Source organism: Paenibacillus sp. J31R120, assembly GCF_056269225.1.
Genome location: NZ_JBWDNN010000008.1, coordinates 1 through 57671, shown reverse-complemented (window position 1 = coordinate 57671; position 57671 = coordinate 1). Strand labels below are relative to the sequence as shown.

General features: G+C 51.6%; 54 protein-coding genes, 1 rRNA gene and 1 other RNA gene (1 of these 56 running past the window's edge). 41 read left to right on the top strand and 15 right to left on the bottom strand.

Features of this window, described 5'->3' with window-relative positions; genetic code table 11:
* Window positions 1-694 carry the 3' portion of a M15 family metallopeptidase gene (locus AC0YNW_RS23330; RefSeq protein ID WP_475833970.1) on the top strand. The gene continues 263 nt to the left of window position 1, outside the view, so the window shows 694 of its 957 coding nt (coding positions 264-957); its start codon lies off the left edge, out of view; it ends in the stop codon at window positions 692-694.
* Window positions 695-816: 122 nt separating this feature from the next.
* Here the strand turns inward: AC0YNW_RS23330 and AC0YNW_RS23325 are convergent, their stop codons facing one another.
* The gene (locus tag AC0YNW_RS23325; protein ID WP_387479548.1) at window positions 817-972 is read right to left on the bottom strand and encodes a DUF1540 domain-containing protein; all 156 of its coding nucleotides are present in this window, start codon (window positions 970-972) and stop codon (window positions 817-819) included.
* A gap of 99 nt (window positions 973-1071) precedes the next feature.
* Between AC0YNW_RS23325 and cls the strand changes: the two genes are divergently transcribed.
* The 8 genes from cls (at window position 1072) to AC0YNW_RS23285 (ending at window position 10052) form a co-directional block, all read left to right on the top strand.
* The gene (cls, locus tag AC0YNW_RS23320) at window positions 1072-2520 is read left to right on the top strand and encodes a cardiolipin synthase (protein WP_475834122.1); all 1449 of its coding nucleotides are present in this window, start codon (window positions 1072-1074) and stop codon (window positions 2518-2520) included.
* 442 nt (window positions 2521-2962) lie between these two features.
* Window positions 2963-3355: a Fur family transcriptional regulator gene (locus AC0YNW_RS23315; RefSeq protein WP_475833969.1), complete on the top strand. Its 393-nt coding sequence runs from the start codon at window positions 2963-2965 to the stop codon at window positions 3353-3355.
* Window positions 3334-4101 carry a response regulator transcription factor gene (locus tag AC0YNW_RS23310; RefSeq protein WP_475833968.1) on the top strand — a complete coding sequence of 256 codons (768 nt, stop codon included), beginning with the start codon at window positions 3334-3336 and terminating at the stop codon, window positions 4099-4101. The genes AC0YNW_RS23315 and AC0YNW_RS23310 overlap by 22 nt, the downstream gene beginning before the upstream one ends.
* Window positions 4102-4240: 139 nt before the next feature.
* Window positions 4241-5707 (top strand): catalase, encoded by a 1467-nt coding sequence (locus tag AC0YNW_RS23305; RefSeq protein ID WP_475833967.1) that lies wholly within the window; start codon window positions 4241-4243, stop codon window positions 5705-5707.
* Between the two features lie 416 nt (window positions 5708-6123).
* Window positions 6124-6606 (top strand): CcdC family protein, encoded by a 483-nt coding sequence (locus AC0YNW_RS23300; RefSeq protein WP_387479539.1) that lies wholly within the window; start codon window positions 6124-6126, stop codon window positions 6604-6606.
* Window positions 6607-6665: 59 nt separating this feature from the next.
* Window positions 6666-7997 (top strand): sodium-dependent transporter, encoded by a 1332-nt coding sequence (locus tag AC0YNW_RS23295; protein WP_475833966.1) that lies wholly within the window; start codon window positions 6666-6668, stop codon window positions 7995-7997.
* Between the two features lie 200 nt (window positions 7998-8197).
* Window positions 8198-8641 carry an Rrf2 family transcriptional regulator gene (locus AC0YNW_RS23290; protein ID WP_475833965.1) on the top strand — a complete coding sequence of 148 codons (444 nt, stop codon included), beginning with the start codon at window positions 8198-8200 and terminating at the stop codon, window positions 8639-8641.
* A 139-nt stretch (window positions 8642-8780) separates the two neighbouring features.
* Window positions 8781-10052, top strand: coding sequence for an MFS transporter (locus AC0YNW_RS23285; RefSeq protein WP_475833964.1), 1272 nt, complete (start codon window positions 8781-8783; stop codon window positions 10050-10052).
* A 173-nt stretch (window positions 10053-10225) separates the two neighbouring features.
* Here AC0YNW_RS23285 and AC0YNW_RS23280 read toward each other — a convergent pair whose 3' ends face one another.
* Window positions 10226-11044, bottom strand: coding sequence for a hypothetical protein (locus AC0YNW_RS23280; protein ID WP_475833963.1), 819 nt, complete (start codon window positions 11042-11044; stop codon window positions 10226-10228).
* 49 nt (window positions 11045-11093) lie between these two features.
* On the bottom strand, window positions 11094-13106 hold the full coding sequence (locus AC0YNW_RS23275; RefSeq protein ID WP_387479528.1) for a M1 family metallopeptidase: 2013 nt from the start codon (window positions 13104-13106) through the stop codon (window positions 11094-11096).
* A 103-nt stretch (window positions 13107-13209) separates the two neighbouring features.
* Between AC0YNW_RS23275 and AC0YNW_RS23270 the strand changes: the two genes are divergently transcribed.
* Complete coding sequence (locus tag AC0YNW_RS23270; RefSeq protein ID WP_475833962.1) at window positions 13210-13734, top strand: YwhD family protein; 525 nt, start codon at window positions 13210-13212, stop codon at window positions 13732-13734.
* Between the two features lie 91 nt (window positions 13735-13825).
* Here the strand turns inward: AC0YNW_RS23270 and AC0YNW_RS23265 are convergent, their stop codons facing one another.
* Window positions 13826-14842: a S66 family peptidase gene (locus tag AC0YNW_RS23265; protein WP_475833961.1), complete on the bottom strand. Its 1017-nt coding sequence runs from the start codon at window positions 14840-14842 to the stop codon at window positions 13826-13828.
* A gap of 205 nt (window positions 14843-15047) precedes the next feature.
* Here AC0YNW_RS23265 and AC0YNW_RS23260 point away from each other — a divergent pair, with 205 nt between their 5' ends.
* From AC0YNW_RS23260 to AC0YNW_RS23245, 4 genes are read left to right on the top strand one after another with little or no spacing between them, the layout of a single operon-like run.
* Window positions 15048-15671: an RNA polymerase sigma factor gene (locus AC0YNW_RS23260; RefSeq protein ID WP_475833960.1), complete on the top strand. Its 624-nt coding sequence runs from the start codon at window positions 15048-15050 to the stop codon at window positions 15669-15671.
* Window positions 15668-16351, top strand: coding sequence for a hypothetical protein (locus tag AC0YNW_RS23255; RefSeq protein ID WP_475833959.1), 684 nt, complete (start codon window positions 15668-15670; stop codon window positions 16349-16351). The genes AC0YNW_RS23260 and AC0YNW_RS23255 overlap by 4 nt, the downstream gene beginning before the upstream one ends.
* Window positions 16352-16376: 25 nt before the next feature.
* On the top strand, window positions 16377-17636 hold the full coding sequence (locus tag AC0YNW_RS23250) for a hypothetical protein (protein WP_475833958.1): 1260 nt from the start codon (window positions 16377-16379) through the stop codon (window positions 17634-17636).
* Window positions 17633-18337, top strand: coding sequence for a hypothetical protein (locus tag AC0YNW_RS23245; RefSeq protein WP_475833957.1), 705 nt, complete (start codon window positions 17633-17635; stop codon window positions 18335-18337). The genes AC0YNW_RS23250 and AC0YNW_RS23245 overlap by 4 nt, the downstream gene beginning before the upstream one ends.
* 56 nt (window positions 18338-18393) lie before the next feature.
* On the opposite strand, the gene AC0YNW_RS23240 is transcribed toward AC0YNW_RS23245, so the two are convergent.
* Entirely contained in the window at window positions 18394-18864 is a 471-nt protein-coding gene (locus AC0YNW_RS23240; RefSeq protein ID WP_475833956.1) for a hypothetical protein, read from the bottom strand.
* A gap of 199 nt (window positions 18865-19063) precedes the next feature.
* On the opposite strand from AC0YNW_RS23240, the gene AC0YNW_RS23235 reads away from it, so the two are divergent.
* Window positions 19064-19570, top strand: a complete 507-nt coding sequence (locus tag AC0YNW_RS23235) for a Crp/Fnr family transcriptional regulator (RefSeq protein ID WP_475833955.1) — start codon at window positions 19064-19066, stop codon at window positions 19568-19570.
* Between the two features lie 2 nt (window positions 19571-19572).
* On the opposite strand, the gene hmpA is transcribed toward AC0YNW_RS23235, so the two are convergent.
* Together hmpA and AC0YNW_RS23225 are read right to left on the bottom strand one after the other, a co-directional pair.
* On the bottom strand, window positions 19573-20802 hold the full coding sequence (hmpA, locus tag AC0YNW_RS23230; protein WP_475833954.1) for an NO-inducible flavohemoprotein: 1230 nt from the start codon (window positions 20800-20802) through the stop codon (window positions 19573-19575).
* A gap of 172 nt (window positions 20803-20974) precedes the next feature.
* Complete coding sequence (locus AC0YNW_RS23225; protein ID WP_475833953.1) at window positions 20975-22003, bottom strand: GNAT family N-acetyltransferase; 1029 nt, start codon at window positions 22001-22003, stop codon at window positions 20975-20977.
* 350 nt (window positions 22004-22353) lie between these two features.
* Here AC0YNW_RS23225 and AC0YNW_RS23220 point away from each other — a divergent pair, with 350 nt between their 5' ends.
* On the top strand, window positions 22354-24435 hold the full coding sequence (locus tag AC0YNW_RS23220; RefSeq protein WP_475833952.1) for an Ig domain protein group 2 domain protein: 2082 nt from the start codon (window positions 22354-22356) through the stop codon (window positions 24433-24435).
* 70 nt (window positions 24436-24505) lie between these two features.
* On the opposite strand, the gene cyoD is transcribed toward AC0YNW_RS23220, so the two are convergent.
* From cyoD to cyoA, 4 genes are read right to left on the bottom strand one after another with little or no spacing between them, the layout of a single operon-like run.
* Window positions 24506-24850, bottom strand: coding sequence for a cytochrome o ubiquinol oxidase subunit IV (cyoD, locus tag AC0YNW_RS23215; RefSeq protein WP_387479502.1), 345 nt, complete (start codon window positions 24848-24850; stop codon window positions 24506-24508).
* Window position 24851: 1 nt separating this feature from the next.
* Window positions 24852-25493 (bottom strand): cytochrome aa3 quinol oxidase subunit III, encoded by a 642-nt coding sequence (qoxC, locus tag AC0YNW_RS23210; protein ID WP_475833951.1) that lies wholly within the window; start codon window positions 25491-25493, stop codon window positions 24852-24854.
* Window positions 25493-27481, bottom strand: a complete 1989-nt coding sequence (locus AC0YNW_RS23205) for a cbb3-type cytochrome c oxidase subunit I (RefSeq protein ID WP_475833950.1) — start codon at window positions 27479-27481, stop codon at window positions 25493-25495. The genes qoxC and AC0YNW_RS23205 overlap by 1 nt, the downstream gene beginning before the upstream one ends.
* A 29-nt stretch (window positions 27482-27510) precedes the next feature.
* A complete protein-coding gene (cyoA, locus tag AC0YNW_RS23200; RefSeq protein WP_475833949.1) occupies window positions 27511-28491 on the bottom strand; it encodes a ubiquinol oxidase subunit II in 981 nt (326 codons plus the stop codon).
* A gap of 867 nt (window positions 28492-29358) precedes the next feature.
* Here cyoA and AC0YNW_RS23195 point away from each other — a divergent pair.
* Genes AC0YNW_RS23195 through AC0YNW_RS23180 form a run of 4 tightly spaced genes read left to right on the top strand, consistent with a single transcriptional unit; the run spans window position 29359 to window position 32678 of the window.
* Entirely contained in the window at window positions 29359-30384 is a 1026-nt protein-coding gene (locus tag AC0YNW_RS23195; protein WP_475833948.1) for an ABC transporter substrate-binding protein, read from the top strand.
* Complete coding sequence (locus tag AC0YNW_RS23190; protein WP_475833947.1) at window positions 30374-31399, top strand: FecCD family ABC transporter permease; 1026 nt, start codon at window positions 30374-30376, stop codon at window positions 31397-31399. The genes AC0YNW_RS23195 and AC0YNW_RS23190 overlap by 11 nt, the downstream gene beginning before the upstream one ends.
* A gap of 2 nt (window positions 31400-31401) precedes the next feature.
* On the top strand, window positions 31402-32211 hold the full coding sequence (locus AC0YNW_RS23185; RefSeq protein ID WP_475833946.1) for an ABC transporter ATP-binding protein: 810 nt from the start codon (window positions 31402-31404) through the stop codon (window positions 32209-32211).
* A 35-nt stretch (window positions 32212-32246) separates the two neighbouring features.
* On the top strand, window positions 32247-32678 hold the full coding sequence (locus tag AC0YNW_RS23180) for a (2Fe-2S) ferredoxin domain-containing protein (protein ID WP_387479489.1): 432 nt from the start codon (window positions 32247-32249) through the stop codon (window positions 32676-32678).
* A gap of 338 nt (window positions 32679-33016) precedes the next feature.
* Here the strand turns inward: AC0YNW_RS23180 and AC0YNW_RS23175 are convergent, their stop codons facing one another.
* Both AC0YNW_RS23175 and AC0YNW_RS23170 read right to left on the bottom strand, forming a co-directional pair.
* Window positions 33017-33310, bottom strand: a complete 294-nt coding sequence (locus AC0YNW_RS23175) for a hypothetical protein (protein WP_475833945.1) — start codon at window positions 33308-33310, stop codon at window positions 33017-33019.
* 455 nt (window positions 33311-33765) lie between these two features.
* On the bottom strand, window positions 33766-35898 hold the full coding sequence (locus AC0YNW_RS23170; RefSeq protein WP_475833944.1) for a transglycosylase domain-containing protein: 2133 nt from the start codon (window positions 35896-35898) through the stop codon (window positions 33766-33768).
* Window positions 35899-36223: 325 nt separating this feature from the next.
* On the opposite strand from AC0YNW_RS23170, the gene AC0YNW_RS23165 reads away from it, so the two are divergent.
* Both AC0YNW_RS23165 and speE read left to right on the top strand, forming a co-directional pair.
* Entirely contained in the window at window positions 36224-37468 is a 1245-nt protein-coding gene (locus AC0YNW_RS23165) for a sugar efflux transporter (protein WP_387479483.1), read from the top strand.
* 108 nt (window positions 37469-37576) lie between these two features.
* Window positions 37577-38404 (top strand): polyamine aminopropyltransferase, encoded by an 828-nt coding sequence (speE, locus tag AC0YNW_RS23160; RefSeq protein WP_387479481.1) that lies wholly within the window; start codon window positions 37577-37579, stop codon window positions 38402-38404.
* Between the two features lie 114 nt (window positions 38405-38518).
* Here the strand turns inward: speE and AC0YNW_RS23155 are convergent, their stop codons facing one another.
* The gene (locus tag AC0YNW_RS23155) at window positions 38519-39451 is read right to left on the bottom strand and encodes a stalk domain-containing protein (protein WP_475833943.1); all 933 of its coding nucleotides are present in this window, start codon (window positions 39449-39451) and stop codon (window positions 38519-38521) included.
* A 358-nt stretch (window positions 39452-39809) separates the two neighbouring features.
* Here AC0YNW_RS23155 and AC0YNW_RS23150 point away from each other — a divergent pair, with 358 nt between their 5' ends.
* The 3 genes from AC0YNW_RS23150 (at window position 39810) to argS (ending at window position 42553) form a co-directional block, all read left to right on the top strand.
* A complete protein-coding gene (locus AC0YNW_RS23150; RefSeq protein ID WP_475833942.1) occupies window positions 39810-40349 on the top strand; it encodes a DNA-deoxyinosine glycosylase in 540 nt (179 codons plus the stop codon).
* Between the two features lie 84 nt (window positions 40350-40433).
* Window positions 40434-40877 (top strand): YwiB family protein, encoded by a 444-nt coding sequence (locus AC0YNW_RS23145; protein ID WP_475833941.1) that lies wholly within the window; start codon window positions 40434-40436, stop codon window positions 40875-40877.
* Complete coding sequence (gene argS / locus AC0YNW_RS23140; protein WP_475833940.1) at window positions 40874-42553, top strand: arginine--tRNA ligase; 1680 nt, start codon at window positions 40874-40876, stop codon at window positions 42551-42553. The genes AC0YNW_RS23145 and argS overlap by 4 nt, the downstream gene beginning before the upstream one ends.
* Window positions 42554-42584: 31 nt before the next feature.
* Here argS and AC0YNW_RS23135 read toward each other — a convergent pair whose 3' ends face one another.
* The gene (locus AC0YNW_RS23135) at window positions 42585-43724 is read right to left on the bottom strand and encodes a S8 family peptidase (protein ID WP_387479470.1); all 1140 of its coding nucleotides are present in this window, start codon (window positions 43722-43724) and stop codon (window positions 42585-42587) included.
* A gap of 356 nt (window positions 43725-44080) precedes the next feature.
* On the opposite strand from AC0YNW_RS23135, the gene rpoE reads away from it, so the two are divergent.
* The 16 genes from rpoE to AC0YNW_RS23055 form a co-directional block, all read left to right on the top strand.
* Window positions 44081-44650, top strand: coding sequence for a DNA-directed RNA polymerase subunit delta (gene rpoE / locus AC0YNW_RS23130; RefSeq protein ID WP_387479468.1), 570 nt, complete (start codon window positions 44081-44083; stop codon window positions 44648-44650).
* A gap of 286 nt (window positions 44651-44936) precedes the next feature.
* Window positions 44937-46541 carry a CTP synthase gene (locus AC0YNW_RS23125; RefSeq protein ID WP_387479466.1) on the top strand — a complete coding sequence of 535 codons (1605 nt, stop codon included), beginning with the start codon at window positions 44937-44939 and terminating at the stop codon, window positions 46539-46541.
* Between the two features lie 174 nt (window positions 46542-46715).
* Window positions 46716-47114: a response regulator gene (locus tag AC0YNW_RS23120; RefSeq protein ID WP_387479464.1), complete on the top strand. Its 399-nt coding sequence runs from the start codon at window positions 46716-46718 to the stop codon at window positions 47112-47114.
* 244 nt (window positions 47115-47358) lie between these two features.
* Window positions 47359-48213 carry a class II fructose-1,6-bisphosphate aldolase gene (gene fba / locus AC0YNW_RS23115; RefSeq protein ID WP_475833939.1) on the top strand — a complete coding sequence of 285 codons (855 nt, stop codon included), beginning with the start codon at window positions 47359-47361 and terminating at the stop codon, window positions 48211-48213.
* A 114-nt stretch (window positions 48214-48327) separates the two neighbouring features.
* Window positions 48328-49584, top strand: a complete 1257-nt coding sequence (locus AC0YNW_RS23110; protein ID WP_387479718.1) for a UDP-N-acetylglucosamine 1-carboxyvinyltransferase — start codon at window positions 48328-48330, stop codon at window positions 49582-49584.
* 96 nt (window positions 49585-49680) lie between these two features.
* Window positions 49681-51021 (top strand): transcription termination factor Rho, encoded by a 1341-nt coding sequence (rho, locus tag AC0YNW_RS23105; RefSeq protein WP_475833938.1) that lies wholly within the window; start codon window positions 49681-49683, stop codon window positions 51019-51021.
* A gap of 22 nt (window positions 51022-51043) precedes the next feature.
* Window positions 51044-52312 carry a radical SAM family protein gene (locus AC0YNW_RS23100; RefSeq protein WP_475833937.1) on the top strand — a complete coding sequence of 423 codons (1269 nt, stop codon included), beginning with the start codon at window positions 51044-51046 and terminating at the stop codon, window positions 52310-52312.
* Between the two features lie 129 nt (window positions 52313-52441).
* Entirely contained in the window at window positions 52442-52639 is a 198-nt protein-coding gene (gene rpmE, locus AC0YNW_RS23095) for a 50S ribosomal protein L31 (RefSeq protein ID WP_116047876.1), read from the top strand.
* A 118-nt stretch (window positions 52640-52757) separates the two neighbouring features.
* Complete coding sequence (locus tag AC0YNW_RS23090) at window positions 52758-53129, top strand: hypothetical protein (protein ID WP_387479454.1); 372 nt, start codon at window positions 52758-52760, stop codon at window positions 53127-53129.
* A gap of 207 nt (window positions 53130-53336) precedes the next feature.
* An RNA gene (ffs, locus tag AC0YNW_RS23085) (signal recognition particle sRNA large type) lies at window positions 53337-53604 on the top strand.
* Window positions 53605-53820: 216 nt separating this feature from the next.
* Window positions 53821-55602: a DNA polymerase III subunit gamma/tau gene (gene dnaX, locus AC0YNW_RS23080; protein ID WP_475833936.1), complete on the top strand. Its 1782-nt coding sequence runs from the start codon at window positions 53821-53823 to the stop codon at window positions 55600-55602.
* 25 nt (window positions 55603-55627) lie between these two features.
* Window positions 55628-55939 (top strand): YbaB/EbfC family nucleoid-associated protein, encoded by a 312-nt coding sequence (locus AC0YNW_RS23075; protein ID WP_387479448.1) that lies wholly within the window; start codon window positions 55628-55630, stop codon window positions 55937-55939.
* Window positions 55940-55986: 47 nt separating this feature from the next.
* Window positions 55987-56586 carry a recombination mediator RecR gene (gene recR, locus AC0YNW_RS23070; protein WP_387479445.1) on the top strand — a complete coding sequence of 200 codons (600 nt, stop codon included), beginning with the start codon at window positions 55987-55989 and terminating at the stop codon, window positions 56584-56586.
* 159 nt (window positions 56587-56745) lie between these two features.
* Window positions 56746-56988, top strand: coding sequence for a DUF2508 family protein (locus tag AC0YNW_RS23065; RefSeq protein ID WP_475833935.1), 243 nt, complete (start codon window positions 56746-56748; stop codon window positions 56986-56988).
* Window positions 56985-57248 (top strand): pro-sigmaK processing inhibitor BofA family protein, encoded by a 264-nt coding sequence (locus tag AC0YNW_RS23060; RefSeq protein ID WP_387479439.1) that lies wholly within the window; start codon window positions 56985-56987, stop codon window positions 57246-57248. The genes AC0YNW_RS23065 and AC0YNW_RS23060 overlap by 4 nt, the downstream gene beginning before the upstream one ends.
* A 315-nt stretch (window positions 57249-57563) precedes the next feature.
* A 16S ribosomal RNA gene (locus tag AC0YNW_RS23055) occupies window positions 57564-57671 on the top strand; the annotation flags it as partial.

Below are 57671 nucleotides of genomic sequence, written 5' to 3'. Positions count from 1 at the left end.
AGGCGGAGAGGCGACAGCACCTCCTGTTACGGATAAGCCGGGTTCGGCTAATGGCGGACAAGCCGGTATCTCCAAAGGCGAAGACGGTGCCATTGCGGTAATCGGCAAGCCGGAGAGCGTGGCAGCGCTTGTGAATCCGTTCAATATGCTGCCGGACGATTACGTGCCGGGCGATCTGGTCTACCCGGATGTTCGGTTTATTTTCAAAGAAAAGATCGAGAAACGGATGATGCGTAAGGAAGCGGCGGAGGCGCTGGAGAATCTGTTCGCGGGCGCCGAGAAGGATAATATCTATCTGGCCGGCGTGTCGGCATACCGCTCTCACAAGACGCAGAAGGCTTTGTTCGACCGCTATGTGAAGCGCGATGGCTATGAGAAAGCCAGAACATACAGCGCATTACCCGGAACGAGCGAGCATGAAACAGGGCTGGCGGTAGACGTCACAAGCAGCGACGGCAAGTGTGCAGCGGCTGATTGCTTCGGCGATACGAAGGAAGCGGATTGGCTGAAGAAGCATGCGGCGGACTATGGGTTCATTATTCGCTACCCGGAAGGAAAGCAGGATATAACGGGTTACCAGTATGAGCCTTGGCATTTGCGATATGTAGGCGTGGACCTTGCCCTCGAGATTACGGCAGACGGTTCGACGCTGGAGGAACACTACGATGCCGTTCCAGTTAGCGGAACGAAGTAGAGAATGATAAGTTGAAGGCAGACGCACAATAGAGAAACGGCGCAGCGGCTGGAGATAAGCGAATAGCCAGCAGCATGCATGAATGGACGCTAGTCCCCAGGCTGCGCCAATGAGGCGGTTCTTTAAATCTTTGATTCAAATGTCTTGCAGTCGGTTTCTTCGGAATGGCTTGCCTGCTTGCCGCGATTGCTGACCACATAGATACTGCTCGCACCGCAATTGTTTCCTGCCGCCCAAAACTTGCATGAGTTCACTTCACATAATACGTCCTTTGCCAATGTCTATTCACCTCCTATGAATAGGATGGTCAAGGGCAACCCTCTTTTATACTTAGTACAAATCGGATTTGTGGCGACACGGAGGTGCCGAGCGTGCATATCACCATGCTCCAAAATATTTATTTGATCATTATGCTGCTCAATATTTTTCTGGCGATTACGGTTATTTTTTTGGAACGGCGCAATGCCAGCTCGACTTGGGCTTGGCTAATGGTCTTGTTTTTTATTCCGGTGCTTGGATTTATTATGTATCTGGTGCTGGGACAGAAGGTTCGGAAGCGGCAGCTTAACAAGCTGCTAGGGGATAATCAAAGAATATTGGAAGATACGCTGGAGAAGCAGAGGGTTGATCTGCTGGAGCACCGGCTGCTCAAGGCGGATAGTGAACTGTCGGAATACCAGGATATGATCTACATGAACCTGATTACGAGCTACGCTCTGTATACCAGCAATAATTCCATCGAGATCTTCACCGAGGGCAATCAGAAGTTCGATGCGTTGATCGCAGATATTGACGCAGCGCAGCATCATATCCATCTGGTCTACTATATCGTTCGCGATGATGCGCTTGGCAGGAAGCTGGTCGGGGCACTGACGAAGAAGGCGGCGCAAGGCGTTGAAGTCCGATTCTTGTACGATCATATCGGCAGCTCGAATTTGCCGCGGCGGTTTTTCGGGGAGCTTCGCGAAGCAGGTGGGATGGAGGCAGCCTTTTTCCCATCGCGCATTCCTTACCTGAATCTGAAGATCAACTACCGCAATCATAGGAAGCTTGCCATTATCGACGGCAAGGCTGGCTACATAGGCGGCTTTAATATCGGAGACGAATATTTGGGCCTTAATAAGCATTTTGGAGAATGGCGGGATACGCATTTGAAGGTGACGGGCGGCGCTGTCCTGCAGATGCAGGCGCAATTCCTGATGGACTGGAATCTCGCATCCTCCGGGCGTATTAATTTGAGCGAGGCGTATTTCCCCGTTGTTCCTTTTGTGGGCGGGAAGATCGGCATGCAACTGGTGGCGAGCGGACCGGATACGGAGTATCAGGAGATCAAGAACGCCTATATTAAGATGATTTATTCCGCCAAAGAAACGATCAGGCTGCAGACGCCGTATTTTGTGCCGGATGAGAGTCTGATGACGGCTCTGCGCATCGCGGCGCTGTCCGGCGTCAAAGTATGCATCATGCTTCCGAGCAAGCCGGATCATTTCTTCGTCTATTGGGCTACGCATTCCTATTTGGGCGAGCTGCTGAAGAGCGGGGTGCATGTTTATTTGTACGAGAAGGGTTTTCTTCACGCGAAAACGCTAGTGGTGGACGGCAAGATCGCTTCCGTCGGAACGGCCAATCTGGATATTCGCAGCTTCAAGCTTAATTTCGAAATGAATGCGTTCATTTATGATTATGAGACAGCTACGCGGTTAATTAATATCTTCGAGGAGGATGTGCTTCACTCCCGAACGCTGACCCAAGAGGATTACGACCAACGACCGCTGTTCAACCGGTTCAAGGAGTCGATTTCTCGGCTGCTTAGCCCCATACTATAGTCCTGCAACACATAAAAAGGGATTTCGCTTATCGATGATAACCGAAATCCCTTCATGTTTCTGAGAAACAACTATTCAATTTCTTCAAACGCTCCATTCTACTGCTTGCACAGCCTCTTGAATTAGGTATTGCATGATCCTTTCGAATGTATCATCCACTTCCGATTATCCAACTGCACCGAGTCCCCGCATGCTCCTGTATACGGCCAACTCCTTCCCGCGTTAGTGGAACACGCTTCGCTAACCTACTTCAATGGACTATCCCCTCTCGTTTGTTATGACTCTATTATAGCTTATTATTTTAATTTTGTAAATATTCAGACTACTCTTATTTGTGTCAAAAACGTTACGATGGTGTTAAGAAGCAGGGAAGGTTGACGGTGTCTGAAAATGAATTTATACTTAGTCTAAAATCATTTGACGAAGGCGGCATGAAGAAGTCATGAACAAAATAAACTTAACTATACAGAGGAAAGCCGTGTACGAAGTTGTGCAGCAGGCGTTCGACCATCCGACAGCAGCGGATGTGATTGAGAGATTACGCAGCAACGGCCATAACTTTGCTTATGGCACAGTCTACAATTCTCTTCGCTACTTAACAGATGTCGGGCTGATTCGTGAGCTGAAGCTAGGGGAGGCGGTAAGCCGATACGACGCAAGAATGGAAGATCACCAGCATATCATGTGCGTGAAGTGCGGGCGAGTGGACGAGGTATTGGTCGATATGCCTGCAGATTGGATGGCAAGCGTAGCGAAGGAAACTCATTACCGCATCGAGCACGCCCACGTCGTTCTGGAGGGGGTGTGCGAGACATGCGCGAGCAAAACTTCGTGACGGACCCATCTCCGCAGACGGGTGTCCTCTGTTCTTTGACGCAGAGAGTTATGATCATCAGTCCGCTGCCGGATCGCGTGCGCAGCCTGCTGGTGGCCTTGTCGACAGAATGCTTCGACGTATTCTCCCTGCATGAATTTAATAAGGGTATGCTGCCAGCGCTGCAGCCGGAGCTGCTTGTCTATGATGCATTGCCATTGCCGCTGCCGTCCGTAGGCCATACGCTGGAAGGCGGAGCTGAGCTCCTGGCCGATGCGAGGGACTATAACGTTCCCGTGCTTGTGCTGCTCGACGCTCCTTCGTTCGAGGAGCATAAAGACCGGTCGCTCCAAGGCGCAGAATTGCTTCAGTGGCCTGCGCAGCCCGAAGAAGCGCTGAATCGCATTCACCGCATGTTGGAGAATCGTCCAGCCCAGGCAGCCGGCAGTCTGGAAGATGTGCGCGTCTTCAAGGATATCCGCATCGATCTGCGGAAGATGAAGGTAGAACGGGCAGGCGTACGGGTGGAGCTGACCAAGACCGAATACGACTTGCTGCTGTATTTTGTGAATTCGGACGGTTCCGTGCTGACGAGAGAAATGCTGCTGGACGACGTCTGGGGCTCGCAATTCTACGGCGGCAGCAACGTGGTCGATGTGCATATCAAGACACTGCGCAAGAAGCTGAAGGATAGCGCGGTATCGCCTCACTATATCGTCACGGTCCGCGGAGCTGGCTACAGGCTTGCGGATGACGTTATACACTAGCCTCCTCGTACGCTCGTATGTATTCATCTAATGTTCATACACCGTTCATCATGATTTCATGACAGCCGGACACCTGCAAGTTACAATTAGTTTAAAGATTTAGATCAAGTCTAAATATACAACTAATGAGGTGGATATAATGGACAATCGTTTGACAACCAATCAAGGCGCGCCGGTAGGTGATAATCAGAATTCGAGAACGGCAGGACAGCGAGGGCCGACCTTGCTGGAGGATTACCATTTGCTAGAGAAAATCGCGCATTTCGACCGCGAGCGCATTCCGGAGCGCGTCGTGCATGCGCGCGGTGCCGGAGCCCATGGTGTGTTCCGGCTGGAGAACAGTATGGAGGAGCATACGAAGGCTCACTTCCTGGGGGCCCCAGGTACCGAGACGCCGGTATTTGTCAGATTCTCGACCGTTATCCATGGTACCGGCTCTCCCGAGACGGCGCGTGACCCGCGCGGCTTCGCCGTGAAGTTCTACACGCAGGAAGGCAACTATGACCTGGTGGGGAATCATCTGCCGATCTTCTTTATCCGCGATGCGCTCAAATTCCCGGATATGGTGCATTCCCTGAAGCCCGCTCCGAACACAAATATTCAGGAACCGGCGCGTTACTGGGATTTCATGACACTCTCTCCCGAATCGACACATATGCTGACCTGGCTGTTTTCCGATGACGGAACACCAGCTACCTATCGAGAGATGGATGGCTTCGGCGTTCATGCGTACAAGTGGATCAACGCGGCAGGCAAGCAAACGTATGTCAAATACACATGGAAGACGCTGCAGGGCGTACGCAACTTTACCGCGAAGGAAGCGGCGGAGACGCAAGCAAAGGACTTCAATCATGCCACTCGTGATTTGTATGAAGCGATCGAGCTGGGCAATTATCCGGAATGGGAGCTGCATGTGCAGCTAATGCCGATCGAGCATGTCGACCGTTACGCGTTCGATCCGTTGGACCCAACTAAAATATGGCCGGAGGATATGTATCCTCTGCACAAGGTAGGCACGATGACGCTGAACCGCAATCCGGTCAATTATTTCTCGGAAGTCGAGCAATCGGCATTTGCCCCTAGCGTGCTGGTGCCGGGCATTGAGCCATCGGAGGATAAGCTGCTGCAGGGAAGACTGTTCTCGTATCCGGATACGCAGCGTTATCGGCTTGGAGCCAATTATTTGAACATTCCGGTCAATTGCCCGTATGCGCCGGTACGCAACTACCAACGCGACGGAGCAATGACGATGAAGGCTGATCCGTCCCCGGTCAATTACGAGCCGAATAGCGATTCTGGCAGTCCGAAGGAGGATGCGGCATACCAGGATTCGCATATCCCGCTCCAAGGCGATGCCGGACGTCAGAAAATCGACAAGACGGATGACTTTACACAGGCAGGTGAGCGTTACCGAGGTTTGCCTGAGGAGCAGCAGCGTAATCTCGTGTCCAATCTGGTCAATGATTTGCAGGCCACCAACGATGATATCCGCTTGCGCGCAATCTGCAACTTCTTCCGCGCCGACCGGACGCTCGGGATGAAGCTGTCCGGGGAGCTTGGCGTAGATATTAGCAAGTTTATCCCGCAGGGGCATGTTCAGGCGTAACTTAGCTATTTATATGTTCATTTTGGCAGCGGCTTTTGTGCGATAACTCGTGCAGAAGCCGCTGCTTTGTGTTACCACAGGGTAAGAACATCGTATTTGCTTACGAGCGGGGCTGGAGGTTAAACTAATAGATAGGTAAGTTAATCGGAATAAATTGGCATGAGCCAAGCTGTAGCAGAGGTGCTGCAAGCCGAAAAACTCGGCTTAAAGGGGTCGTTGGGCTCGTGAAGGAGAGCTGTAAGCCGATAAATTCGGCTTAGAGGAGCCGCACGAGCCGTGTAGGAGAGCTGCAAGCCGATAAATTCGGCTTAGAGTGGCTACCGCGCCCAGTTAAAGGCAATCATCTCCAACGGGCAGGAAAGACTATTACGAACAAACCAAACTTTTTTACATAAAAGCAATGGAGGTTGCAGAGGATGCTGTGGTCCAATCCAATCGTACAGACGGGTGCGATCGTGTTTTCGGTGCTGGCGGGGCTGAGCCTGATTATTATACGCATGCGCGCGGGCAAACGGCCGACGACGCTGAAGAAGATCGTCATCCCGCCTCTCGGTATGGCGACGGGATTCATCATGTTCGCAGTACCCGTTACCCATATTCCGTGGCTGTGGGGATTGTCCGCATTCGGAACGGGACTGTTGATCTTTTCTTTCCCGCTCATCGTGACCACCAGCATGGAAAAAGTGGACTCCGACATCTTCGTTCGCCGCTCCAAAGCATTCATTGCTATTATGCTGGTCCTCTTCCTGACCCGGCTTATGCTGCATAGCGTCGTGGAGCAGTATATGTCGATCCCGCAGACCGGGGCGATCTTCTACCTGCTTGCGTTCGGCATGATTGTACCGTGGAGGCTGGCTATGGTGGGCGATTATTTGCGCCTGCGAAAATTGGAGGCTTAAGCGTCAAGTTGGTCATACTACCCATTACCGAAACTTTTGGCGATGGGTGGTATTTTTTTATGGCTCAAAACGAACAGCGTGCCGACCGGTTTTCCTCAACAGGCTTTATTATGTCGGCTGTGGGCAGTGCGGTAGGACTGGGCAACATGTGGAAGTTTCCTTATGTAACGGGCCAATACGGAGGAGCTGCGTTTTTCCTGCTGTTTATGGTTTGTCTGTTGCTTGTGGGTTTGCCTATTCTGCTCGCCGAGCTCGCGGTAGGCCGGGGCGGACGCGGGAATGCCTCATCCTCCCTAAGCAAGCTAAGCGGCAGAAAGGCTTGGGGGGCGCTCGGCTTTTTATCCGTGGCAGGCTCCTTCTTCATCATGTCCTTCTACGGCATCGTGGCGGGATGGACGCTCCATTATGCGGTGCTGAGCTTTACAGGAGAGCTATTCTCCACCCAAGATTATGCGGGTCTCTTCGGGCGGTTCATGAATAGCTGGCTGCCGATCGGCTGGCAGCTGGTTGTGATGCTGGTGACGGCATTGGTCCTGATACGCGGCGTGTCTGAGGGCATTGAACGATTCAATAAAGTGCTGATTCCGTCGCTGGTTGTTTTGCTGCTGCTGTTGGCCGTTCAGGCGCTGTCGCTGGAGGGAGCGGGAGAGGGGATATCCTTTTTCCTGAAGCCGGATTTCAGCAAGCTAACGGCGGAGTCGGCGCTAGTAGCACTTGGGCAAGCCTTTTTCTCGATGTCGCTGGGAATGGGGACGATGGTTACGTACGGCGCTTATGTCCAAAAAAAACAGTCGCTCGGCACGGCAACCCTTGCAGTAGGTGTAGGGAATGTCTTGTATGCGTTGTTGGCCGGGCTGATTATCTTCCCGACCATCTTTGTATTTGGCATTGAACCGACTCAGGGAGCGGGTCTTGTATTTATTGCGCTGCCCGCTGCTTTCTCCGCAATGCCGCTCGGCGCGGTGTTCGGCGGATTGTTTTTTGTCCTTCTAGCATTCGCAGCGATTACCTCGGCGGTATCCGTGCTGGAAGTTCCGGTCGCTTTTGCAAGAGAGACCTTCGGATGGAGCCGTCCTGTCTCTGTCGCCATCGTGGGACTGTTTTGCTTCCTTGCGGGCGTTCCGTCCGCGCTGTCGCTGGGCGAGGGCCCTTGGCTTTCGTTTGGCGGGAGAGCTTTGTTCGATTGGGTCGACTTTATATGCTCCAATGTGGTACTGCCCATTAGTGGACTGGTTATTACGATATTTGCCGGGTATGTCTGGAAAGGGGCGGCTGAGGAAGCACGATTATCGCCGATATGGTTCCGAATCTGGCTGTTCATGCTGCGGTTTGTAGCCCCGGTGCTGGTCCTGCTGGTTTTGTTATATTATGCAGGCGTGATCCAAATTTAAGGGTGATCATGAAGGGGTGAAGATGCTGCTTAACCGCAGAGGCGCAGGATTGTCCATCCAATCGTGAGATGCAAGGCAGACGCAGCACTTGATGAAAGACAGTGGTGGATAGGCATCGGATCATCGACAAGCTATCCCTCTAATATTGATTGACAGCCGCTTCAAATGTAACTATGATGGTTCTATTAAGGAGGGAGAGTATGAGTACCAATAGTCAGTCTACGATTGCTCTGCATATTCTATCCCGTATTCGGTATGAGCAAGACCGGAAGGATACTTATATTTCATCCGAGGTCATCGCGCGGAGTGTAAATACAAATCCCGTATTCATCAGACGCATCTTGTCTGCGTTGAACAAAGCGGGTTTGGTTCAGGTTCGCCGAGGCAGCGTCAATGGCGGATGGAAGCTGGCGAAGGTGGCCGGAGACATCACGCTTCTGGATGTATACGATGCCGTGAACGGAGGGCCGCTTCAGGAGCTGCATCATAGTGAGCCGAACGATAATTGCCCGGTGGGCAGAGGCATAAAACCGACCTTAAGAATGTATTATGACCGGGCTGAGCTGGCATTCCGCAATGAGCTTGCGGCAACCTCGCTGGAGGCGGTCTATCAAGACATTATGGAGAACGCGCAGACGCGATAATTTTGTGGATAGTAGTTTTGGCGGGAGGTTAGTTTTTTGTGACCATTAATGTAACTAATTCAGTTACAATAACAATCAAGCAATCATTGTTGAGTAATCAAAAACAATCTCAAACAGAGAGATAGGATGGAAAATGGGGATGGGAAGAGGTCAAAGCGCAACGCGTTTATATTACGGCTGGATAGTAGTAGGTATCGTCTTTTTAACGCTGCTCGTATCGGCTGCAATCAATTCATTGCCGAGCGTGCTTATGCTGTCTCTGGAGGATGAGTTTGGTTGGGACCGGGGAGCGGTATCCGCGGCAGCTTCGATTCGTATATTGCTTTATGGCTTAATGGGGCCGTTCGCGGCTGCCTTCATGTTAAGATTCGGCATCAAAAAAATCATGGTCATTTCGATAGGCATGCTAGTCGCAAGTATTCTGATTACCCCAATGATGACAGAGGTGTGGCATTATATTGGGTTATGGGGCGTGCTTGTAGGGCTAGGTACCGGGTCGCTTGCCAATGTGCTTGGCGTGACGGTAGCGAATCGCTGGTTCGTCAAGCATAAGGGACTGGTCATCGGCTTGCTGACAGCCAGCGCAGCGACCGGACAGCTGTTGTTCCTGCCGCTGCTTGCGCAAGCAACGGATGCGCTGGGCTGGCGCTTCTCGATCTATCTGGTTGCAGGCGCCTTGCTGCTGCTTGTTCCGCTAGTGGTATTGGGCATGAAAAATCACCCTTCCGATGTTGGGAAACCGGCGCTTGGTGAGGATCAGGTGGAGGAGCCGGTTCCGTTCACCGGCAATTTGTTCACTACACCGATTAAGGCACTCGGAACAGCTGCAAAAAGCGGGACCTTCTGGCTGCTGGCCGGAACCTTCTTCTTATGCGGATTTTCCACAAATGGTCTGATCGGGACGCATCTCATTCCCGCTTGCGGTGACTTTGGTATCTCCATTGTAATCGCTGCTGGACTGCTGTCACTGATGGGCTTGTTCGATCTGATCGGCACGACACTCTCTGGATGGCTGACCGACCGTTTCGACAGCCGCTGGCTGCTCTTCTGGTATTACGGGTTAAGAGGACTGTCGCTGATCTTCTTGCCCTACGCGCTGGGTACGGGCTATACGCAGCTGCTGATCTTCTCGGTCTTCTATGGTCTGGACTGGATTGCAACGGTGCCGCCTACGGCCAAGCTTGCGTCCGACGCATTCGGCAAGGAGAAGGCGGGGATGGTATTCGGCTGGATTCTCGTTGCCCATCAGCTTGGAGCGGCGCTTGCCGCCTACGGAGCAGGTGTGGTGCGGGAAGCAATGGGGAGCTATACGGTTCCTTTTGTTATTGCCGGATTCCTCTGCTTGTTTGCGTCCCTCATGTCAATCCGGATTCGCAAGACCAGGCAGATGAAAGCAACCATTGCGGCATAACGCATAACGCATAACGCATAACGCATAACGCATAACGCATAACGCATAACGCATAACGCATAACGCATAACGCATAACGCATAACGCATAACGCATAACGCATAACGCATCAGAATCAAAGAAGCTGCTTTCCAATAGGCATACGGCCTACAAGGGAAACAGCTTCTTTTCGTTCAAGGCGAGTTATCGGCTTTCAAGCAATTGTACTGCGAAGCGATGGTCCATACCCGAAGCAGCGTTTGGACAAGGGGATAACCTTGGTGCACGATGAGGGCGAACAGTCCTGCCCAGATCATCGACATACTTGTAATCGCAAGACCCAACAGCGCAACGATGCCCCACATGAGCAGCGAGATTGCGGCATATGGAAGGAAGCGCCTTACGGAACGCCATAATGCAGGGAACACGCCTTCGCCGGACACCGCTCCGAACTGCATGGAGAGGAACAGCAGATGAACGAGTGCGATCCAGAGAAGCCATACTGCGGCTCCCGGCATGACAGCAGACAGAAATGCCGGCGAAAGCCCATGTCTCAACGCGTCAATCCACTTCGGCAGAAACCACCATGCTGGAGCCAGCATGAGGGCGGAGCTAATCCAGTACAGCAGCATAATCGGCTTCCACGTCTTGCGGATGCCTTCTAGAATGCGCGTTCCCTCTCCGCGATCGTACTGATGGTGAAGGGAGTATAACAGTCCGGCATTGAAAAGCGGCGTCAGCAGCATACGGGCTAGGAACAATCCGCCAAGCAGCCAGAGATATGGTGTGATCAGGTCGGTCTTGAATAGCTGGAACTGGGCCTCCGCAAGGAATGACTGCACGGCCTGCTCGGTCGGGGCAGAGGCGGGAAAGCGCCTGAGCAGCGGAGATACCGTATCGTCAATTGTGCGGTAGACGAGGAAGCCCCATAGCAGCTGGTATAGGAATAGCAGGATGACCAGGTTCAAATGCCGGAATGCCAGCCGCCAGCCTTGCAACATGTTTTGTTTCATCTCAATCTCTCCTTGAAAAGCGAATACGTACCGATGGGCAGGGGGGCTGCTACCAGCCGAACGCGCCCAATACGCCTTGAATGAACTTGGATACGCCAACGTTCCATCTCGTGCGTGTCTCTCCTGGAAGCTCGGCCAGCATAAAGTTGTTGATCAGCTTGTTGTCCAGCACGTTGGTATGATCAGGGTCGACGGAGACCCATTCCAGAGGCGCGATTGTCACTTCGGTATATTGAATATGAGACTCGTCTCCCGCCCATTCCTTTACGATAGTCGATCCGTCCGTGAACTTGAACAGGATCGGGATCGGTCCCGTCGTACCGCCGTTTTTCCTGATGAGCACAGTGGATTCATACAGTTGGCCTTCCTCGCGCTCAATCGGCTTGACCTCGATGGCATCCACAGAGAAGTCGGCCATTCGGTTGCTGTAGACAAATTGGTTGAAATACTCGGTCCAATCAGCCTTCGTCACTTGCTCCACGACACGCTGGAAGTCTGCCGTAGCCGGGTGCTTGAACTTGTACTTCTGGAAGTAGGTACGCATGATACGGTTCATCATCTTCTCGCCGACTTTGTTCTCGATATCCACCAGAACCAGCTTGGCACGCATGTACACGTTTTCGGCATATTGAAGATGGCTGCCATAAGCCCAAGACGGCTGCCTGAGCGGAGCGGGATGGGTCATAAAGCTTGCTTCAAGACGCAGGTTAGGCGTAATGCCGTAGGCTGCTTCCATCACTTTGTCCTCGGCATAGGAGGTAAAGCCCTCATCCAGCCATGCTTCCTCGAATTCGTTGGAGGCGACCATGCCATACCAGAATTGATGGCCGATCTCATGCACGACGGTGCGCTCCAGTTCGTAGCCGGGATCGCTGTTCTCGGCTGCAAAAGCGGTAACGAGCGTCGGGTACTCCATGCCGCCAGCACCGGCAGCTCCTTTCGGCGGCACGACAACAGACAGGGTATTGTACGGATAGGTGCCGTACCATCTGGAGTAGTTCGCTAGCGCAGACTTGGCTGCATGCATGTAACGGTCCTTCAGCTCTGCGTGTGCCGGATCAAGATAGAGCTTGATCCTCACGCCCGGAATGCCCTTGTCCGAGAAGGCGACTTCCTCGTAGATGAAATTCGGCGATGCGGCCCAAGCGAAGTCATGCACATCCTCCGCGTAGAATTGAAATAGCTTGGTGCCGTCTTGCTGGACAATCGGCTTGGTCTGGAATCCTGTAGCCGCGACGGTATACGTCTCTGGCACTTGAATCCGTACGCTGTAGATGCCGAAGTCGCTGTAAAACTCCGAGTTGCCGTGATACTGGTGGACGTTCCACCCTTCGGAGGTGCGTCCTCTCGTGCCTTGGGTTTCATATACGGCCAGCTTCGGGAACCACTGGCCAGCCATGATGAAGTCCCCGGAGTAGCCCATTCTGGCGAATACCTCGGGCAGCTTCACCTCGTAGCTCATGCGAAGCGTAACCGACTTGCCGGGAGGCACAGGCTCCGGCAGGCGCAGTCTCGCAAGCGTATAGTCGCTTGGATTGCCATCATCAGGCTGTGTGTATTGCAGGCGCGGAAGCAGGCTCTCGCCCTCAAGCGTCTGCAGCTCCAGCAGCTTCATATGACTTCTGCTGTTCGGTGTCGCCTTATCCTTGCGCAGCATGCCATGAGATTCGGTCATGAACGTCGTCTTGGGAGATTGGAAGGCGTTCGGGTATAAGTGGAAGTAGAGCTCGGACACCGTTTTTTTGCCAGGGTTCGTCCAGGTGACATCCTGCGCTCCGTCCAGATGTTGGCCGTCGTCGCGAAGCGAGACGTTAATGTGGTACTCGACTACCCGTTTGCTCAGCGGCTGCGGCTTCGGCGGCATGGCCGAGTCCGGCTGCTGGACAACTTGCGGCTTGGCCGAATTTGGGGCAGGAGAAGGCTGCATGACATCGGCGGCAGGGGCAAGCGCATAGGTATATTGGGATAGCCATGCTTCTCCGAAGCCGTACTTCATCGAGGTGACGAGGAAGACGACTGCGAGCGAACCGAATAAAATCCGTTTGATATTGCGTGGAGTCATTGAACGTTTCCCTCCCGTTGACAAGCATCTACAGCATGTATATGTTTGCAATTCCAAGATTATTAGCTAAAATGGAATTATTGTATGGGAAGGTGGGATAAGCATGACGGAGCAAGAAAATACGCCGGCTCAGCCGGAGGTTAAAGAGAAGAAATCCTTGTCGCTCAACGTAGTGAGCAGCAAGAAACATAAAGGCTTTGGCGCAGGCTCTATCGATCTGAGCGATGTAGCTTGTGTAATGATCGACCAGGGCGTCGCTTATATTGATGTAGGAGCGATGCATGCGAAAAGCAAGATCGAGCGGGGCATCAAGTTCACGCCTAACAAGGAAGATACGCCGAACGGACGCGAGTGCTGGATTGTCTGGGTTGCGGTCGACCGCAACGAGGAGGGTTCGTACTATGCGGGAGCGACAGCATGCGAGATGCTGATCGATACGGAGGCGAGACGCGGTTGGAAGATTCTTGCCGATCATGTGAACCGTCTCGACTATGCGCTCAAGCGCCGTTATATGGTGGATAACCTCGGCGATGAAGAGAAAGCTGCGCTACGCAAGCTTCTGGTTGAACATAACGCGGAATGGTGGGAGCGTACGCCTGCTGAGCTGAAGGATGCTCTGGGCGGATAGTGACGCTTATTTCAATAAAGTAACGACCCGGCTCACTGGAGCCGGGTCGTTTTGTTTCTGCTGTATTGACTTCCATTAATGAAAACTTTCATTAAGGTCTAAAGTATTGTGTAACCGTTCCTTTGCCCTCGGCTACAGCGATTTCTGCATAGGCTCCGTTGATAAATGTCATCTGAGGCGGAACATGGCCGCAATCGATATCGTAGATAACTGGCAGTCCAAGCTCTTCCGCCAGATCACGGTACACATCTTCGATCTCATAGTCCTCTACAGGCGCATTCGCTGCGCTTCTGCCGAACATGAGGCCGGAGCAATGGTCGAACCAGCCGGCAAGCCTTAGCTGCGCAAGCGACCGCTTAAGATCCGTCGTCCGCAAATCACAATTCTCGAAGTACCACACGATCGGCTCGCCCGGGATATGCTTCTGCCGGAACGCAGCGACATCTCCGTACGGCGTCCCCGCCAGATGGCGAATGATATCGATACAGCCGCCCAGCAACCGTCCTGCCATATGAACAGGTCTGCCTTGGACGGACTTCCAGCTCGTAGGCTCCGTTAAGTGGAAGACACATGGCGAAGGCGTCTCAAAGTTCCACTCCTTCTGAAATAGGGGAGAGGATTGCTGTACGATCGACTCGCCCGTCTTCGTGCGCAGAGCCTGGAGCCATACAGCGGTGGTGTCGTCCCAATATTCCCCGCGCAAATCTACCAGATTCGTGCCATGCGCCGTCGCGATTCCCGTAGCGAGTGTCACGGCGAGCAGCAGAATGCTCGTATCCGAGTAGCCCAGCAGCCACTTATTAGGGTAATTGGCGAAATTCAGATGCTCCAATAGCTCAATGAGCAGTTCTCCGCCCCATGGCGGAATAATGATGTCAATGTCCTTGTCGGCCATCATGGCGTTCAGCTCCGAGGCTCTCTCGATAGCAGAGGAGGACTTGGCTTTGTGCTGTGTCCATGGTGTTTCTCCCAGAGTGACGGCAAATCCTTCATTCTTCATCTTGGCGACCGCTTCGGTCAGAATGTAGTGCAGCTCTTCTTGCACGCCGGATGATGGCGCTGTAACGCCAATCGTCGCGTTTGGTTTCAATTGCGGGTACGTAATCATGGTAGCCCTCCTCTGTTTCCTTTTTGGGAATTATACAAGGATAAGGGTGCTCAGTCCATATTTTTTCGGTCGGTATCTGGGATAGGCTGCTTGATTCGGCTGCGGAATGCTGCCCGTGCGTGGTTGCAGTTATCAGGGACTGCACTGTAGAATGAACCAGATATCTGTTCGTCTAAAAATAATTTGTACACTGCGCAGGGTTTCAATGTGGAACCAACGTCTATCTGTATCGGGAAGGGAGGAGAGCGCAATTCAAGACGAAGCATGGCTCATAGCTGTACGCGATGGCGGGCCCGAGCAATATCGACCATTCGTGCAAGCCTATGGAGCTTACATCTACAAGACCGTCTTCGCCGTGCTGCATTCGCCGCATGATGCAGAAGACGTGACCCAGGAAGTCCTACTGCTCATCTATCGCTCTCTCCCGAATTACCGAATGGATGGGCTGAAGACCTGGATTACCCGAATAGCCGTTAACCGGGCTATCGATTTCAAGCGAAGCAAGGCTAGACGGCCTGAGCAGCTTATGAAGCAGGAGACCGTCGACTTGCAGCAGACGGAGTTTCAAGCGGAAGGCATGCTGAGCGCCTTGCCTGTTCCTGCAGCAGAATCAATCGCGCTGCGCGCGGAGGAACTGAGGTACATACACGCCAAGGTTGACGAACTGCCGGATCGTTATCGCGAAGTTATACATGCCTTTTATATAGAGGAAAAAAGCTACGAGCAAATTGCCGCCGAGACGGGGCTGGAGCGCAAAAGTGTAGAGTCCAGACTCTACCGCGCCCGGAATTGGATGCGGCAGCATTGGCGAAAGGAGGACTTTGAATGAATGGAATGGAAGCAGGACATCTGACAGATGAGCAATTGCGGCGATATATCTGCAATGAGCTGACTCCGGGCGAGCGCGAACGTGCGGACTCGGAGCTGGAAATTTGCGAGGGCTGCCTATGGCGGTTCATGGCCATGATGGAGGAAGCGAACGATGCTGCCGAACCTTTGTGGATGACAGCCGGACTGCCCGACATGGCGAGAATGGAAGATGCGGTAATGGCTGCTCTGATGCACACGGATGCAGGGGAAGCGGAGCATTCACCATTCATCGAAGTTGCTCCTTCGCCGGTTCCTGATCGGCTGCCTATGGTCATGAAAGAAGAGACGCAGGAGAAGAAGCCTCCTGAGCCCGCAGATGATACGAAACCAGTGCAGATTGGGAAGCAACAACAGGAGAGGAAGCAAGCGGATAGACGCACGACGCGCGAACGCGGCTCATGGCTGCAGCATCCCGTTACGCATTATACGATTGCGGCTTCCATCACTCTTATGCTATTGGCAACGGGTGCGCTCACAAGCTTCTCTCAATCGCTGCAGCAGCTGCATGAAAGGGACACGAACCCTATCCCGCCGCAACACGTTGGAGCGGAATGGATGGCGGGGCCTTCCTGGTCGGACCGGCTGGTCAATCAAGCCGGGAACTGGCTCGACGGCATTCAATCCTGGCGGTTCAAATAATGAAGAGTGAAAGGAAGTATGAGATATGATGGATAAAAGCCCGCTTGTTGCGTTTTTTCTATCTTTTATTCCCGGTGCGGGACATCTGTATCTGAGAAGGCCGATTCGCGGTCTGCTGTATGGGGGAGGTTTTTTTGGCGCTATTGCCTTGGCGCTGTTTATTTGGTTCGTAAGCGGAGGCTATAGTAACGAGGAGTTTGTGATCTTTCTAATGTTCGTAGCTGCCGTATTCGGTTTTGTGAATATGCTGGATATGATCATTACGCTTGTATCGGGCAAGGTGTTCACACCGCAGGCAACGCATGGCTATATGCCGCATGGTGAGTATGCGGGAGGCCCATCCCATACAGGCCCTCCGCCTCCGTATGGTCCTGCTGGCTTCCCGGGTGCATCGTATAATCAACAGGGTGTACCACCGGGACCGGGTTACGCCCAGCGGCCGGATTATGAGCTGGAACAAATGAAAAGCAAAACGATCATGATGTCCATCATCCCCGGTCTCGGTCATATGAATCTGGGATTGATGCAGAGAGGCATTACATTCTTGGTCTCTTTCGTCGGCTTGTTCGCGATTACGCTCTTCTTAAGCTTCATCACCAATTCAGGATCGCTGCTGGTATTCCTGCTGGCGCTGCCCGTCATCTGGATCTACAGCATGTTCGATGCTTCCAGTCTCGTACAGCAGAAGATGCGCGGCGAGGCACTAGAGGATAAGTCGCTGTTCGAAGGCGTTGAAGCCCACATTGCTTCCGGTCAGAAGAACCGGGTGTTTACGATCGCACTGGCTATCTTTCCGGGAGCGGGGCATCTCTATCTCGGCTTGCAAAAGAGAGGCCTGCAGCTGATGGCGGGCTTCCTTCTGGCAATCTTTATTATGGACAATTTGCGCCTCTCGCTATTTTTGTTCTTGCTGCCGTTATTCTGGTTCTTTGCCTTCTTCGATGCCCTTGCCCAGCTATCCCGCTATGGGCGTCAGCAAATGAACGACGAGCCGCTACTGCCTGCGATCGTTCCGTATCAACGCTGGCTCGGTATTGGACTGCTCGGGTTCGGCATCTACTTCCTGATTGACCGCATTCTGCTTGATACTGTCTTAAGGAACTGGCCGGGACTGTACCAGCAATATATGCAGTACAAGTATATGCTGCCGACAGCGGTCATCGCATTCGTCATGATCGTTATCGGGTTGCGGCTGGCGTTCGGTCGGCGCAGCTTGCTTGGCAGCGGCACACCGTCCCCCAGCGAGCCGCCGCCGCGCTTTGAAGACAGGGGAGGAAACGCATGATGGATATGCATAGACCCGTCAATCCGTACCCTGCCGAGCCCTATCCGGCTTCGGCTTCAAAGCCGGCTGAACGAGAATGGCGTGTCGGCTCGCTGTCGATGGGCATTACGCTCATTCTGATCGGCACGGCCTTTGCGGTATCGATCTGGCAGGATACAGAGGCATACGAGCTGCTGCTATGGGTGGCGCCCGTTGTGTTTATTTTGCTAGGCGTGGAGCTTCTGATCTACCTGAAAACGTCAGGAAAATCCAATACAATTATTCGGTATGATTGGCTGAGCGTGTTTTTTGTCGGTTTGCTTGGCGTGGGGAGTATGATGCTGGCGCTGCTCATGTCGTCCGGAATCTACGGCGAGCTGCAGCGAGAGATCAATATGACTTCCAGAACGGCGTACGTAGAAAGCGGGAAAATCGAAGTGCCTGCGGGGATAAAAACGATTGTCGTACAGTCTACCTTGTATGTAACTGTGGAGGAAGCAGATACGAATGAGCTGCAGCTTATCGGACAGATTCGTTATCGCTCGATGGAGCCGATGTCGAACCAGAACGAGCTGCTTCACACAAACATAGTGGGCTCTTCGATGTATGTGTTCGTGAATGCGCCAGATGCGAAGAGCGGTGTGTTGACCTCGGACTCGCTAAACCCTAACTTGATTGTCACGATACCGGAAGGGCTCGAAGTGGAGCGGCGCCCTTATTAACCGGAAGTATAGCAAAGGTGATCAGAGACTGTGCCAGTATGGGCACAGAGCGGGGGCTACGCCGCGGTATCGGAATCCGCTTTGATCACCGCCGATTTGCTGCTTGTCAGCTTCTCTGCGAAAGCGGCAGCAGACAAGATAACGAGCAAGCCTGCCAGCGTACAAGCTACGGATACGGGGATGACCCACATGTTAGGCGGCTGGGTAAAGAACGGAATTAAGGCAACGGCCAATATCGGCGGCGCGTTCCAGTTCAATTTCTTCATCAGGCCAAGGACGATGAGAAGGGTTGCGAGAAGAGAGAGAATGCCCGTGCTTAGATTAACAAACAACGAGCCGATAGCTGACGCCACGATTGCTCCCGTTGCAATATTCCTGAGTTCCGTACGATTAAGCGGCCGTGAAATAAACAGCAGGCTGAAGGCGCCGAGCGTAGGGAAGAACAGGGAATGCATCTGGGGAATATGGGATGAAATCCAATAAATGAATAGAATATATATACAGATCGCATAGGTTTTCAGTCGCATTACAATACCGCCTTTAAGGGTGAAAATTAATTGGAGCAGGATTTTCTGCCTGCATTATTGTACCCCTGAGACGAGCGAATCGTCAACATAATCGCTATTGGATAAGTTGGAATTGCACGCAAGGAATGGGAATCGGTCATGCAATATCAACAAACAAGCCCTCCGAGAGTTCGGAAGGGCTTTTGTTAAGGAGGCTCATATGCTGCTGCACAAAGGAGAAACGTTATTCAGACAAGGCGAGACCGGCGATCTGTTCCATCTTAAAAGCGGTATGCTCAAAATTATGCGTATCCATGAGGATGGCAATCCGTTTCTTGTGAATCTCATAGTGGCGGGGGAGACGATCCCCCATCATTCGCTGCTCAGTCCGATGCCTTATCATGGAACGGCTGTCGCACTTGTTACCTCAGAGTTTGAACGAATTTCCCCGGAGCGATGGTATGATGAGCTGAATCGCGACGCGACGAAAAGCAGGGAAATCGCGCTGCTGCTTCAGAGCAAGCTGCGCATGATGCAGCAGCGGATTGACCAGCTGACGCAGGTTACGCCCGCTGACAAGCTGGTCAAGCTGCAGCAATGGTTTCAGACGTATATTGCGCCACAGACCATTACCGATATTTTGACCCAAGATGAAATCGGGCAATTGATTGGCCTGCGCCGCGAGACGGTCAACCGACTGCTGCGGGAACAGGCGCGAAATGCCTGATGCTAAGCTCCGGCTGCTTCAATATCGGCTTTCGGGCCGAAGAACTCGTAGTGAATATCCTCATTCGGCACACCCCACTTGATCAAGGAAGCTTTGACGCTCTGCATGAACGGTACAGGTCCGCATAAGTAATAGGCTGCATGGTGATCCGCGAGTACCGATTGGAGCCAAGCGAGATCAATGCGCCCTTCTTTATGATAGGCTTGCGCTTCGCGGTCTCTATCGGTAGGACGCTCATAACAATATTGCACGGATACCTTGGCGTTGCTTTGTGCAATGTCTTCAACCTGCTGTCTTAGCGCATGCATCCGCCCGTCTTGCGCGGCATGGATAAAGGTAACAGAACGCTCCGGATATTGATCGGCGAGCGTGTTCAGCATGCTGACCATCGGCGTAAGGCCTACTCCGCCGCTAAGAAGGACAACAGGACGCTCATCTGCCGTATCGAGCACGAAATCACCGGCAGGAGCCGAGAGATGCAAGGTATCCCCCTCCGATACCCTTTCATGCAGATAGGTGGATATCATGCCTGCGGGACGCTGGTCGCGTTCACCTTCGCGTTTCACGGAGATGCGGTAATACGGCTTGCCCGGAGCATCCGACAAACTGTATTGACGGATATGCGTGTGGCTCTCACCGGGAATATCGAGCTTGACGCTCACATATTGTCCAGGCTGGAAAGCGGCGATATCGCGGCCGTCCTCCGGTACGAGGTAGAACGAGGTGATGATGGAGCTCTCCTGCACCTTACGCTCCACACGGAACGGCCGGAAGTCCTCCCAGCCGCCTGCCTGGCTGTGGGACTGCTCATACATCTGGGCTTCGACTCCGATGAAGGCATCGGCTATGACTCCGTAAGCTTCCCCCCATGCGCCCAGAATTTCATCTGTTGCGGCATCTCCAAGCACATCTTTAATCGCGGTTAACAAGAATTTCCCGACAATGGGGTAATGCTCCGGCTTTACACCGAGACTGCGATGCTTATGGGCGATTTGCTTCACGGCCGGAATGATGGCCGCCAGGTTGTCGATATGCACAGCCGCCGCATATACCGTATTGGCGAGGGCGGTCTGCTGTCTGCCTTGCTTTTGATTGGCATGATTGAATATATTCAGCAGCTCGGGATGAGCTTCGAACATAAGCCCGTAGAAGCGCTTGGTAATGGCAACCCCATGGACCTCGAGCACCGGCACCGTAGATTTAATGATTCCAATCGTTTGTTCGCTTAACATAAAACATCCTCCCTCTACACTTTGATTATCAGACGTTACGCCAAGGTGGCTTGCTATCTTGAACGCCGTATCGTCTGCCTGCATAATCTCAGTATAGGGGAGGATTGATGAACGGTTTGTGATTCCAATCACAGCAATCCGCAACGATTTGTGACCGTACAAGCCATGAAATTTAGGATGGTCGAGATTTGCCTGCGGTCAATGCTTCCTTCACCTTCTCCATGGAGGAAACAATGCGATAATTGCCTCGAAGCGGGACATACCCGAGTTTGCGGTTAATGGTGAGGATCGGCGCGTTCATGGAGTCATTGTCTGTGCGGACGTAATCTGCCCCGCGGCGCTTGCCGGCCCGGATCGTCTCCAGCTTAAGGGCAAGGGCCACCTTCTTGCCGCGATATGCCCGGTCTACCCCTGTGAATTCGTGGTAAAGTCCGTTTGTAGTGGTATTATAAAGCACATTGGTCATGCCGACGAACCGGTCGCCGTCAGCGGCGATCAGGACCAGCTCAGGCGTAAAGCCGTCTACCTGCAGATTCCACTTTTTCCACTCGATAAAGTCAGGCACATCTCCAAGAAAGCTTGGTACATCCCTCAGCGTCGCACATCCCAGCTCATAGAGCTTGCGTTCGCTCTCTTCTCCCGGTTCCTCCGCCAAAGTCAGAAGCCTCAGACCGTTGCATGCCAGAATCGCCTCCGGCTCCACTTCCATCAGCTCCAATGACGTATCCTTCAGTTGAAGAACCGACTGGTAAGCATGCCTCTCGATCTGAAAGCTTCTTTGCTTGGCAAAGGCCAAGGCTTGCGGTTGGTCATCCCACACTTCTGACATCAAGGCAGATGCTCCAAGCTGCTCCGCCCAATCAAAAGCATGGCGCAGCAAAGCGTCCCCGATTCCTTGCTCGCGCGATTCTGGTGCAACTACCAGCGTTATGTAGATATAACCGGGCTCCGTCCAGGGCGCCCGCCATGCCCATACATAGCCTATAATATCGTCGTTGGCATTCACCGCTACGCGGCGCGTGCGATCATAGCCAGCCAATAGGCCATTCTCATCCTTCCAGGTTGCCCCAACTTCATACAGCTTGCGGTCATCCTCTTCCAGACGCTCTGCTGAGGTTGGCTCTGACCAATAGCCGCTCAGCAGCACGGCCAGTTGCTTGTAATCATGAGGAAGCTGTAGTTCACGTATGCGAAATGACATCGATTCACCATCTTTCCCTTTATATAGCTCAAATTATGAGGCAACAAAGACAGGGAAGGTAGGGAAAGATTGGTTATGAAGCAATTGTTACTTGTCATGCTGTACACTGTTGCACTTGCACTTCTCCCCATTCCAAATTGGCCACAAAACCGGATCGGAATATACGGTTCAAAATATACGGCTCGAAAAATCCAATCATTTACAAAAGCTTATCTCGCCAACTGATGCTGTTTTGATAGAATGGGGGCGTATTCAAGTTCATGGAGGTGATGAAGAGGGACAAGATCAGGCAGTTCTGGCAAGACAGCTTGCAGAATGGGTCATATTATGGAATGGAGGGAAATCGTAAAATGAATGGGTATCAAAGAATCGTCTCCTTATTGTTGTCAGCGGTATTGATCATCGGCGTATGGCCAATCGGACAAGCTGGTGCTGAGGGGCCGTCCGATCCCGCCCCCGTGCTTATACCGGTTGGCACGCCTAACGGAAAGTCCGTCTTATTTGATAATTCGCATGGACAGACAGCGGGAGCGGCGGACTGGGTCATAGACGGCGCTTTCTCCGCATTTGGTTCAGCGCTGGCCGCTGAAGGCTACTACGTTAAAGAACATCGCAAGTCCAGCCCGTTAACGGAGAGCGACCTGACAGGGTATGATGTATTCGTTATCCCGGAAGCCAATATTCCATTCAAGACAAGTGAACAGCAAGTGTTAGCCGACTATGTAGAGGATGGCGGCAGCATCTTCTTCATAGCGGATCATTATAATGCAGACCGCAATAAGAATCGGTGGGATTCCTCTGAAGTTTTCAACGGATACCGCCGGGGAGCCTGGGCCAATCCGAAGGCAGGCATGAGTGCGGAGGAGGCCGCTTCTGCAGCGATGCAGGATGTTGCGAGCGCGGATTGGCTGTCGGTTGAATTCGGCATGCGCATCCGGTATAATGCGCTAGGCAACGTGAACTCCGGCACCATCGTACCCCCGGCGCAAGCCTTTGGCATTACGGCAGGAGTAGGTACGGTGACGATGCATGCGGGCTCCACTATTGCGATTACCGATCCCCATAAGGCCAAGGGCATCGTCTATATGCAGACGACCAGCGCAGCTTGGCCGAACGCCGTCGATCAAGGCGTCTATAATGGCGGAGGAATCGCAGAAGGCCCGTATGCGGCAATCGCCAAGAAGGGGCTTGGCAAAGTAGCGCTTATCGGAGATTCGTCTCCAGTAGAGGATATTACGCCTAAATATAAGCGTGAAGAGACTGGCGGGACGAAGACCACCTATGACGGGTGGTATGAAATGGATAATGCCTTGTTGCTGACCAATATCATCAACTGGCTGGCTACGCCGGAGAGCTATACGGATTTGACACAGGTGTCTGGCATTACGCTGGACAGCGCCACGGTACTGCTTCCCATGGAGAATCCGCAAACCTCGACGGAGCCGCAATTCGAGCCGTGGTCACCGCCCGCAGCAGGCTATAAGTGGTGGGACCCGTCTACATTCAAGTCGGGGTCGTACGGATACTCGGACGTTGATCCTCCCAATCCCCCTGACGACGGCGTTGAAACGTTCGAAAGCGGAGTGAAGGGAGCATACACGACGGGGACGGTCTCGCTGGACAGCGGCTCCTGGACGTTCGACAACGCTCTTATCGGCGATATGACAACAGACAAGAAGGTTGGAAGCAAGGCGGCTCGCGTTCGTGCGGAGGGCTCCATCTACATGAATGCTGACGTGACTGGCGTCCAGAGCGTCAAGGTACAGCACGCGCATTTCGGATCGGATAGCGGGGCAACGTGGAAGCTGCAAAAATCGCTTAACGGCGGAGCAACATGGAGCGATATCGGCGGACTATACGCCAGCGGTTCTTCGCTTGCGGAGCAAACGATTGCCGTCAATGAAAGCGGCAGCGTCCGCTTCAAGATCGTCGTCAGCGGCGTCTCGGGCAAACGGCTGAATTTCGATCAATTCCAGATTGTGCCGCTGCCTGCCGAGGTGCTGCTGGAGACATTCGAGAATGGCGTCAAGGGAGCTTATGCGGCAGGCACGATTACGCTGGACAGCGGAAGCTGGACGTTCGACAATGCGCTGATTGGCGACCTGACAACGGACAGGAAGGCAGGAGCCAAGTCGGCGAGGCTGCGCGCAGCGGGATCAATCGCCATGAACTTCGACATAGCGGGCGGCGTAAAGAGCGTGAAGGTGCAGCATGCCAATTTCGGCTCGGACACCGGGGCGACATGGAAGCTGCAAAAATCCGTCAATGGCGGCGTCACTTGGACGGATGCGGGAGGACCATATGTAAGCAGCTCGGCACTTGCGGAGCAGACCGTGAGCGTGAACGAGAGCGGCAGCGTCAGGTTTAAAATCGTAGCCGGCGGCACATCTGGAAAACGATTGAACGTGGATCAATTCATTATCGTACGTTAGACGAACATACGAAAAAAGAGGCAGCTGATCAGAATGATCAGCTGCCTCTTTCTATAGAATGACATGATGTCTAGGTTGCTACCGCATTGTACGTCATGATCCAGATCGAACCCGCAACGATCGTCAGCATGATAACCAGGCCGAAGATCAGGGAGATCAGGTTGTAACGAGGTTTCTTCTCGTCACGGATATGCATGAAGAACAAGAGTTGGACTGCGAATTGCAGAATCGCCATGACGAGGATTAGCACCGTCGTCGCTTGCTTGCTGAACATGCCGTTCATGACGGCGACGAGCGGGATGATCGTCAGCACGATCGAGAGCAGGAAGCCGATGACATATGACTTCATGGAGCCGTGGCCGCCTTCATGGCCGCCGTGATCGCCATGCCCTGTGTGAGCGTTATGGTTCGCCATCCTACATCACCCCCATCAGATACACGATTGTGAAGACAAAGATCCATACGACGTCAAGGAAATGCCAGTACAAGCTGACGATATTGACCTTGCGCTTCGTGACCGGCGTAATGCCGCGCCGTCTGATCTGAATAATAAGTGCCGTCATCCATACGAGGCCGACCGTTACGTGAAGACCGTGCGTGCCTACCAGGGTGAAGAATGCGGACCAATATGCGCTTGTACCGATATTCGCGCCTTCATGCACGAGGTGGATAAATTCGTTTACTTCCAGATAGATAAAGGAAGCGCCAAGCAATGCGGTAATGATCAGCCAAGTGATCAACCCTTTTTTGTTGCCTTTGTTCATCTCCAGCAGCGCGATGCCGCTGGTGAAGCTGCTTGTTAGCAAGATGAACGTCGATGCGATGATGCCCGGCATCTCGATCAGCTCGCTGCCAAGCGGGCCGCCTGCGAAGTTGTTCCGCAGGACGACATAAGTGGCGAATAGTGTGCCGAATAGAATAACGTCCGTAATGAGGAAGAGCCAGAAGCCAAATGTCTTCATCTCTTCCTGGTCATGATGGTCATGACCGTGGTCGCCGCCGTGGCTTCCGTGGCCGGCATGGGCGAGGTGCCCCTTGTTTTTTATTGCTTCTGCCATTAGTGAGCCCCCCTTGCAGCGGCTTCGGTCCGCTCAACTTCTTCGACCGGGATATAGTAATCCGTATTATAGGTAAAGGATCGAACCAGCATACTTACGATGACGCCGCCGAGTCCAAGTACAATCATCCATTTCCAATCCCAGACAAAGCCAAAGCCGGCAGTGAACCAGAAAGCAGACATGACGAACGGTACGCCGGAGTTGCGCGGCATATGAATCGGTTCGAGCGGAGCTTGCTCTGCTTGCACAACCTCTGGAGGATCGGCTTCGCCTCTTAGGCGGCGCTGCTTCTTCTCCCACCAGTCGTCTTGTTCTGTAACGACAGGAGTACGAGCGAAGTTGTACATTGGAGCAGGCGATGGAATCGACCATTCCAGTGTGCGGCCATCCCAAGTATCTCCGGTTTTCTCTTTCTTGTAGAACTTGATGCTATGCGCAATTTGCCATACTTGGAACAAGAACGCGATACCCATCAGGAATCCGCCTACCGTCGAAACGATGTTGAGCGGCTGCCAGCCCATATCGAAGTTGTATTCGTTGAAGCGGCGAGTCATACCCATCAGGCCAAGCGCATATTGCGGCATGAAACAAACATAGAAGCCAATATTCCAGAACCAGAATGCCCATTTGCCCAGGCCTTCATGAAGCTTGAAGCCGAACATTTTTGGCCACCAGTAGTACAGGCCTGCGAAGTAACCGAATACGACGCCGCCGATGAGCACTTGGTGGAAGTGAGCGATCAAGAAATAACTGTTGTGGAACTGGAAGTCCGCAGGCGCTACCGATAGAAGCACCCCGGTCATCCCCCCAATGACGAAACATGGGATAAAGGCGATCGTCCACATCATCGGTGTCGGGAAGCTTAGCTTGCCTCGATACATCGTGAACAGCCAGTTGAACACTTTGACACCGGTCGGTATCGCGATCAACATGGTTGTGATGGCGAAGAATGCATTGACATTCGCGCCGGAGCCCATCGTGAAGAAGTGATGCGCCCAAGTAAAGAAGGAGAAGAAGCTGATGGACATTAGTGCGAATACCATCGATTTGTAACCGAACAGCTTTTTCTTCGAGAATGCCGAGACGATCTCGGAGAAGATACCGAATGCCGGCAAAATAACGATATACACTTCCGGGTGACCCCACATCCAGATGAGGTTAATATACATCATCGGGTTCCCGCCGCCGTCGAGGGTGAAGAAGTGCGCACCCAGGTAACGGTCAATGAACAGCAGGAACAGGGTAACCGTCAAGATTGGGAATGCGAAAATAATCGTTGTACAGGAAGACAGAACGGACCAGGTGAACATCGGCATTTTCATCAGCTTCATGCCTGGCGCGCGCATCTTCAGGATCGTAACGATAAAGTTAATGCCTGTTGCCAAGGAGCCCATACCTGATATCTGTATGCCCCATATATAGAAGTCCTGCCCGACGCCCGGACTGCCTGACAGCCCTGACAGAGGCGGATAGGCGAGCCAGCCCGCATCCGGCGAGCCGCCGATAACGAATGACATGTTGAACAGCATAGCCCCGAAGAAGAACATCCAGAAGCTTAAGGAGTTCAAGAACGGGAATGCCACGTCGCGCGCGCCGATCTGGAGCGGAACGACAATGTTGAACAAACCGAACATAAGCGGCATGGCCATGAACAGAATCATGATAACGCCATGCGTCGTGAATATCGCGTTATAGTGCTCCGCATTCAGGAATTCCACCTGCGGGACAGCCAGCTGCATCCGCATGAGCAGGGCGTCAACCCCGCCGCGGAACAACATCAGAATAGATGCGATGATATACATAATGCCGATTTTTTTATGATCGACAGAGGTTAGCCACTCCGTCCATAGCCAGCGCCATTTCTTGAAATACGTGAGGATGAATACGATGGCTACCATGGTAATTGCAATCGATACCTGGGCTCCGAGAATGAGGGGATCGCCCGTCACGAAAAACTCGGATGAAAAATCTTTGATCTTATCCCACATGAGCTAGTTCTCCTTTCGATAACGGTACGTTAATGGCCCGCATGTCCGTTGTGTTGATCTGATGCGTCGGCCGTTTCGGTCTCGCTATCGTTGTTCTTGCTGCTTGCTTCATTCTTCGAAGCGTCCGAGCTGACGCCATGATGCGAGTGCGCGCCGCTGCTGCCTTCTTCGACATATTGCGTTACGATTTGCTCGAACAGTCCTTCAGGGAAGCTAGAGAACTGCTGCACATCAGAGCGGCCTGGCTTCTGCAATTCCTTATAGCCATCCAGGGTCAGGGCAGGAGCGTCTTTCTTCACTTCTTGAATCCATGCATCGTACTCCTCTTGCGATACAGCATCGGCTTTGAAGGTCATTTGGGCAAAATCCTTGCCGTTGAAGTTAGCGCCCGAGCCGTAGTAGCTTCCTTGCTCGTCAGCTTGCAGGTACAATGTCATCGCCATGCCGGACATGGAGTAGAGCTGGCCGCCAAGCTGCGGAATCCAGAAGGAATTCATCGCCGTATCGGATGTCAGCTGGAAGCGGACAGGCCTGTCTTCTGGGAACTTCACATAGTTGACTGTCGCGATATCCTCATCCGGATATTTGAACAGCCACTTCCAATCCATTGAGGTTACTTGTATCGTAATCGGCGCCTTCTCAGATTCGATCGCGCGGGACGGCTCCAACTTGTAAGTATAGTTGATGGTTACGGCCGCAAGGATAATGATGATCACGATCGGAATGCTCCACCATGTCACTTCCAGCTTCGTATTGTGTTCCCAGTTCGGCTTGTATTTCGCTTTGCTGCCTGGGCGGTCGCGGTAGCGCCATACGATTATAGCCGTCATGATAAGCACTGGGATAATGATGACTGCACACAGAACGGTTGATATGATAATCAAGTCCTTCTGAGATTGCCCGATCGGCCCTTTCGGATCGAGCACGATGTATTGCTCGCTGCAGCCTGAGAGCAGGAAGACCATTGCAAGGAAGAGCCCCACTGCCAGCATTCGATAATTACGTCTCATCTTGGTTCCAACTCCTTAAAGGTTTGTGAAGCATAAGCCAAGCAATGAAATGCTGGCTTGTGAACAAACCTAGCTTCGAAAGCATCCGCTTAGGTTTGTGAAGCATAAAGCCAAGCAATTGGCTTGTGAACAAACCTAGCTACGGAAGCATCCGCTTAGGTTTGTGAAGCATAAAGCCAGATGCAATTGGCTTGTGAACAAACCTAGCTACGGAAGAATCCGCATAGGTTTGTGAAGCAAAGCTTATGCCTAGGCGTGTGCAGCATATACGCCTTGGCTTTGAAAGCATGCGTTAAGGTTTGTGAACCAGAGCACATGCTGGAATAGTCACAGTCGTCTTGCTCAGTCCGCAAACTCTTAAAAATAGCTTACGACTAACATAGCAGATTCGAAACGCTGTGACTGTAGGGTTAACAATTACGTAAACAATTCGACTTTTTTCCGCCATATATTATTCACGAGTTAGACATATGGTTGAAAATAGCCCAGTAAACAGGCATTTCTAGGAAATTTACGTGGTCTATCCCCATGCGTTTATAGGGGATTTCAGGGCGAATTCGGACAAGGTAACGTCCCGATCATGAAAGCCATTGAATGGAGAAGCCAAACTATTCCTTTGAGGAGTGCCTTAACAATAAAGTCGAACCAGCTTTCAGCTATTAGTGGGTTGGTTTGACTTTTTGGTGTTGTCATATTCGTTCATCCAGAGCAAGAGCAACTCTCCAGTCGAAGTTATCGTCTTGTGAAGGCTTTATTTTACTTTCTTCAAAATATTAACCCTTATATGGCTCTATTGAGTCATGTAGATGGGATTTTGATAAGTTATATTACTTATTAGATAGAATTTTTGAGAGGATTGAATCAAAAATGAGAAAAATTGTAATATCGGTGATGTCCGCTAGTCTTATGTTATCCGTTGCTACGGCATGTACTAGTAATCATAACCAAGTTGTTGAAAGCAGTAAGGCTTCGCCTGAAAACGCTTACGAAACGGCCGGCGTAGCTGATAATGAGAATGCTTCATTAGAATATTTGAGAATAACGGACGACCTGGGCAGAGAAGTAGTCTTGAAGAGCAAGCCTGAGCGAATTGTGACCTTGACTCCAACATTTACTTCGATGCTGTATGAGACAGGGGGGCAAGCGGTGGGCCGTGTGTCATTCCAAAGCTTCCTGGGTGACATTCCCGCTGGAGCTGAGGATGTAACGGAAGTCGGATTTAACGCCCAAGTGAACTTGGAGAAGGTCGTAAGCCTTAAGCCGGATTTGGTCATTGGAGGAGTCAGGCTTCATGATTCCATGGTTGAACAGCTGGAGGCGAACAACATTCCGATTGTTGTTCTTAATATGACGACTTATGAGGATGTGAAATCCAAGCTTCAATTTTTTAGCAAGCTGTCGGATGATGAAAGCAAAAGTGAAGCTGTGCTGAAAGGAATGGAACAGAAGATCACCCATCTTCAAAGCAATGTACCGGCTAATAGTCCGAGGGTGGTCATTATTCAAGTCTCGACAAGAGAAGTAACTCTGGAACGCGATAACTCCATTGCGGGAGGAGCTGCCAAGCTGCTGGGTGTCGATAACCTTGGGGCTAACTTGGTTGCGATGGAGGGACGTCCGGACAAGACACCTTTTAGCCTTGAAAAAATAATGGAATTTGACCCCGATCTCATTCTCATCTCCACCCGAGGCAGCAAAGAGGATATTGAACCGCGCATGAAACAGGATATGGAGAGTCATCCGGCTTGGAGTTCGCTTCGGGCTGTAAATGAAGGGCAAGTTCGCTTCCTTCCCCAACAATATTTCCTCACTAACCCCGGCGTAGACTATGCGGATGCAGTAGAGTATATCGGCAAGGTCGTATACCCGGAAGTATATGGACATGCGGAATAAATTCCCCCAGCAGGAAGCCGGATTCAAAATGATATGGGGCTTGAAGCCGCACAGTATCTTGATTCTGGTGGCTTTTGCACTATTCTCCCTGGCCAGCCTATCGATAGGCGTGGCAAGGGGAGCTGTATCTATCCCATTGGCGGAGATGGGGAGAATTCTGTTTCTTGGCGAACAGACCGAGCATTATAGCATTCTAATGAATATTCGTCTCCCGCGAGCGCTTGTTGGCGCGGCAGTTGGGATTAACCTTGCGCTTGCTGGAGCTATTCTACAAGGAATTATGAAGAACCCGCTCGCTGACCCGCAAATTATCGGGGTAAATGCGGGAGCAGGATTTGTCGCGATCACCATTCTGATTTTGTTCCCGCAGTCGCAATGGCTGTTGACGCCAGGTGCCTTCGTCGGCGCCATGCTGGCAGCTATTCTCGTGTATGTTTTGTCGTGGAAGAATGGAATTCAAACTACCCGAATCATATTGGCAGGGGTGGCTGTTGCATCAATGCTTGGCGCGGGTGTATCCGGCCTGCTGGTGTTCTATTCTGACCGGGTGCATGGCGCTATGCAATTTATCGTAGGCGGACTGGGTACAAGCAGCTGGCCCCAGCTCAAGATCATTGCCCCGTATACGTTCATAGGCCTTATTCTGGCTTTGATGAGTACGAATCGTCTCAACTTGCTGCTCTTAAGTGACAACAATGCCAGATCGCTTGGATTGAATGTCGAAGGAAATCGGCTGCTTTTGACGGCATTAGCATCTCTGCTTGCGGCAAGCGCTGTCAGCATCGTAGGGTTGCTTGGCTTCGTTGGCTTAGTTGTTCCTCATGCTGCAAGGCTGATGATCGGCAACAACTACCGATTGCTTATTCCAGCATCTGCTTTATTGGGAGCGGGAGTGGTGACGCTGAGTGATATGATGGCAAGAACGATTTTTGCACCAGTAGAGCTTCCGGTAGGCATTGTGATGGCTGCGATAGGTGCCCCGTTCTTCTTATATCTGCTTAAGAGGGGAGGTTAGCTATGCTGGCATTGCAGGCACTTAATATACATCTGAAATACGGCAATCGAACGATCATACACCAGATGTCTCTTTCTATTGAGCAAGGGAAAATATACACCATTTTGGGACCGAACGGCTCAGGCAAAAGCACATTGATAAAAGCACTTTCGAGAAACCTGAAGCCCAGCAGCGGAACGATAGAGCTGGAGGGGAAGAATGTATTCTCCATGAAGGCTCTTGAGGTAGCAAAAAGGATGGCTTTGCTGCATCAGAAGCCTCAGGCGCCTGGCGATTTGAGCATTAGGGAACTGGTAGAGCATGGCCGATTCCCTCACCGCAAGTTCTGGAGTGCGGATGCCTCAGCGGATAATGAGAAGGTAGACTGGGCTCTTAAGCAGACCCGACTCACTTTCATGCAGGACAAGAAATTGCAGGATTTATCCGGCGGCGAAGGGCAGCGAGCATGGCTTGCCATGGCGTTGGCACAAAGCTCGAAGCTGCTTCTGCTGGATGAGCCGACAACTTTTCTGGATATTTGCCATCAACTTGAAATGTTGGAGTTAGTGAAGCAACTGAATCGAGAGCACGGGCTGACGGTCGTCATGATCTTGCATGATATTAACCAGGCCGCAAAATATTCTGACGAGGTCATCGTCGTTCATAACGGCCGTCTTCACTCTGCAGGCGAGCCATCCCATGTCATTACAAAGGATATGCTGAATGAAGTGTTCGGTGTCGAGGCGGAACTGAAGTCGGGGCATCAAGGACAGTTGATCGTAGAGCCGATTGGAATTGCTGAGAAGAACAGCGGACAGGTTGATTCGATATAGTATTTTGCAAAATTTGAACGAAAGAAGGGATTGCAATGAGCGCGGAGCAGGAAACGTACAAGCCTATGTCTACAGAGGAACGCTTAAAAAAGCGGAAGCTGGCTAACCGGATGATGGATTCGCTGGAGAAGCATGTTTTTATATGCGACGGTATTTGCTGTGTGAGAAAAGGCAATGCGCCTGAAGTGATTGCGGCGTTTCGAGAAGAGCTTAAAGAAACGGGAATGGCGCATAGGATTAAGCTGTCAGAAGTGAAGTGCCTGAGTCGCTGTGCAGATGCCGGGAGTATGGTGGTATACCCGGAAGGCGTATGGTACCAAGGCGTATCGACGGATGATGTGAAGGAGATTGTGCAACAGCATTTTATCGAAGGCCGGCCCATCGAAGAGAGAATCGCGTATTCTCGTTCGGAGGAAGGGAAGTTTGTCCGCTCTCCTTTGTTTCCTTCGGATGAATATATCGTTTAAATACGATGTCGAGGAGCTATCCATTATCGGGATAGCTTCTTTTTTGTGCTAGCATGGCAGCCGCCGAATACGGCGTGAAGACAGAATCCGGAGAACCTCGAAGAAGGAGCATCCGTACTCGATCCAATCCTGTTGCTCGGTAATATTCGTCGAGAGAAGCCGGATGCGAATGCAGTCATTATGCGCCTATGAAGTCTGAAAACATAAAATGGCGATGCCGGGAAGAACCCCCCAAGCACCGCCATTACTGATTTTTGCAACTGTTTTGATCAAGAGAACCTCATTTAAGTGAACGAATCCACTTTGGGACAGTCACTTGGATTAAGGAATATTAATTATTAATGATCCGTGTCGGAAGATCTGGAAGAGTTCGTGTCCTTGTTGCTGTTCAATCTCGCATGAACGAGACCAATAGCCGTACCAATGACATAAATGTGAACACTGCCTACGAGGAATCCGATTCCGACCATGAGACCGATATTTTTATCGCTGAAATGACTTAAGTTAATGAGGCATAAGAGGAAGCCGATGCCGAGAACACCCCAAGCTATCGCAGTCATCACATTGACGAGACGCTTCACGTCGGATTTCGTTGGGCCAAGCTGGCTGATCGTTGCCGTTTTTGTAGTCATATCAAACACTCCTAATTTGAGAATGAAAGTGCTTTCTTAACCATACTATACCACATATTATGTCGTTTGTTCAAAGAAAATTCACTTTTTGCACATAAATTGGACAAAAAATATGTGTGAAACGGTGAAAGCAAAAGCATGAGAGAGCAATATGGAGATATTCAAAGCATTTGTTGAGATAAAGGCTTCCCAAGCTGTGTTTATGCTGAATATGGTCTTAAGATTGAGCTGCGGGGTGTAAAGAAATCATAAGCGGTAGCTCCTGCGGCTTTAGCGTTTGTATATAGGTTAACCCAAATCGACTAATTAGAACCTCGGTATGGATCAGGAATGATGTGTCCTAGACGGTTTTAATCCCCTCGATACAGGTTGCAACTATGGAAAAAGGTCTGCGCGAAGGCAGACCTTTCTTCATTAGAATACCCAGACAATCGGCGGAATCGCGAGTATTTTGCTTAATCCGTCCACCACCGCTTCAGATCGTTCCACCACGAGCGTTGCTTTTGCGGCTTGCCGTTGCTGGTGCCGCCTTGGCCCTCTCCATGGTCTCCGCCATTGCCAGCATCCACTGGAGAGCCGCATACCTCTGTCGGCTCCGTACCGGCCAGGAACGACTCCAGCCGACGATTCGGACAAGTCGCTGCCGCAAGCTTGCCGGATACAGGATCAATGAGAACATTCACGACGCCCTCAGGTACGCGGAAGTACTTCGGAGGCACGGCGGATAACGTGCCTTCGATAAACCGCGCAAAAATCGGCGCCGCCCGGTGCGCCTCGGCGACCGTCAGCTTGCGGTCCTTGTCATAGCCAACCCAGACAGCAGCCGCCAGCTCAGGCGTATAGCCTACGAGCCATGCATCTGTGGCCGTGGTGCCTGTCTTGCCGGCAATGGGGCGTTTGATCGTTGCGGCTACCCGGTGCGCCGTGCCGCCATCGTCGAAGACACTCTCGAGCAGGCTCGTCATGACATAGGCTTCTGCAGCCGTAATGACCTGCTCCTCCGCAGGCTTCGCTTCATATAATACGTTACCCTTCCGGTCCTCAATGCGAAGGATGGCGACCGGCTCTACTCGAAGCCCCGCATTGGCGAAGATGCCATACGCAGAGGCCATCTCGAACGGGCTGGCGGGGAACGTCCCCAGCGCGAGCGAGGGAACAGGCTGCATACGGCTGCGAATGCCGAGCTTACGTGCAGTCTCAATTACCTTGTCTGCGCCAACCGTCATAATCGTATTGACCGCATAGATATTGTCGGAGCCGCTGATGGCGGTGCGCATGTCGATGTAATCCTCCGCATACTTGTCACCATAATTATGCGGTTCATACGACTTGCGGCCTTCATCATAGCTGAATACGGTCGGTTCGCTCTTGAAGCGCGTAACCGGTGACATGAAGCCGCTTTGCAGCGCCGACATGTATAGGAACGGCTTGAAGGCGGAGCCTGGCTGGCGCGTACTGGCGAACACGCGGTTGTATTGGTTTTTCGCGTAATCCCTGCCGCCGACCATCGCCTTAATATAGCCAGTACGGGGATCGATGGCGACCAGCGCTGCTTGTTGCTCTGAGCTTGCCGGCATGATCTGCTTAATGGACTCTTCCGCTGCCGCCTGTGCTTCCTGATCAAGCGTCGTATAGATGGTAATGCCGCCTTCATTCAGAAGAGAGGAATCGATGCCAATCTGCTCTACTGCCAGATAGCGAATGTAGTCTCGGAAATACGGAGCGAAGCCCTCCTGCTGGTCCGCTCCTAGCGGTTGAAACTTCAGTATCTCCGCGTAAGCTGTCTGAGCCTGCTCTTCCGTAATAGAGCCGCCTTCCTTCATGGCTTCAAGGATAATATATTGCCGGTCCTTGGCATTCTTCATATTCAAATAGGGAGAATAATATTTGGGGCCCTTCGGTATGCCCGCCAGCATGGCGCTTTCGGCCAGCGACAGCTCGGAGGCATGCTTGTCAAAATACATCATGGCTGCCGCTTCGATCCCATACGAGCCGTGCCCGTAATAAATTTGATTCAGGTACATGCCGAGAATATCGTCTTTGCTATAATTCATCTCAAGCTGGGCGGTATACATCGCTTCCTTGAGCTTACGCTGCCAGGTTCGTTCATGACTGAGATAGAGATTGCGCGCGAGCTGCTGGGTTAGCGTACTGGCTCCTTGCTTCGCCGACATACTCTGTACGTTCACGACGACGGCGCGGGCCATGCCCTTCAGATCAAAGCCGGAGTGATCGTAGAATCTCCGGTCCTCAATCGCAAGCGTTGCATCCACTACATAGTGATGAATATCGGACAAGGAGACGGAGCGTCGATTCTCCCCCGCATGGAAGGTATCAATGATGTGGCCCTGTATGTCAATCATCTGAGAGGTCTGGCTGATCTTCGAGACGGGCAGCGCCTGCGAGCGCAGATACAGATAGAGTCCCGCCATGAGGACGGCGATGACTGCCAGAGCCATGGCCGAACGCCGAAGCCACTTCCGCAGCTTCAGGATATATGGAAGAAACCGCTCGGAGATATGAGGAAAGGCCAAGCGGCGTTTGACCCTGCTTTTTCGTCTGAAGAACGGGGGTATCCATTTGTTCATGCTGCCGACTCCCTTCCGCGTGTTGCTGATCTATTCTTTAGTATGGAAAAATGCGGAATCGGCTATTCACTTATCAATAGATGTCGAATAATTGTTTGGTTCAAAATGGCTATAAACACATTATTATCTTGAACTCTGGCAGGCTTTATGCGAGTATGTTGAGAATAACGGTCTGATCGGCAATGAAGCTTAGAATAGGGGAGAGAAAGAAATACTGCGGCCAGCCTCACCGTACCGACGGCAGCAGGCCGTCACTTGCCTTTTGACTAACGGTGAACAAAGGCTGGCTGTTCCTATAGATATAGAAAAATACGGGGATGGTAGGATGAGTAACTTTATTGCGTCAACTAAACAGCATGCCAAGACAGCATGGGGAATTCAAGGATTCCCGATTATTATGGTCATCAACATTTTTATGGGCATATCCCATGCTTTCGTTTTGCCCTTCAATTCCTTGTTCGGCATCGACGAAGTGGGAATGAGCAATACGACTTTCGGCATTTTCATGCTGGTCTCGTCGTTATGCGGTATTGTGCTTAGCACTGGAATCGCAAAGCTGTCCGACCGCGTGCCGGACCGTAAGTTCATTCTGATACTCTGCTCGGTGGCCGGCATCATTGGTTATCTGGGCTTTGCCTATTCGCGCGACTATTATGTGCTGCTTATTTTTTCTTCGGTATTCCTCGGGATTGCGTCCTCGACGTTCGCCCAAGTATTCGCGATCGGAAGAGAAGCGCTGACAAGGTCCGATGTGCCCGCCAAGCAGGTGCCGCTGTACATGAACATGTTAAGGACGATCTTTGCCCTGTCCTGGACGGTCGGTCCTGCCATTGCCTCTTATGTCCTTCTATTTATGGGCTTTACAGGGCTGTTCGTCGTCGCGGCTACCTGTAATGCGGTCGTAGCGATCGTTGCGCTGCTGTTCTTGCATCGCCGTAAGGATGCCGCCGGAGCGAAGTCGGAGCAGGCCAATATTCCGCTCAAAAAAATCGTGTTCCAGCCGACCATCTTCATCAACCTGGTCGCCTTTACGTTTATCTCGGCGGCGACTACGCTCAGCTCCATGAATATGGCGCAATTCGTGACAAAGGTGCTAGGCGGAGGCAAGGAAGACATCGGTATCATCTTCAGCATTCCGCCGATCTTCGAAATTCCGTTCATGCTGGGCTTCGGCTATATGGCGACGAGAATGAAGAGCGATCGGCTTATACGTCTTGGTGCGCTACTGGCTCTTGTCTATTTCTGCCTGTTGTTCTTCGCCAATTCAACTTGGCATATCTTCTCGGTGCAAATTTTGAGCGCGGCATACATCTCGATCACGTCGGGTATCGCAATCACTTATTTCCAGGATTTTTTGCCGGAGATGCCAGGGACCGCAACGAACCTGTATTCCAATTCGAGCAAGGTAGGCAACATGCTGGGCTTTCTGCTGTTCGGACTCATCGCAGACGCTTTCGGCTACCGCAATGTGTACCTGGCTTGCGCTATATTTACCTTGGCGGCAGTAGTGCTTTTGTTCGGGCTTAATCGGGCGAAAAGAGTGTCAAACCATGCGTCAGTAAGCGGATGACTGAGGATTTCATGAATTTTTTGTGCAGGACGGGTGAAAAGGTTGCTTTTTTGGCTTAAAACACTATAATACAGGATGAAACATTGACGGAAAGAAGGGATCAATCTCATGGAATTGTGGTACACCGAGAAACAAACTGAAAACTTCGGCATTACGGCGAAGATAACTAAAAGCTATGTACATGAACAAACGGAATTTCAACAATTGGATATGATCGAGACGGAAGAGTTCGGCACAATGCTCGTACTCGACGGCATGGTTATGACCACGGTCAAGGATGAATTCGTCTACCATGAGATGGTGGCACATCCGGTTCTCTTCACGCATCCTAACCCTGAGAACGTGCTTGTTGTAGGCGGCGGCGACGGCGGCGTCATCCGTGAAGTCATGAAGCATCCGAAGGTGAAAAAAGCCGTTCTGGTCGATATTGACGGCAAAGTCATCGAGTACTCGAAGAAATACCTGCCGACAATCGCAGGCGAGCTGGACAACCCGCGCGTAGAAGTGCTTGTCAATGACGGCTTCATGCATATCCATGATCATAAGAACACGTATGACGTCATCATGGTAGACTCCACAGAGCCAGTAGGCCCGGCGGCGAACCTGTTCACGCGCGGCTTCTACCAAGGCATCTACGAGGCGCTGAAGGAAGACGGCATCTTCGTCGCACAGACGGACAACCCATGGTTCAAAGCCGATCTGATCCAAAGCGTAAACCGCGATGTGAAGGAAGTATTCCCGATCGTACGCGTATACGGCGCGAACATTCCGACTTACCCGTCCGGTCTATGGACATTCACAATGGGCAGCAAAAAGTATGATCCGCTTCAAGTGGACGAGTCGTCCATTCCGGAGCTGGATACCAAATATTACACGCCTCGCTTGCACAAAGCGGCTTTCATCCTTCCGAAATTCGTTGAGGATTTGGTGAAGTAAGGCGAAGGGCTGCAGCGATGCGGCTAACCCAAAGAACGAAGCAGCGTAATGTCGCTGCTTCGTTCTTTTTGGTCTATTTAGAGCCTTGCGGGTATTGCACCCACATGCCCCTATTTATTGAAGCTTGAAGTAGATTTTACGATCATTGTTCTCTAACGTAGAGTCGCTTTTGTTAATGACCAGGTAATTTTCTTGACCTTTAATAACAGGAAGAATGACGTTCCCTGTCACTTCGAATGAGCTGCCTTTGGTCGAAGGTGTCACCTTCGGGAAGTCTGGCAGTGCTTCAGTGACCGCCACGCTCATCGAACCGTCGAAGCCGTAGTCTGTGCCGCCGATGACGTAAGCGCCATCCGCTGTTTGTGCCCCCCAGATATAAGGCCTGAAGCTGGAGAGGTACATGTAGCCGATGCTGCTGCTCTTTCCGCTGCTTTTCATCGTCGCATTTTTGACTTTCACATGAAGGGTGACCAGCTTGTATTCCAGGTCTGGGTCTTCTTCCGGACGCTGGAAGCCATAGTCAACGATCTGGTCGCGTGTAATGGATACAGCCTTCTTGACGGTTACCGTGAAATCAGCGGAGCTGGTGTCGTATTCATCCGGCTTGTAGTTAACAAGCTCTTTATATGTAAATGCTGTATTGAATTTAATGGGGTCCTTAATCGTGCCTTTGTTGCTGGAAGCCGCAGCCGATCCGCTTGGAGGCGTCGTATTGGAAGAGCCTGTATCGATCTTCGGAGGTGTCTGTCCTTCAGGCGTAATAACGACGGTCTGACGTTTCTCGTCCCATTGGACATTGGCGCCGAGCGAGTCCGCGACGATACGCGCCGGGACGTAGGTGCGGCCTTCGAATGTGATCGGGTACAGCTTTTTGCCGTCCATGCTTAGATCTGTTTTTTTGCCGCCAACTTCAATGCCAATGGCATAGTTCTGGTACGCGGTGATTTTTTTGAGCGTGGAAGCGGAATATGCGATCGAGCCCGCGCTAACTGCTAGCGAAAGCGCCGTCGTCATGATCAGCACTTTCTTAGTGAAAAACCTTTTCATGAAGCCATCTCCTCTGTATGTGAATAAAATATGTATGTTGAAGTCCTGGGACTTAACAACCGCTGCTATACACCTGAGCTGCGGGCAGCTTGCTTAATATGGCATCATCCTGTGATTTATCCCTGATAGACATGTTTATTGAAAAATATAATAAAGAATAAGGGGAGTGAATCATTTTTTATTTCTATTACATATACTCGATCTAGTATAACTGAGAAAATTAACCATCGCCAACATAAATTCAATGCTAATTGATTTGATCTATTCACGACGGATGGTTGAGTCACCCAGCATGCTTCTATCTTCGCATGAGGAGCGCACAGCAGGATATAATGGAGAGATAAAAGGAGGCGACTTCATGTCGATCATCTATTCATTTCCGCCCGTTGTCGATGAGCGCTCACGCGTGCTCATTGCTGGTACGGCGCCAAGCGTGAAGTCGCTGGAATACGGGCAGTTCTACGGACATCCGCAAAATTATTTTTGGCGAATTTTATATGGCTTGTTCCAAGTAAGCACGCCGGGCCAGGAGGGATATCCGCCGCCCGATCCCGTCTACGAGAACCGGCTGGCATTCCTCCGGGAGCATGGACTAGCGGTATGGGATGTCATTCACTCCTGCGAGCGGGAAGGCAGCCTGGATGCGAATATAAAAGAAGAAACTCCCAATGATTTTCCCGGACTGCTGGAGCGGTATCCCGGCATTCGGGCGATTGCGTTCAACGGAAGCAAAGCATATGACACCTTCCGCAAGGCTTTTGGCGGGCATCCTGCGCTAGAGCATATTGCGAAACTCAAGCTGCCTTCATCCAGCCCGATTCCGACCAAGCATATGCGGAGTCTGGAGGATCGGATCAATGCGTGGCAGGTGATCGTTCCTTTTGCCGTGGAACGCTAGTCTTTCGGGCATTCAGGCGTTGAAATTGGAGGGCTTCCTGTATATAGTAGTAACATACGAAAGAACGATAGCGGGAGCGGGGCAATGAACGACAGCGGCAAGGCCATCATTATATTGGAAAGCAAGGCGGACGGAGAGAAATCGACGCATCGCTATAAGGGAGAATGGTTCCGCAAGGAGAAGTCGCTGTTCATCCGCTATGCGGAGGACGAGGTGACGCGGGCGCTCATTCGGTATACGCCTGGTGAGCTGTCGCTCAAGCGAAGCGGTGCGGTGCAGTCGGATCAGCTGTTCGTATCCGGCCAAAGCCGGATTGGAAAGTACCGTTCAGCCGTAACGGTATTCGAGCTGGAGACACGTACGAAGTCGCTGACGCTGCAAGCGAAGGCAAAGCAAGATCAGCCAGGCGCGTTATTGCCGACTGCGCCGCCGTTTATCTTGGAGTGGCGGTATGATTTATTTGTAAGCGAGCAACTATCGGGACGGTTTCATATCCGTCTCCATATACAGGAGGATCATGAATCATGAGTGCGAATGTACTGGACAAAATGTATGAGCAAGTGAAATCGGCTATAGCGGATGCGGCGGTAGCTGCTGGGCTGGCGGCGAGAGAGGAGCTTCCCGTCTTCGTTCTTGAAGTGCCGAAGGACAAAACCCACGGCGATCTGGCGACGAATGCAGCCATGCAGCTGACAAAACTGGCGAAGAAGAATCCGCGTCAGATTGCGGAGGCGATTATTGAGCATCTCGACCAGAAAGGCGCTTCCATTCAATCGGCAGAGATTGCAGGACCGGGCTTCATTAACTTCCGTATGGACAAAAGCTATCTGTATCCTATCATTGCGGATGCGCTAAAGGCAGGAGAAGATTACGGCCGCGTGTCAGCCGGTCAAGGCTCGCGAGTGCAAGTAGAGTTCGTCAGCGCCAATCCGACGGGCAGCCTGCATCTGGGCCATGCGCGCGGTGCGGCAGTTGGCGATTCTCTATGCAATGTACTAGACTTCGCGGGTTACGAGGTTACACGGGAATATTATATTAACGACGCCGGCAAACAGGTTGAGAATCTGGCGTTGTCGCTGGAGGCGCGTTACCGTCAAGCGCTCGGCCAAGAGGCGGAGATGCCGGAGGACGGCTACTACGGGGAAGATATTATCGTTTTTGCCAAAGGGCTTGCGGAGCAAGAAGGCGACAAGCTGCTTCAATTGTCCGACAAAGAGCGCTTCTCGTACTTCCGTACCTTCGGACTAGAGAAGGAGCTGGATAAGATCAAGCGCGATCTAGGCCGCTTCCGCGTTGGCTTCGATGTCTGGTACAGCGAGACTTCACTCTATGAGAGTGGTCAGGTCGAGCAAGGTCTGGAAGCACTGAAGGCATCCGGACACGTCTACGAGGAAGAGGGCGCAACATGGCTGTCGACGATGCCATTCGGCGACGACAAAAACCGCGTGCTTGTGAAAAACGACGGTTCGTACACCTACCTGACGCCGGACATTGCTTACCATCGCGATAAGTTCGCAAGAGGCTACGACCGGATGATCAACATCTGGGGAGCGGACCATCATGGCTACATTCCGCGCGTGAAGGCTGCCATGGCGGCGCTCGGCAACGATCCGGAGAAGCTGACCGTATTGATCGCCCAGATGGTCAGCCTGTTCCAGAACGGCGAGAAGATGAAGATGTCGAAGCGGACCGGCAAAGCCGTGACTATGGAAGACCTGATGGACGAGGTTGGCGTGGACGCGATCCGCTACTTCTTCTCTATGAGAAGCATGGATTCGCATCTGGACTTCGATATGGATCTGGCGATCTCTACATCGAACGAGAATCCGGTCTTCTATGTGCAATATGCGCATGCCAGAATCTGCAGCATATTCAGACAAGCGGAAGAGCAGGGTATCGCTATTCCGGATGCCGGCAGTGTGAATTACGGCAAGTTGAACACGGAAGCGGAATTGGACCTGATTCGTAAAATCGGGGAATTGCCGCAAGAAATCGCGGAAGCGGCGGCTCAATACGCCCCGCATCGCCTGATTCGTTATGTGTATGAGCTGGCTTCGGAATTGCACAGCTATTATCGTGCGGAGCGCGTCATTACCGAAGACGCGGAGCAGACGGCAGCCAGACTTGCATTGCTGGGCGCTATTCGCGTTGCTCTTGCGAATGTGCTCCGCCTGGTCGGCGTATCCGCGCCAGAGCGTATGTAATACAAACAAGGATAAAACACAAGCCGCAGAGCTATTTCCGCTCCGCGGCTTGCAGCATGCGTATGACATCCAGCTCGCCGATATTTCGGCGGGCTTTGCTGTTTTTGAGAGGCTGCATAGATCGTTTCATAATCGATTTGATCTCTCCGGGAGACAGTCCGGGACGCAGCGACAGCAGAAGGGCGATCGCGCCGCTGACATGAGAGGTGGCCATCGAAGTGCCGCTCATCTCATTGTATTTGCCTCTCAGCCAGGCTGACGTAATTTTGTCGCCGGGCGCGTAGATGTCGATATAAGTGCCACGGTTGCTGAACGGCGCAATACGCCGATGCCGGTTCGTCGCTCCCACGGAGATTGTTTGCGGATAGCGCGCCGGGTAATCCACCGACCGGAGCTTTCCGTCATTGCCGGAGGAAGCAACGATGATGACGCCAGAATTGTAGGCATTCGTCACGGCGCCGAGCAAAGCCTTGCTTCGAGTCTTCATACCGAAGCTCATATTAATGACATTCATTCCGTTGCGTACGCACCATTCGATGCCGAGGATAATGTCGGAGACAAAGGCGCTTCCGTTATGATCGAAGGCTTTCACGGGTGCGATCAGCGCTCTGGGCGCTACACCGATCATGCCTTGCATTTGATTGGCAGCCGCTATCGTGCCTGCGATATGCGTGCCGTGTCCGTTATCGTCATAAGGCATCTTGCTCCGATTCAGCAGGTTAATGCCTCGAAGCAGGGAATGGTGGAGATCGGGATGTCCGAAGTCGACGCCGGTATCAATGACACCAACCTTGACCCGATGGCCGGTCGTAATGCCCCAAGCCTGCGGAGCCCGGATTTGCTGGATGCCCCAGGGAATGCCGTTTTCAATCGCAAGCGCTTTTTGACCCGATGGACTCACGCTTATTTTGCAGTCTTTCTCCATCCAGACGCGTCCAGAGAAGGATTCCTGAAGTCTGGCATCGAACGGCAGCTTACAGGAGATGGCACGAATGAAGGGCAGAGGTATGATCGCTTTCAGATTCGCGGCCGTTGAAGCTGCTTCGGACAGCTTATGAAGGAAGCGCCGGTACTCGCTGCCATTCTGGAACCGGATAATTCTTTTGGTAGTGGCGGATTGGCTGTTCATTGTCACTTGCTGTAACCAGCGTAATAATGCGGCGGTATCCAATTTTGGCTTCCCCTCCCGAAGGACGATGCTTCATCATCTTATGAATTCGCATCTTCCGCCGCATGAGCAACTTGCCTTTTTTTCAAGAAATAGGTCGAATACCGTGTCAATTTTCGCCAAAAGACATAGAATAAATGAAGAGCTCACCATGCTCTTGCATTTCCGATAATTCCGCTCGCGGCTTGTCGGATGGATACAGTCAAAGCGAAGGGTCGCTCCTTCGCTTTTTGCTGTGCCGGGGGCCAGATGGAAGCCTGCTTGATTTTTTGCATGAAATAGGTTTTACTATACTGTGACTAGCGTGTAAGCGACTAATGAATGTGTACATAATTTTTGGCAAGAGAGGATGTGTCGATATGAGCGGAAGCAACTATACATTGAAGCTTGATCCCGAGCGCATAAAAGAGATGCCGATGGTCGACCTGGCGTTCGAGGTTCTGAAAGCGGCGAATACGCCTTATTATTATCGCGATCTTATGATGGAGATTGCTAAGATACGTGGTCTTTCCGAGGAAGGCATCAATCAGTTCATCGCGCAGGTGTATACGGAGATTAACATCGACGGACGATTCGCTTGCGTAGGCAGCAACATGTGGGGACTGAAGCGCTGGTATCCGGTTGAGCGTTCCGAGGATCCAGTCGGTAATGCGAAGCGTACCCGCATCATCAATGATGATGACGATCTGGAAGATGAAGATCCGTTCGCCGACGAAGAAGACAGTTATGCTGCGGAAGACGAGGATTACGATGCCTACGATGAAGACAGCGAAGACTTCGATGAATCGGAAGAGGAAGCGGAAGTCGACGAGGATGTCGAAATCGAAGACGAAGACCTGGATGAAGAGGTTGAAGACGAGGAACTGGACGCCGAGGAAGAGGAAGAAGAGGACTCGTTCGACGAAGAGGAAGCCGGGGAAGATCGTTAGTCCGAGATGGAAGCTAGTTTTGCTTGACATGCCCTGTAGCGGCAGAGTAAACTATTGCATGGGCTTTAAGATTAGGTTAACAAATAACGCATTTGATATGCAGATGAGAAAAGTGCCCCCGGTGCTACGGGTGTCACTTTTTTTGTTTGAAGGGACAGTTGAAGAAGCAAGGTTTTGACCTGAAAGCGTACGGTTTAAAAAGACAAGCCTTCATTAAATCGCTTTTTAAACCACCTCTGTAAGGGCAAACTGAAATTAACATAGGAGCATGGAGGGTATCATCACAGTGACCAAATATATATTTGTAACCGGCGGCGTAGTCTCATCCTTGGGCAAGGGAATTACAGCGGCTTCTCTCGGCAGATTGCTGAAGAACAGAGGTCTGAAAGTTACGATTCAAAAGTTCGATCCGTATATTAACGTGGACCCGGGAACGATGAGCCCTTATCAGCATGGCGAAGTATTCGTAACCGATGACGGAGCGGAGACCGACCTTGATCTTGGTCACTATGAACGCTTTATCGACATCAACCTATCGAAGAACAGCAATGTGACGACCGGCAAAATCTACTCCAATGTCATTACGAAAGAGCGCCGCGGCGATTATCTTGGCGGTACGGTGCAAGTTATCCCTCACATCACGAATGAAATTAAGGACCGTGTCTTCCGCGCTGGCCGCGAAGCGGGTTCCGACGTTGTCATTACCGAGATCGGCGGTACGGTAGGCGATATCGAGAGCTTGCCATTTTTGGAGGCGATTCGCCAGATCAAGAGCGATATCGGCCGCGACAATGTGATGTATATTCACGTAACGCTTATCCCTTACATTAAAGCGGCAGGCGAAGTGAAGACAAAGCCGACGCAACATAGTGTAAAAGAACTGCGCAGCATCGGTATTCAGCCGAATGTCATCGTATGCCGTACGGAGTATCCGCTCGCTGAGGACATGAAGCGCAAGATCGGCCTTTTCTGCGATATCGACGCTAATGCTGTTGTGGAATGCCGCGATGCTTCCACGCTGTATGAAGTGCCGCTCATGCTCAGAGAGCAAGGTCTTGATGAGATCGTGGTCAATCATCTGAAGCTGACGACAGATCAACCAGATATGCAGGAATGGGAAAGCATGGTTGCTCGTGTCAAATCGCTGCATAAGAAGACTGAAATTGCCATTGTCGGCAAATACGTAGCTCTTCATGATGCTTACCTTAGTATCGTGGAGTCGCTCGGACATGCAGGCATTGCGCTTGATTCCGAGATCAAGATCCGCTGGGTGGACGCGGAGCTGCTTACAGACGCCAACGTGGCGGACAGCCTGCAGGGCGTTCACGGCATTCTCGTGCCAGGGGGCTTCGGCGACCGCGGCATTGAGGGCAAGATCAGCGCGATCCGCTATGCGCGTGAGCAAGGCGTACCGTTCTTCGGCATCTGCCTTGGCATGCAAGTTGCGGTGATTGAGTATGCGCGTAATGTTGTTGGTCTTGCGAATGCCAACAGCTCGGAGATCAACTCTGCTACGCCTTACCCGGTTATCGATCTGCTTCCGGATCAGAAGGACATCGAGGATCTGGGCGGAACGATGCGTCTGGGATTGTACCCTTGCAAAATCGCGTCTGAGACGATTGCTGCACGTGAATATTCCGATGAGCTTGTATACGAGCGTCACCGCCATCGGTATGAATTCAATAATGAGTATAGAGAAGCAATCGAGGCCGCAGGTCTGCGTATCTCCGGCACGTCGCCTGACGGACGCCTGGTTGAGATGGTGGAGCTTGCCGACCATCCTTGGTTCCTTGCCGTTCAATTCCATCCGGAATTTACGTCCAGACCAAACCGTCCGCAGCCGTTGTTCCAAGGATTTGTACGCGCCTCCCTGGGCTATTCCGAACGCTAATGCATGATGATTTATAAGTGCTTTATAAGCTGATGTCGCATTTCCTATCAAAGCCAGTAAGTTTTTGTATGGATTAGAAGGAAAATCCCTTAGCTTCACGAATATATAAAAAATGAGGATTTTCGTTGGATTCAATTTTTTATATGGAGTTTAGTCTTGGGGGGTAGATGAAGCTTGGATAAGAAGAAGGTACTTATTGTTGACGATCAGAACGGAATCCGCGTGCTGCTACTGGAAGTATTCAGCAGCGAGGGCTATCACACGTTTCAAGCGGCTAATGGTAAAATCGCCCTGGAGATTGTGAAGCTGGAAGCGCCGGATTTGGTTTTATTGGATATGAAGATTCCTGGCATGGACGGACTGGAGATTCTGAAGCATATCAAGGCCATTGACCCTTCGATTAAAGTCATCATGATGACCGCATATGGTGAGCTTGATATGATTAAGGAAGCGACCGATCTTGGGGCGCTGATGCACTTCACGAAGCCGTTCGACATCGACGAGATGCGAATGGAAGTGAATCGTCAGCTGCAGGGAGGCAACTCTTCAGGCCGTTTCGCGGTTGGATCATAATGGATATAGAACGGTACCGATGCTGGAAAAGCGTCGGTACCGTTTTTGCTTTTCGCAAGCAGAAGAGAGCGCTCTCTTTTTACTATGAAAATCAGCAGGTGCTTATAGGAGGCGTATCCTTTTGCGGCCTTATAAAACAAGCTTTACTATTTGGAGCCGCAATATGATATAATAGCTCAGAATGACAAGTCGGAACGGGCTTGAGACAGAAAGCAGAAAGCTAACTATAGGAGGAAACAGAACTATGCCACTCGTGTCTATGAATGAGTTTTTGCCACAAGCAAAAGCAAACAAATTCGCAGTAGGTCAATTCAACATGAACAACCTGGAGTTCGCGCAAGCGACTGTCGAGGCTGCAATGGAAGAGAATTCGCCATTTATTTACGGGGTCAGCGAAGGCGCTCTTAAATATATGGGTATCGAATTTACCGTAGCAATGGCTGAAGCGGCTGCTAAAAAATCCGGTCTGCCAATCGCGCTTCACCTTGACCACGGTAGCAGCTTTGAAGTTGCGATGAAGTGTATCCGCGCAGGTTTCTCGTCCGTTATGTTCGACGGCTCCCACTACGGCCTGGAAGAGAACATTCAATTGACGAAGGAAGTTGTGAAAGCAGCACGCGCTATGGGCGTATCCGTAGAAGGCGAGCTCGGAACAATCGGCGGCGTTGAGGATGATCTGAGCGTTGATGAAGCTGATGCTACATTGGCTAAACCAGAGGAAGCAATCCGCTTCTACGAAGAGACTGGCGTAGACTGTCTGGCTATTGCTGTTGGTACGGCTCATGGCATGTACTCAGGCGAGCCAAAAATCCATTACGATATTATTCAAAAAGTAGCTAGCGCTATTCCGGTGCCAGTGGTGCTTCACGGCGGATCGGGCGTTCCAGACGAAGCCATTCGCCTGTCGATCGCAGCTGGCGTTGGTAAAATCAACGTGAATACGGAGAACCAAGTAGCTTGCACGAACGCGATCCGCGAAGTGCTAAGCGCTAAAGCTGATGTAATCGATCCTCGTAAATACTTGACGCCTGCACGCGCAGCGATGAAGGCTGTTATTCAAGAAAAAATCCGTTTGTTCGGAAGCAACAATCAAGCTTAAGCAACAGGAACAAGGGAGGACAAACCGCCTGAACAGGGCTAGCGGCTTCACGGCCGCTAGCTTCGGCGGTTTTTCCTTTGTTATCTTCCAACTAACAGGAGGATTATTGATTTGATGGAGAAACTCATGATCCGCGGCGGGCGTCCGCTGCGCGGAACAGTCCAGATCAGCGGGGCCAAGAACAGTGCAGTTGCTCTTGTGCCGGCAGCGATTCTGGCAGAATCAGAAGTGGTACTCGATAATTTGCCGCTTATTAGCGATGTGGCGGTCTATAGTGAAATATTGCAAGAGCTGGGCGCTGTCGTGAAGCGTGATGGCGATACGATGCGAATCGATCCCTCGCAGCTGATCTCGAAGCCGATGCCTAATGGCAAGGTAAAGCTGCTCAGAGCCTCCTATTATATGATGGGCGCGTTACTGGGGCGTTTTGGTGAAGCGACGATCGGACTTCCGGGCGGCTGCAACTTTGAGCCACGGCCTATTGATCAGCACATTAAAGGATTTGAAGCACTAGGCGCGACCGTAACGAATGAACATGGTTCAATCCGAATTGCTGCCAAGGAATTGCGGGGCGCAAAGATTTATCTGGACGTCGCAAGTGTAGGCGCGACGATTAATATTATGCTGGCGGCCTCAAGGGCCAAAGGCCATACAATTATTGAAAACGCGGCGAAAGAGCCTGAAATTATAGATGTAGCTACTCTCCTGAACGCCATGGGCGCCACCATTAAAGGTGCCGGAACCGAAACGATCCGTATCGAAGGGGTCGATCGTCTTCACGGCTGCCGTCACTCCATTATTCCCGATCGAATCCAGGCAGGCACTTATATGATTATGGCTGCGGCAACACGCGGCGATGTTCTTATCGATAATGTTATTCCAAAGCACTTGGAGGCACTGACCGCCAAGCTGGAAGAGATGGGCGTGCAAGTGGAAGAGATGGATGAGGCAATCCGTATTGTCGGAGCGCCTGAATATACGGCGATTGATGTGAAGGCATTAATCTATCCGGGGTTCGCCACGGACCTGCAATCCCCGATGACGACATTGTTGACCCAAGCCAAGGGTGTCAGCATTCTGTCTGATTATGTATACGGAACACGGTTCAAGCATGTACCGGAGCTTACTCGTATGGGCGCGAACATTCGTCTAGAAGGCCGCTCTGCGATTATCGAGGGCACGAAGCTGAACGCCGCTAAGGTGAAAGCTGCGGACTTAAGAGCGGGAGCTGCGCTTGTGGTAGCCGCCTTGACGGTAGAAGATGGCGTTACGGAAATTACGAACGTGGAGTACATTGATCGCGGATATGATCATCTCGTTGAGAACTTGACCAGACTAGGTGCGGAAGTATGGCGCGAGACGGAGTCCTAAGGGACTCCGTGTGCCCATGCGGAATAGAATTGCCATACAATGGAAAAGATGAGTAATCAGTCATACTCTATATAATTTGAATAAAGTGGTGAGAATATGTCGGATCTACAGATCGCGGATCTGGAAGGAATGAAGCTGACGGAACTGTACAAGCTGGCGAAACAATATCAGATCGCCTATTATGGTCAGCTCAAAAAGAAAGAGCTTATCTTCGCTATTCTCCGGGCGCAAGCCGAGAAGAGCGGACTTATGTTTATGGAAGGCGTACTTGATATTTTGCAGGAAGGCTTCGGCTTTCTGCGTCCGATCAACTATCTGCCAAGCAAAGAAGACATTTATATCTCGGCCTCCCAGATCCGCAGATTTGATCTGAGGAACGGCGATCTCGTATCCGGCAAGTGCCGGCCGCCAAAAGAAAACGAACGTTATTTCGGTTTGCTTCAAGTCAATGCCGTTAATGGGGAGAATCCCGATACAGCATCTGAACGACTTCATTTTCCTGCCCTTACTCCTCTATATCCCGAGAAGCAACTAGTGCTCGAAACCTCACAGTCGAAGCTATCCACCCGCATGATGGACTTACTCGCACCTGTTGGACTTGGTCAGAGGGGTCTGATCGTTGCACCGCCGAAAGCAGGCAAAACTCTCTTGCTGAAGGAAATTGCCAACAGCATATCGGAGAATCATCCAGATATCGAGCTGTTTGTGCTGCTTATTGACGAGCGTCCAGAGGAAGTGACGGATATGCAGCGTTCCGTAAAAGGCGAGGTTGTATCGTCGACATTCGACGAGCTGCCGGAGAATCATATTAAGGTAGCGGAGCTGGTGCTGGAGCGCGCCCTTCGATTGGTAGAGCATAAGAAGGACGTCGTTATTCTGCTGGACAGCATTACCCGTCTGGCTAGAGCGTATAACTTGGTAATCCCGCCGTCGGGACGCACGCTTAGCGGCGGTATCGATCCGGCTGCTTTCCATCGTCCGAAGCGTTTCTTCGGCTCTGCCCGTAATGTAGAAGAGGGCGGCAGCTTGACGATTCTGGCAACGGCGTTGATCGAGACGGGCTCGCGTATGGACGACATTATTTATGAAGAGTTTAAAGGTACAGGCAACATGGAGCTTCATCTGGACCGGAAGCTGGCCGAACGCCGCATCTTCCCTGCGCTGGATATGCGCAGATCGGGAACGCGCCGCGAAGAGCTGCTGCTTAGCAAGGAAGTGCTGGACAAAGTATGGGCGATTCGCAGAAGCTTGACCGATACACCGGACTTTGTCGATAATTTCCTCAAGAAGCTGAAGGATTCGGAGAATAACGAGCAATTCCTTATGTCGCTGGATACATCGGCTGATCCTCCGAAGCATGAACGTCCTTCGATGAAGAGCAACTCGGCTTCATCCGCAAGCCGCAGGCCTGTAGCCAGAACGACGCACACTTCTTAAGGTCCGGGGAAAGGAGCACATCATGAATCTCGTATATGCGGACGAACACGGCAATGTGTTCGACCATCCTGACTATTTCGGACTTGGCCGTAGCGGCGATATGATCGTAGAACTGCTGGAGGAAGAGCTTATTCCGCTGCCGGAAGGAGCGACGCTTGTTAGCCTTCCGTTCACCAGACCGATCGGGCTTGATCCCGAATCCGGTCAAATGCAGGCGCTGCCTGGCGGCGCACAGGCCGTTGGCGCCCTGCTGCCTCAAGGGTTCACTCGGCTATGTCTGCCTGGATACGTCAAGTCGGACAAGAAGGAGAAGCTGCCTCTATTCGGCTATACAGCCGTCGTCTGGAAGGACGGGCAGTTCTTCGTAACGGCGGAGCAATCCGATGATCCTGAACGTTGGGACCCGCTTAATTGCGACCGGCAAGAGTTGAGTGTACAAGTCGAGAGGCTGCTTCAGAAGTATCCAGACAATCGGCTGTACAAGCATCTGTCCCACTGTGCACTGGGATACGAATGTCTAACGGCCTCCAATACGTTCCTGAGCAGATGGGAAGGAGCAGTACCCGTATCCTATTCCTGCAATGCCGGCTGCTTCGGCTGTATTTCAGAGCAACCGGATGACAGCGGCTTCGTTGCCCCGCAGACGCGCATGAATTTCAAGCCGACTGTAGATGAAGTGGTGGAGATTATGCTGGAGCAGTTGAAGGAGCCTGAGTCGATCATCAGCTTCGGCCAAGGCTGCGAAGGCGAGCCGTCTACACAAATGAAGATCATTGTGGAAGCGATGAAGCGGGTAAGAGCCCAAACTTCGCTTGGCTATATCAATATTAATACGAATGCCGGGTTGACCGACTTCATGAGAGCAATCGTGGACGCCGGGCTTGACCTGATGAGGGTCAGCACGATTAGTGCTATTGACGAGCATTACAATGCTTATTATAAGCCGCGTGCGTATACGCTGCAGAACGTGGAGCGTTCGCTTAAGTACGCTACAGACCAAGGTGTGTACACCTCGATCAACTATCTGATCTTCCCGGGTGTTACGGATCGGGAAGAAGAGATTGAAGCGATGATTGGCTTCGCCAAACGGACAGGGTTGAAGCTCATTCAGATGCGCAATCTGAATATCGATCCGGAGAGCTATCTGGAACTTATTCCGAAGGCGCAAGGCGAAATATATGGGATGAAGCAAATGCTTGAAATCTACCGTCAGGAGCTTCCTGATGTCGTGATCGGGTCGTATACGCATGTTCCGCCGATCTTGATGCGCCGTCCGATTGCAGCCAGATAGCAATTTGCTCCAATCGCGATATGGAGGCTGTGAGGCATTGCGCCAAGCTGCCTACCGTGCTATAATTCGTTTATGTGTCATTTTAACTCTGGGTCCGCATGTGGCTCAGGGCAGAAAGAGGTGAACGAGATGAAACAAGGTATTCATCCGACATACCACGTCGTTACAGCAACTTGCGCTTGCGGCAATACGTTCGAGACAGGTTCGATCAAATCGACCCTTCGTGTTGAGGTTTGCTCCGCATGTCACCCATTCTTCACGGGTAAGCAGAAGTTCCTGGATGCCGGCGGCCGCGTCGACCGTTTCAAGAAGAAATACGGCATTTAATTTATTGCGAACATTCAGCCTTTATTTGGCAGAATACAAGTACCTCCCTCAGCCATCCTATGGTTATAAGGGAGGTTTTTTTATGCGTATTTTCAAGGGATATAGAAGAGGACGAAGGATGTGGAAGCTGCTTTGGATCGGCCTGTTCGGTGCGGCTATTATGCTTGGCGGCTGCGCCAAGGGAGCGTCGGATAAAGCGCAGACTTATCATAATGACGGATATCTCGGTTACTCGAACTCCAATCCGAACCTGTTGAATCGCAGCGGTACGCTGTACCAAAAGGATATTCAGTTCATGGGTGAATTGCTGGAGCCGGTGAAGGGTATCCGCAAGACGGAGGTTGGCTTTAACGGCGACGACGCCAACGTGACACTGCGAGTTGAGCGCGGATTGTCCGATGCTGAGCGGAATCGCATCCGGGCAGAGGCGCAGAACATCCTGCAGTCGAACTTTCCAAGATACGATGTGCATGTGAAGGTGCGAAGTTAAGGCGGAGCCTTATAGTATGTGATCCAAACCGTCATCGACGACTGCGTATAGCGGAAGTTTTAATCGCCGATTAGGTATTGATTATATAGGGGTATAATCGATGCCTAATGCGGTAAAAAACACCTAAGGAGATTTTTCACAGCCTTACGGCATGCAAAAAACTCCATAGGTTGCGCTTTGCTCTCGAATGTACTATACTTGTCTTTGCCGTGCTAGATGGGGAGGTAGCGGTGCCCTGTAACTCGCAATCCGCTGTAGCGAGGTTGAATTCCTGTCTGAGGTTATGCTGATGTGAGGCTTGGCGCTTGCAAGCAGTGTTGACAGCTGGGTCCTCCGCAATGGACGCTTGTGAACTCGGTCAGGTCCGGAAGGAAGCAGCCGTAAGCAAGTTAGTTCATGTGCCGGGGGAGTGCCTGGCTCGAGCTGTGCAGCAAGAATGCCGCTTGGATCACATATATCAGGGGCAGGTGCACGGTCCTAACCATAGAAGTAAAGGGCAGCGGATGCCCATGTCATGAAAGTCCTGCAGTAGCCGTTTCTCAAGCGACCAAGTTTGAGTGAACGCGAGACTGCGGGACTTTTTGCATGCGTAAGCTTTTTAACATTTTGCTTGATGCCGTGATGTAGTATAATAGATGCATCTGAAAACGCTGCTTTAAGAAGATCAGGCAAGCTGAAAGGGAAGGGTCGCGTGTCACATATTGCGTTATATCGTGCCTGGCGTCCTCAGACGTTTCAGGACATGGTTGGACAGCAGCATATTATACAAACGCTTCAAAATGCGATTCGAGAGAATCGCGTATCGCATGCCTATTTGTTCAACGGCCCTCGTGGGACGGGGAAAACGACGACAGCCAAGGTGCTTGCCAAAGCCGTGAACTGTGAACGGGGACCGGCGGTCGAGCCCTGCAATGAATGTGATGCTTGCCGCGGTATAACGGCGGGACATATTATGGATGTCATCGAGATTGACGCCGCATCCAATCGCGGCATTGATGAAATTCGGGAGATACGAGACAAGGTAAGATACGCTCCGTCTGAGGTGCGCTTCAAGGTGTACATTATTGACGAGGTTCATATGCTTACCACAGAGGCGTTCAACGCGCTGCTTAAGACGCTGGAGGAGCCGCCTGGACATGTGATCTTTATATTGGCGACGACGGAGCCGCATAAGCTTCCGGCGACGATTATATCGAGATGCCAGCGGTTTGACTTTAGGCAAGTATCGCTGGATGAACAGTCGGCTAGACTGCTGCAGATTTGTCAGGATGAAGGAATAGTTGCCGATGATGATGCGCTGGCTTATATCTCCAGGTTGTCCGAGGGGGGAATGCGGGACGCAATTAGCTTGCTTGAGCAAGTGGCGGCGTTCGGCGATCGGCGAATTACATTGGATGCGGCCATCGATGTGACCGGCGGAATGGCAGCCGATCAATTCTATCAGTTGGCGGAAGCTGTAAAGGAGCGCAATGTGGCGGCACTGATGCCGCTAGTAGAGAGCTTGATGCAAGCAGGCAAAGCTGCAGATAAGTGCATGGAGAATTTAATGTACTATTTCCGTGATCTGCTGGTACTGAAGCTTGCTCCGACAGGTGGGGCCGTCACAGAACGAGTGGTGGATCGCGAACGGTTCCAAGCAATGGCAGAGGCTTATTCGTCTCAGCGATTATTCTCCATGATTGATGTACTCAATCGTTATCAAGTAGAATTAAAGCATGCCTCTCAGCCGCAGACTTTGTTCGAAGTGGCTTTGATGAAGCTGTGCGCCATCGGGGATGAACAAGCTTTCGAAGGATCTAGTGGTGGCGGCAGCAGCGATAGCGTCTCATCAGCAGAGGTGACGAAGCTTCGTCAGCAAGTCCAGGCTTTGGAGCGGAAGCTTGAGAGTGTGCTTCAGAACGGCGTGCAAGTGCAGGCAGGACAAGACGCAGGGGCAGGAGCATCCCGTAATCCAGCGCCTAACTCTAGGGGTGCGCTTCGCGGATCATTCGGCAGCGGCGGTGGTGTTGCCCGTTCAAAAGTAAAGCTCGATGGATATATCGCATCCGCGAGCAGTCCGGAGTCTGGCATAGCGCGTTCGCGTTGGGGCGATGTGCTCGGCCGCGTGAAGGATGCCAAAGTTACCTTGCATGCGTGGCTGAAAGACGGCGAGCTTGTATCCGTCGACGCAGGGAATTTGCTTCTTGCCTTCAAGAATGATATTCATCGGGAAACGACGGAAAAGCCGAATCATCGCGAGATTATTGAGCGAATCGCTCAGGAAGTGCTCGGAGTCTCTTATCATCTGGTGACGGTTATGCTGAAGGATTGGCAGACCGCTCTGGATGGAGCGGGCAACCCGGCAAGCGAGCCGCTAGAGCTTGTGCCGGAAGGTGAAAGTGCTCCGGACGCAGCAAGCAAGCGTCCTGAATGGGTCGAAGAAGCCGTTAAGCTGTTCGGCGAGGAGCTTGTTGTCGTGAAGGATAATCAATAACTACTAAATTGATGGGGTGAATGTAATGAACAATATGAATCAAATGATGAAGCAAGTGAAGAAGATGCAGGAGCAAATGTTGAAGGCACAGGAGGAACTGGAAACCAAATCGGTTGAAGGAACAGCTGGCGGCGGCGTTGTTACGGTAAGCGTTAATGGACACAAGAAGCTTCTTAACATTGTGATTAAGCCGGAAGCGGTAGATCCGGATGATGTAGAAATGCTGCAAGACCTTGTGATGACGGCTGTCAATGACGCCCTTACTAAAGCGGATGAGCTTGCAAACCAGGATATGGGTAAATTTACGGGCGGCATGAAAATCCCGGGTCTGTTCTAATTGACAGGCTAATGCTTTGCTGAAGGCCTGAAAGGAGCTGTACCCTCTTGCATTACCCGGAACCGATAGCGAAATTGATCGATTCATTCACGCGCTTGCCTGGCATAGGCCCCAAGACGGCGGCAAGGCTTGCTTTCCATGTGCTGCGGATGAAAGAAGATGATGTCATCGACTTCGCCAAAGCGCTGGTAAGCGTAAAGCGGAATTTATTTTATTGCTCCGTATGCTGCAATATTACAGATACGGACCCTTGCAGAATTTGCCAAGACAAGTCTCGAGACGGTTCTGTTATTTGCGTGGTACAGGAATCCAAGGATCTGGTTGCCCTGGAACGTATGAAGGAATTTGACGGCTACTATCATGTGCTGCAAGGAGCTATCTCTCCAATGGAGGGAATCGGACCGGATGAGATTCGGATAGCGGAGCTTTTGAGAAGGCTCAGCGACGAGAAGGTGCAGGAGCTTATTCTGGCCACCAATCCGAATATCGAAGGCGAGGCAACCGCCATGTATCTGTCCCGGCTTGTTAAGCCCTTTGGTCTTAAGGTCACTCGAATTGCGCATGGATTGCCGGTTGGCGGCGATCTGGAGTATGCGGATGAGGTTACGTTATCCAAAGCGCTGGAGGGCAGACGAGAACTCAATTGATCCCATACGATTATTTTGCTCGAACTGAATTCCCCTGCATGGGGAGTTCGGTTTTTTTGTTGTCTGGAATCCGATGTGATCATGTTACCGTTCTAATCTTGTCCCAAGGCTTATACACATAAGAAGGAAGCGGATTAGGATGCACAAGGAGGCGGGAACATGAATTCCACAATCGCACAGGAAGAAGAGCAGCTACAGAAGCGTCGCATCAAGGAAGAGATTCGGGAAACGCTGAGGGAATGGGAAAATGCCAAACGCTTTTTTGAGCATGCATTGGGCCACGAGCAAGTGGATTATGCGATACATGCTATTATTACGGCTGAGAAGAGATACGCCATGTTAATACATAAGGCCAAAAAAATGAAAGGGCCATGGCCCAAATGGGAGGGAATAGATCAATGAAAATCGTCTGGCTGTCCATGCTGATTGTTTCATCTTTATTATTAGTCGGGATTCTGCTGCGCAACAAGTTATCCTGGGGATGGCTGAAAGGCTTCGCACTGCATGTAGTCATTGCGGCGGGGCTGCTCTATATCGTGAATGAACTGGCGATAGTGGAGGGACTCCATATTCCGCTGAATCCAATTACGATTAGTACGGCTGTCGTGCTTGGCGTTCCGGGGGTTCTCATGATGGCAGGCGTTCAGTTGTTTATCGTCTAATAAAAGGTGTGAATGCTCATCCAACTCTGAATGTTGCGAATATAATAGAAGAGGTTGACGAGCTATCGTTAATTATGCTACATTAATGTTCGCGCCAGGGAAAAAGGCAAGCGGGCAAGAAAAAAAGATTTAAAAAAATGCTTGCATTAACCTAGGCAGCTGTGATATATTATAAAAGTCGCCGCTGAGAGAAACGGCTGACACGCAAGAAAATGAAAGACAAATGATTGTTCTTTGAAAACTGAACAACGAGCGAAAATGCCCTGTCATTAATGACAGAAAAGCAACAACGTTATTGAGCAAGTCAAACTAACTTTTATGGAGAGTTTGATCCTGGCTCAGGACGAACGCTGGCGGCGTGCCTAATACATGCAAGTCGAGCGGACTTGATGGAGTGCTTGCACTCCTGATGGTTAGCGGCGG

Excerpts from the sequence above, each read along its gene's own strand:
- AC0YNW_RS23310 (WP_475833968.1), top strand. The coding sequence starts at position 3,334 with ATGCGCGAGCAAAACTTCGTGACGGACCCATCTCCGCAGACGGGTGTC.
- fba (WP_475833939.1), top strand. The coding sequence starts at position 47,359 with ATGCCACTCGTGTCTATGAATGAGTTTTTGCCACAAGCAAAAGCAAAC.
- AC0YNW_RS23260 (WP_475833960.1), top strand. The coding sequence starts at position 15,048 with ATGTGGAACCAACGTCTATCTGTATCGGGAAGGGAGGAGAGCGCAATT.
- AC0YNW_RS23300 (WP_387479539.1), top strand. The coding sequence starts at position 6,124 with ATGCTGTGGTCCAATCCAATCGTACAGACGGGTGCGATCGTGTTTTCG.
- AC0YNW_RS23305 (WP_475833967.1), top strand. The coding sequence starts at position 4,241 with ATGGACAATCGTTTGACAACCAATCAAGGCGCGCCGGTAGGTGATAAT.
- AC0YNW_RS23150 (WP_475833942.1), top strand. The coding sequence starts at position 39,810 with ATGTCGATCATCTATTCATTTCCGCCCGTTGTCGATGAGCGCTCACGC.
- AC0YNW_RS23100 (WP_475833937.1), top strand. The coding sequence starts at position 51,044 with ATGAATCTCGTATATGCGGACGAACACGGCAATGTGTTCGACCATCCT.
- AC0YNW_RS23180 (WP_387479489.1), top strand. The coding sequence starts at position 32,247 with ATGAGCGCGGAGCAGGAAACGTACAAGCCTATGTCTACAGAGGAACGC.
- AC0YNW_RS23295 (WP_475833966.1), top strand. The coding sequence starts at position 6,666 with ATGGCTCAAAACGAACAGCGTGCCGACCGGTTTTCCTCAACAGGCTTT.
- rho (WP_475833938.1), top strand. The coding sequence starts at position 49,681 with ATGTCGGATCTACAGATCGCGGATCTGGAAGGAATGAAGCTGACGGAA.
- rpoE (WP_387479468.1), top strand. The coding sequence starts at position 44,081 with ATGAGCGGAAGCAACTATACATTGAAGCTTGATCCCGAGCGCATAAAA.
- qoxC (WP_475833951.1), bottom strand. The coding sequence starts at position 25,493 with ATGGCAGAAGCAATAAAAAACAAGGGGCACCTCGCCCATGCCGGCCAC.
- AC0YNW_RS23175 (WP_475833945.1), bottom strand. The coding sequence starts at position 33,310 with ATGACTACAAAAACGGCAACGATCAGCCAGCTTGGCCCAACGAAATCC.
- AC0YNW_RS23155 (WP_475833943.1), bottom strand. The coding sequence starts at position 39,451 with ATGAAAAGGTTTTTCACTAAGAAAGTGCTGATCATGACGACGGCGCTT.
- speE (WP_387479481.1), top strand. The coding sequence starts at position 37,577 with ATGGAATTGTGGTACACCGAGAAACAAACTGAAAACTTCGGCATTACG.
- AC0YNW_RS23090 (WP_387479454.1), top strand. The coding sequence starts at position 52,758 with ATGTGGAAGCTGCTTTGGATCGGCCTGTTCGGTGCGGCTATTATGCTT.
- AC0YNW_RS23165 (WP_387479483.1), top strand. The coding sequence starts at position 36,224 with ATGAGTAACTTTATTGCGTCAACTAAACAGCATGCCAAGACAGCATGG.
- AC0YNW_RS23315 (WP_475833969.1), top strand. The coding sequence starts at position 2,963 with ATGAACAAAATAAACTTAACTATACAGAGGAAAGCCGTGTACGAAGTT.
- AC0YNW_RS23275 (WP_387479528.1), bottom strand. The coding sequence starts at position 13,106 with ATGACTCCACGCAATATCAAACGGATTTTATTCGGTTCGCTCGCAGTC.
- AC0YNW_RS23075 (WP_387479448.1), top strand. The coding sequence starts at position 55,628 with ATGAACAATATGAATCAAATGATGAAGCAAGTGAAGAAGATGCAGGAG.
- AC0YNW_RS23240 (WP_475833956.1), bottom strand. The coding sequence starts at position 18,864 with ATGCGACTGAAAACCTATGCGATCTGTATATATATTCTATTCATTTAT.
- cyoA (WP_475833949.1), bottom strand. The coding sequence starts at position 28,491 with ATGAGACGTAATTATCGAATGCTGGCAGTGGGGCTCTTCCTTGCAATG.
- AC0YNW_RS23205 (WP_475833950.1), bottom strand. The coding sequence starts at position 27,481 with ATGTGGGATAAGATCAAAGATTTTTCATCCGAGTTTTTCGTGACGGGC.
- AC0YNW_RS23245 (WP_475833957.1), top strand. The coding sequence starts at position 17,633 with ATGATGGATATGCATAGACCCGTCAATCCGTACCCTGCCGAGCCCTAT.
- AC0YNW_RS23060 (WP_387479439.1), top strand. The coding sequence starts at position 56,985 with ATGAAAATCGTCTGGCTGTCCATGCTGATTGTTTCATCTTTATTATTA.
- AC0YNW_RS23290 (WP_475833965.1), top strand. The coding sequence starts at position 8,198 with ATGAGTACCAATAGTCAGTCTACGATTGCTCTGCATATTCTATCCCGT.
- AC0YNW_RS23065 (WP_475833935.1), top strand. The coding sequence starts at position 56,746 with ATGAATTCCACAATCGCACAGGAAGAAGAGCAGCTACAGAAGCGTCGC.
- AC0YNW_RS23195 (WP_475833948.1), top strand. The coding sequence starts at position 29,359 with ATGAGAAAAATTGTAATATCGGTGATGTCCGCTAGTCTTATGTTATCC.
- AC0YNW_RS23185 (WP_475833946.1), top strand. The coding sequence starts at position 31,402 with ATGCTGGCATTGCAGGCACTTAATATACATCTGAAATACGGCAATCGA.
- AC0YNW_RS23280 (WP_475833963.1), bottom strand. The coding sequence starts at position 11,044 with ATGAAACAAAACATGTTGCAAGGCTGGCGGCTGGCATTCCGGCATTTG.
- rpmE (WP_116047876.1), top strand. The coding sequence starts at position 52,442 with ATGAAACAAGGTATTCATCCGACATACCACGTCGTTACAGCAACTTGC.
- AC0YNW_RS23285 (WP_475833964.1), top strand. The coding sequence starts at position 8,781 with ATGGGAAGAGGTCAAAGCGCAACGCGTTTATATTACGGCTGGATAGTA.
- AC0YNW_RS23190 (WP_475833947.1), top strand. The coding sequence starts at position 30,374 with ATGCGGAATAAATTCCCCCAGCAGGAAGCCGGATTCAAAATGATATGG.
- argS (WP_475833940.1), top strand. The coding sequence starts at position 40,874 with ATGAGTGCGAATGTACTGGACAAAATGTATGAGCAAGTGAAATCGGCT.
- cyoD (WP_387479502.1), bottom strand. The coding sequence starts at position 24,850 with ATGGCGAACCATAACGCTCACACAGGGCATGGCGATCACGGCGGCCAT.
- AC0YNW_RS23110 (WP_387479718.1), top strand. The coding sequence starts at position 48,328 with ATGGAGAAACTCATGATCCGCGGCGGGCGTCCGCTGCGCGGAACAGTC.
- AC0YNW_RS23220 (WP_475833952.1), top strand. The coding sequence starts at position 22,354 with ATGAATGGGTATCAAAGAATCGTCTCCTTATTGTTGTCAGCGGTATTG.
- AC0YNW_RS23265 (WP_475833961.1), bottom strand. The coding sequence starts at position 14,842 with ATGATTACGTACCCGCAATTGAAACCAAACGCGACGATTGGCGTTACA.
- AC0YNW_RS23235 (WP_475833955.1), top strand. The coding sequence starts at position 19,064 with ATGCTGCTGCACAAAGGAGAAACGTTATTCAGACAAGGCGAGACCGGC.
- hmpA (WP_475833954.1), bottom strand. The coding sequence starts at position 20,802 with ATGTTAAGCGAACAAACGATTGGAATCATTAAATCTACGGTGCCGGTG.
- AC0YNW_RS23250 (WP_475833958.1), top strand. The coding sequence starts at position 16,377 with ATGATGGATAAAAGCCCGCTTGTTGCGTTTTTTCTATCTTTTATTCCC.
- AC0YNW_RS23270 (WP_475833962.1), top strand. The coding sequence starts at position 13,210 with ATGACGGAGCAAGAAAATACGCCGGCTCAGCCGGAGGTTAAAGAGAAG.
- AC0YNW_RS23145 (WP_475833941.1), top strand. The coding sequence starts at position 40,434 with ATGAACGACAGCGGCAAGGCCATCATTATATTGGAAAGCAAGGCGGAC.
- AC0YNW_RS23255 (WP_475833959.1), top strand. The coding sequence starts at position 15,668 with ATGAATGGAATGGAAGCAGGACATCTGACAGATGAGCAATTGCGGCGA.
- AC0YNW_RS23170 (WP_475833944.1), bottom strand. The coding sequence starts at position 35,898 with ATGAACAAATGGATACCCCCGTTCTTCAGACGAAAAAGCAGGGTCAAA.
- AC0YNW_RS23225 (WP_475833953.1), bottom strand. The coding sequence starts at position 22,003 with ATGTCATTTCGCATACGTGAACTACAGCTTCCTCATGATTACAAGCAA.